Origin of the sequence: Xanthomonas sp. NCPPB 3005 (assembly GCF_041228095.2) — a bacterium.
Lineage (GTDB): Bacteria > Pseudomonadota > Gammaproteobacteria > Xanthomonadales > Xanthomonadaceae > Xanthomonas_A > Xanthomonas_A bonasiae.
Window position 1 is genome coordinate 5,344,789 of record NZ_CP166096.2, and the last position, 57,671, is coordinate 5,402,459.

Sequence of the window (57,671 nt, forward strand, 5' to 3'; positions counted from 1 at the left end):
CGGGTGGACCCGCAGGCGCTGGCGATGCGCGTCCCGCGCTTCTGTCTGCAGCTGCTGGTGGAGAATGCGATCAAGCATGGCCTGGGGCCGAGCAGCAGCGGCGGCGAACTGCAGGTCTGCGTGGCCATGCAGCGCGGCGGCCTGCACCTGGAGGTGCGCAATACCGGCCGGCTGCGCAGCGACGACGGGCAAGGCACCGGCTTGAACAACCTGCGCCAGCGCCTGCTGCTGTCGTTCGGGCCCGGCGCCGGCTTGCGCCTGGTCCAGGAAGAGGAGTGCGTGGTGGCCAGCGTGTGGATAGGAGCGGCGGCGTGATCGAAGCGGTGATCGTGGAGGATTCGGAACTGGCCCGTTTCGAGTTGCAGCATCAACTCAAGGCCTATCCGCAGGTGAGCGTGGTCGGCCACGCGGCCGACGTGGAGGCGGCGGTCGCGCTGATCGAAGCGGTCGCGCCCGATGTGGTGTTCCTGGATATCGACCTGCCCGGTGGCAATGCCTTCGACGTGCTCGAACGCCTGGCGCAGGTGCCGCGCATCGTCTTCACCACCGCCTTCGATGCCTATGCGCTGAAGGCCTTCACGTTCAACACCGTGGACTACCTGCTCAAGCCGATCGAACCGCAGCGGCTCGCGCAGGCGATCCAGAAACTGTCCGAGTCGATGCCGGCGAGCCCGGCGCGGCGTTCGATGGACAGCGCCATCTTCATCAAGGACGGCGAGCACTGCTTCCTGGTCAAGCCGCGCGACGTACGGGTCATCGAGGCGGTCGGGAACTACAGCCGCGTCCACTTCCAGCAGCATGCGCCGCTGCTGTATCGCCCGCTCGGCGCGATCGAGGCGCAGCTGGCGCCGGAGAAGTTCTTCCGCGCCAGCCGCAAGTACATCGTCAATCTCGACTACGTGGAGCAGGTGGCGCCCTGGAGCAACGGCGGCCTGCTGCTCACGCTGCGCGGCGGGCTGGAGGTGGAGGTGTCGCGGCGGCAGAGCGCGCGCTTCAGGGAACTGTTGAGCCTGTAGCCGCATCCGCCTCGCGCACGCCGCTGCTGTCGCCCAGCAGCCGATCGTGCAAGGTCATCGTGGGCCGGCCATCGCGATCCTGGCCGAAGCTCAACGCATCCAGCCCCCCGTCCAGATAGTAGCGGCCGTCCGCATGCGCCTGCAGCGGCAGTGCATCCTCGCCGTCACGCTGCAGCTGCAGGCGGCCATCCACTTGCGCAAGCACGCGAGTGCCGTCGGCGAAGCGGTACTGCCCGGTGCGGCCCGGCGGCGGCGCATGCGCCGGGTCCGCGCCGGGATACGGCCGCCCGGCCGCCATCGCCGCCAGGCGCACGGCCAGCGTGGTGGGATCCAGGAACTCGGCATTGGTGAGCACCGCCACGAACACGTCCAGCTCGCTGATGCGCACCACATAGCTGTTGAAGCCGTTGATGAAGCCGCCGTGCTCCACGTCCGGCAATCCGTTCGCCTGGCCGATGATCCAGCCGAACCCGTAGGGCGACAGGGTGCCGTCGGCGAGCCTGGTCTTGGCCATGGCCTGGGCGAGCACTGCGGCCGGCAGCAGCGTGGCATCGCGCAGCGCGCGGTGCCAGATCGCCAGGTCGTCCACGCTGCTGATCAGGCCGCCGGCGCCCTGCGGCTGCGACATGCCGATGAAGTCCGCGTTCTGCAGCGTCTGCCCGGCACGGCGGTAGCCATGGGCGCGGTGCGGGATCAGCGCCAGGTGATCGTCGTAACGCGTGTGGGTCATGCCCAGCGGCTGGAAGATCGCCTGCTGCATGTAGGCCGCGTAGGGCTGGCCGGCGAGGCGTTCGATCAGGTGGGTCAGCACGATGTAGTTGGAATTGCTGTAGCGGAACCGCGTGCCCGGCGCGAACTCCAGCGGCAGGTCCTGGAAGTACCCGATCAGGCGCATGGCATCGGTGTCCTCGCGGCGCGCGGCGCGCGAGGCGGGGATGCTGCTGACGTTCTTGATGCCCGAGGTATGCGTCAGCAGCTGGCGGACCGTCACGTTCGCCAACGGGCCGTGCAATGCCGGATCCAGCGACAGCAGCGTCGCCTCCAGGTCCAGCTTGCCGGCCTGGACCAGCTGCAGCACCGCCACCGCCGTGAACTGCTTGGTGACCGATGCCAGGCGCAGCGCCGATTCCGGCTGCATCGGCACGCCGTTCTCCATATCGGACATGCCATAGGCCTGGCGCAGCAGCACCCGATCGCCGCGGGTCACCAGCACCACGCCCCCCGGCCCGGCGTCCTTGAAGAAGTCCGTGGCCGCCTGGGCCAGGCCCGCCTCCGCTGGGGCCGCGACCGCCCCCGTCGCGGCATGCGCGGTGCCGGCCATGGCCAGGACCGCTGCCAGCAACCACGTCAAACGATGTGTCATGCGCCTTCCCCTTGGTGATGTAGGGCAAGGCTGGCGCGCGCTGGCGCCGCACTCCAGCGACCTATGACGGACGGGCGGCACGCCGCGTGAGCGGTCGTCGGCACGGATGAGTGGAGCGGCGGGCACGGGATCTGCGCGCCGACCGCGGCCAGTGCAGCGCCGGCTGTCGGCGGAACCTGCGCATGCGCCAGCGGGGAACGCCGCTGCCGCGCAGTGCCTGCGTATCCTCAGGGCCACTCGCCAGGCGCCGCTCCAAGCGGCTCGACGGCGAAGAGCGGAACCAGGGCATGTGGTCGATTCCCGAGCAAGCCGCTCGGGAATGGATGCGGCGGCCTGGGACCTGCTAATGCGATCGGGACCCGGCATCGTGGCCTATCCCGATCGCGTCGATGACCTAGATCACCGTCAGATTCGCGTACGCCATCACCAGCCACTTCGCGCCGACCTCGTCGAACTGCACCTGCACGCGCGCGTGCGCGCCGTTGCCTTCGTAGTCGATGACCACGCCGCCGCCGAACTTGGGGTGCTGCACGTTGGCGCCGAGCTTGATCGCCGGCGCCTCGATGGCGCTGTGGCCGAGGTTGCGCGGCGCGCCCAGCGAGGCGTTGCGCGACACCTGCACCTTCGGCCGCACTTCGTGCAGCAGTTCGCGCGGGATCTCGCGCAGGAAGCGCGAGGGCACGTTGTAGTTGTCCTGGCCGTGGATGCGCCGCGACTCGGCGTAGCTGAGCACCAGCTTGTGGCGCGCGCGGGTGATGCCGACGTAGGCCAGGCGCCGCTCTTCCTCCAGGCGCCCGCTCTCCTCCAGCGAACGCGCGCTGGGGAACAGGCCATCCTCCATGCCGACCAGGAACACCAGCGGGAACTCCAGGCCCTTGGCCGAATGCAGCGTCATCAGCTGCACGCCCTCCTCGCCGGCCTGGGCCTGGCCTTCGCCGGCCTCCAGCGAGGCGTAGGCCAGGAACGCGACCAGCTCGGTCATCGCCTGGCGGCCTTCGTCGGCGTCCTCGTCGTTGTCGGCGCGGACGAAGCGCGAGGCGACCGAGACCAGTTCGTCGAGGTTGTCGGTGCGCGATTCCGAATCCAGCCCGCCGCGGCTTTCCTTGCTCCAGTGCTCGCGCAGCGCCGAGCGCGCCAGCACCTGGTCGATCTGCTCGGGCAGCGGCAGGCCGGCCACCTCGGCGGACAGCTGCTCGATCAGGCCCAGGAACTGCGCCAGCGCATTGCGCGCCCGCGCCGCCAGGTCGCCGCCCTGCTGCGCGGCCTGTTGTGCGGCGGCCCATAGCGACAGCGACTGCGCGCGCGCCAGGCGCCGCACTTCGTCCAGGGTGCGGTCGCCGATGCCGCGCGTGGGGGTGTTCACCGCGCGCTCGAACGCCGCGTCGTCGGCGCGATTGGCGACCATGCGCAGGTAGGCCAGGGTGTCCTTGATTTCGGCGCGCTCGAAGAAGCGCATGCCGCCGTAGACGCGGTACGGCACCTGTTCGGCGATCAGCGATTCTTCGAACGCGCGCGACTGCGCGTTGCTGCGGTAGAGCACCGCCGCCTCGCTGTAGCTGCCGCCGTCGCGCACCCATTGGCGCACGCGCTCGACCACGTAGCGCGCCTCGTCGATCTCGTTGTAGGCCGCGTACAGGTCGATCGGGTCGCCGTCGCCCGAATCGGTCCACAGCTGCTTGCCGATGCGGTCCGGGTTGTGCGCGATCACCGCGTTGGCGGCGTTGAGGATGTTGGCGCTGGAACGGTAGTTCTGCTCCAGGCGGATGGTCTGCGCGTTCGGGAAATCCTTCAGGAAGCGCTGCACGTTCTCGACCTTGGCGCCGCGCCAGCCGTAGATCGCCTGGTCGTCGTCGCCGACCACGAACACGCGCCCGGTGTCGCCGGCGAGCACGCGCACGAACGCGTACTGGATCGCGTTGGTGTCCTGGAACTCGTCGACCAGGATCTCGCTGAAGCGGCTGCGGTAATGCGCCAGCAAGGCCGGGTTGTCGCGCAGCAGTTCGTGCGCGCGCAGCAGCAGCTCGGCGAAATCGACCAGGCCGGCGCGATCGCAACGCTCCTGGTACAGCGCGTAGGCGCTGCGCAAGGTGGTGGTCCACTCGTCGCGCGGCTCGGGCTGGATGTGCTGCGCGCGCCGGCCCTCGTCCTTCTGCTGGTTGATCCACCACACGATCTGCTTGGGCGGGAACTTGCCCTCGTCCAGTTCCAGCTGCTGCACGACGCGCTTGACCAGCCGCAGCTGGTCGTCCGAATCCAGCACCTGGAAGCTTTCCGGCAGCTTGGCGTCGGTCCAGTGCAGGCGCAGCAGGCGGTGCGCCAGGCCGTGGAAGGTGCCGATCCACATGCCGCGGCTGCCGTTGCGCAGCTGCAGGTCGGTGCGGTGGCGCATCTCGCCAGCCGCCTTGTTGGTGAAGGTGACCGCAAAGATGCCGTGCACCGGCACGCCGTGGACTTCGTTGAGCCAGGCGATGCGGTGGGTGAGCACGCGCGTCTTGCCGGACCCGGCGCCGGCCAGGACCAGGTAATGGCCGGACGGGGCGGAGACGGCCTCGCGCTGGGCGGGGTTCAGATCATCGAGCAAATGGGAGACATCCACCCGGGTATTTTACCGGTTGCGGCGGCGCACCGGCTGCGACCGGGCAGCCCGATCGCGAAAAAGGCCGCGACGGCGTGTCACGCCGACCCGGCTACAGCCCGCTACCGCGCGCTTCTGTCCACATACGGCCGCGACTGCAGGATCAGCACCTCGTCGCCGACCACGGCCCATTCGATGTCCTGGTCCGCGCCGCCCAGCGCCTGCTTGGTGGACGCGCCGACCCTGGCCAGCCGCGCGATCAGCGCATCGGTCAGCACCTGGCGCGAACCGGTGATGGGCACTTCGCGGACGCCGCCGCCCGCGTCGGCCACCAGCTGGGTGTCTTCCGCCGACCGGCTCAGCACCTGCACCGCCTTGGACCAGGTCGAATACATCACCTGTTCGGCCTGGCGCTTGCCTTCGACCACGCGGATACCGAGTCCGCGCTTGGCCGAGATGTAAGTGATGTGGCGGCGGGCGGCATCGAACGGATCGCGGGTGATCATCACCCCGGAACTGTCCGAGGGCGCGGCACGCTGCACCAGCACCGCCATGGCCACCGCATCCTGGCGCAGCCCCGCGGCCGTGCGCGCCTCGTAGGCCTCGAAGTTGTAGACCGACGCCCACACCGTCTGCACGGCCTTGGCCAAGGCATCGGCGCGGGTCACATTGGGCACGGTGGTGTACAGGCCGGCACCGCTGAAGCCCGGCAGATCCTCGGAGTTGGACGAACTGCGCACGAATACCGCATCGCCGTGCAGTTGATCCCGCCATCGCTCGTCGAGCGCGCGAACGAAGGCGGGGTCGGGCGCCGCGTCGGCGATCTCGGCACGCAGCGTGGCCAGCGCCTCGCGACGGACGTTCGCGTCGGTAGCGAACCCCGGGCGACGCTGCAGGTCCTGCAGGCGCTGCGGAATCTGCAGCCGCTGCATCGCCGCCTGGTAGTGCGAGAACGGGATGCAGAAGCCGTCCGGCACGCGCGCGGCCGGCGGCAGCGCCGCCTTCAGCGTGCCGAGGTTGGCGGCCTTGACGCCGCAGTGGCCGCTGTCGCGCGCACGCAGGGCCGCCAGGGGCTTGAGCGCGACCACCGTCAGGTCCGGGCGCGGCAGGTTGCGCGCCGCCGGGCGGGCGGCTGCGGCCGATGGCGTCCTTGGCGGGCGCGTCAGTGGCGTCACCCGGTAGTCGTTGTGGGTGACGTCCAGCGCCACCCAGCGGCCGTCGTACTGGCGCAGGGCGTTCTGCGCATCGCGTACATAGACATTGGGAATGCCCCAACCCTTGGCCAGCAGGTTCACGTGGGACAGCAGGGTGGACGGACGCTGCGTCACCAGGCCGGCGACCGGCGCCAAGGCGATGGGCACCTCGTCCAGGACCGGGATGTCGCGCGGCGACAGCGTGCGCAGCTGTTCCTCGGAGCGCACGATGCGCAGCCGCCCCTCGGCGCGGCCCGTGTTCAACGGCAGGAACCGCTGCTCGCGCAGCAACGCCTCCTGGCTGACGTAGGGCAGCCCCATGGAACTGGCCAGTTGCTCGTGCTGGGTGGAGTTGGTCTTGAAGCGGATCGGCTCGCGGAACGAGGCGCGCACCACCTCGTCGGTCTGCCGCAGCAAGGCCGCGGTGAGCGTGTCGCCCTCCCAGAACTCGTAGGTATAGCCCGGCAGGTCCCGCTGCCAGCTGATGGTGCCGAACAGGAAGCGCCGCTGCGGGTCGCGGTACTGCGCGTTGCGCGTCGCCTTGTCCATGGCAGGCACCAGCCGCTGGCGTTGCACGAACTGCTCGTGCAACGCATGACGCGGCGTATTGATGTAGTAGATGCGCGCGGCATTCTGCCGGTCGATCACGAAGATCAGGTGCGGCATCTCCAGCGCGGTCCCGGCGTTGTACACACGGGCGAGCTGCATGAACTGCGCGCGGGTATCGATGCGCGGCAGATAATCCGGCCCCTGCGTCGGCTGCAGCGGGTTCGCATCGCTGCCCTGGCGGTATTCGTAGGGCGACGGTTTGCGCGCGGTCTGCGCCGTCACGGGCGCGGTACACCATGTCAGCAACGTGAGCGCGGCGGCCCAGGCGAACAGGCGCTGGCGCCGGGCAGGGTGCGTGCGGGATCGGTCCATGATGCCGGTGCGGGAATCGAGAGTGCGGATCTTAAGCCAGTCCAGGCGGCTTTGGACGCGGTGAGGGCGCTATCGGACGCGCGGCATCGGTGCCGTGCGCATCGGCTATGCGCCGGCGACCGCCGGCCGCACTTCGCCCAGCAACGCCTGCGCCTGCTGCTGCGCCTGCACGCGCAACTCCGGGATCGCCAGGCTTTCCCACAGGCTGCCGATGCGCAGGCTGCCGAGCACGCGCAGGCGCGGATCGGCATGGCCGTCGGCGTCGAGCAGCGCGCCGTCGGGCGCGGTGGCGACGCCGATGCCGTGTGGGCCGGGCGCGGCGTGGCCGCAGCCCAGCAGTTGGTGCAGCAGCGGATTGCGCATGGTCTGCGCGCGCAGCTCCACGCCGGTGGCGTTGACCAGGTAGTGCGCGTCCAGTTGCAGCGCCAGCCCGTCGGGACCGACCGCGTTGACCTGCACGCAGGCGCCGACCGGGAACACCGTGTCCAACCGCGCGCGGTGCACGCGCAGCTGGCCGATCCGGCGCATCGCCTGCAGCTGCGCGAACACCGGCGCGGCGATGCGGTGCCGGTGCGCGTCCCAGTAGCGCACGGCATGGCGCAGGAAGCGCCGCTGGTCGCTGGCCGACAGCGACTGCCACAGCGCCTGGCCCAGCGGCCGCAGCCGCTCCATCACGCCCTGCCAGGGCAGGCCGCGCGCCTGCGCCGCGACCGCATGCCGGCGCAGCGCGCGCAGGCGCTGGCGCAACGGCAGCGCCAGCAACGGCTGCGGGTCGAAGTCGGCCGCGGCGTGGCCGGCATGCCCGGCATGCGGCAGCGGCAATACCGCATGCCGCGAGATCACGTGCACCGGGCCGCGGTGCGCATTGGCGAGCAGGGTCAGCACGCTGTCGGCCATGCTCAGGCCGGCGCCGACGATGCACACCGTGGACTCGCGCGGGATCGCGCGCAGCTGTTCGTAGTTCCAGGCGTCCACGCGCACATGCGCGGGCAGGCTGGCCGCGCCGCGCGCCGGCAACGGGCGCAGGCTGTTGCCCAGCGCCAGCACCGTCGCCTGCGCGCGCAGCGTCGCCCCATCCTGCAGGTGCAACGCCTGGCCGCGCGCGTCCCGGTCCAATGCCACCACCCGCTGCTGCCGCCACTGCAAGTGCGCCAGGCTTGCGGCCTGCGCCTGCGCCAGCCGCGCGCGCAGGTAGTCGGCGTAATGGCGGCGCTGCACGTAGGCCTGCGCCAGCGCGTCGCGTTGCTGCGCCGGATACAGCCCCTGCTGCTGCAGCCAGTCGAGGAAGTCGTCGGGCAGCTCGGCAAAGGCGCTCATGCGCCCGGCCGGCACGTTCAGCAGGTGCTCCGCGCACGGCGTCGCATAGGCCACGCCCTGCGCCAGCGCCGCCTGCGGTTCGATCAGCTGCAGCCGCAGCGCCTGCGTGGCCTGCCGCAGCAGGTGCAGCGCCACCAGCGTGCCGGCCGCGCCGCCGCCGACGATGGCGATATCGCAGTCGCAGTCGCCATCGGATGCGGTGGGCAAGAGGTCGCTCATGCCGGCGATTGTAAGGGATGCCCCCGCCGGCTCCGCCCACGGCTAAGAACCATCGCTCATGTCGGCGCGAACATCGCGCATGGCGGCGACATCATGCTGTCATGTACGTGCGCACTCACATCAACGCATCGGCCAGGCGGGCGATGCCTTCGCGGCTGCGCCGCCAGGTGGGCCGCTTGCGCCAGTCCTCCAGCGACAGCGCGCGCGCATCCGCCAGATAATCGGCCTCCACCGCGCGCAGCCGCTGCACCACCTCGGCGCAGTAGCACAGCACGCCGATCTCGGCGTTCAGCGCGAACGAGCGGATGTCCAGGTTGATCGAGCCGACCAGGGCGATGCCCTCGTCCACGCTCAGGTGCTTGGCATGCAAGAAGCACGGCCGGTACAGCGCGATCTTGACCCCGCTGCGCAGCAGTTCGTCGTAGTAGGCCTCCTGCGCCCAGGCGGTGAGCCGCTGGTTGCTGCTCTCCGACAGGATCAGCTGCACGTCCACGCCGGACAGCGCGGCGATGCGCAGCGCGCTGAGCGTGGCCTCGTCGGGCACGAAGTACGGCGTGACCATCACGATCCGCCGCCGCGCCAGGTGGATCAGCGCGTTGACCGCATCGCGCGCGTTCTCGAACGGATACGCCGGGCCGCTGGGCAGCAGTTGCGTGGCGGTGTCGGCGCCGTGCACCGCGGTGCCTTCGGCCACGCGCAGGCGCTGCCCGGTCTCGATGAACCAGTCGCTGGCGAACACCGCCTCCAGGTGCCCGACCACCGGCCCCTGCAGGCGCACCACCAGTTCGCGGTTGGGATGGCCGCGCACGAATTCGGCCGCGGCCAGGTTCTGCGAACCGGTGTAGCCGACGCGGTTGTCGATGACCGCGATCTTGCGGTGGTTGCGCAGGTCCATGCGCCCGCTGCGGCGCCAGCGCAGGCCGCCCGGCAGCAGCGCCTGCACCTCGACGCCGGCCGCGCGCAGGCGCTTGCGGTAGCGGCGCAGCCCGCGCTTGCCGCCGCGCGCATCGAGCAGCAGGCGGCAGCGCACGCCGCGCGCGGCGGCGCGCAACAGCGCCGCCACGACCGCGTCGCCGACCGCATCGTCGAACATCAGGTAGTACAGCAGGTGCACGCGCTCCACCGCCGCGTCGATGTCGTCGATCAGCGCCTGCAGCGAGTCCGCATAGCGATCGAGCAATTCCACGGTGTTGCCATGGGTGGGCATGAAGTCGCCCTGGCGCTCGATCAGCGGCACCACTTCGGCGATCGCGGTGTCGGCGGGCGGGGTCCAGCGCAGCGCGGTCAACGGCACCTGCTGCTCGCGGATCACCTGCGAGGCCTGCGCCTGGCGCTGGATGCGCTCGCGCGACAGCCACGGGTGGCCCAGCAGCAGGTACAGCGGCAGGCCAAGCACCGGCACGAACCCGACCAGCAGCAGCCAGCTGCGCGCCGCGCCGGGCGTGGTGCGCGCCGGAATCCACAGCAACGCCACCAGCCGGATCAGCCAGTCCAGCGCCAGCAGCCAGGTGCCTTCCAACCAGAACGGCAGCATCGCGACCCTTTCGCACGCCAAGTCGCCCGATTCTGCGGGCTGCGGCGGCAAACGCAACCATTGCGTGCCGTGCCGCGGCTGGCGGCGCGCGCCGGGCGCCTGCCTCGCGCAGCGGCGACGGCCTGCAGCCGGCACAGAATGTGCGGACCCCAGACGCACGAAACCCGCCTTGCGGCGGGTTCCGTGTCGACCTCGAAAGGCGATCCAGCGATCAGTCGATCACTTGATCTTGCCTTCCTTGTACAGCACGTGCTTACGCACGACCGGGTCGTACTTCATCATTTCCATCTTCCCCGGGGTGTTCTTCTTGTTCTTGTCCGTGGTGTAGAAGTGGCCGGTGGCGGCCGAGGAAATCATACGGATCTTGTCACGCTTGCCTGCCATGATTGTTTACTCCTCAGACCTTTTCGCCGCGCGCGCGCAGCTCTTTCAGAACGGCGTCGATCCCGTTCTTGTCGATGGTGCGCAACGCATGCGCGGAAACACGGAGCTTGATCCAGCGGTTCTCGCTGGCGACCCAGAAGCGGCGCTCGTGCAGGTTGGGCAGGAAGCGACGACGGGTTCTGTTGTTGGCGTGGGAGACGTTGTTACCCGTCTGCACACGCTTGCCGGACACTTGGCATACGCGGGACATTACGCACCTCGATAAATAGTTTGAGTCGCCCATAGCCTGGGAGACGGCGGCCCCGGCAGCCTTGCGGCCACCACGCGACGTGGGAAATCAAGCAGTTACGCTGGGAGAGGCCGGCCGGAAATCGCGTGTCCGGCCGCCGGCCCGACAGCAGTCGGGCACAGCGAGCCGCGCATTATGCATGCCTTTCCCTTGTGTCGCAAGCACTTACCGCCGCCGCGCGGGCCTGGCGCAGTTCCGCCCAGGCGCGCCGCGCCACCTGCCAGGCCGAGCGCAGGAACAGCAGCAGCAGCGCCGCGGCGATCAGCAGGTCCGGCCAGCCGGCGCCGAACGCCCACACCGCGATGCTGGCCAGGATCACCGCGCCGCCCTCGTAGACGTCGTTGAGCGAGCACGCCCAGGCCGAGGCCAGGTTGATGTCGCCACGGCGGTACGGCCACAGCAGGCGCAGACACAGCAGGTTCGCCGCCAGGTTCAGCGCCGCGGCCACGCCCATGCTCTCGAACAGCGGCAGCTGCGGGTGCAGCAGCTTCCAGCCGATGCCGGCGGCCACCGCCAGCGCCGCGGCCAGGATCAGCGCGGCCTTGAGCAGCGCCACCCGCGCCTTCGCCGCCAGGCTGGCGCCGACCACGGCCAGGCTCAGCGCATAGGTCAGCGCATCGCCGAGGTTGTCCAGGCTGCCGGACAGCAGCGAGGCCGAGCCGCTGTGCCAGGCGCTGCCCAGCATCATCGCGAAGGTGCCGGCGTTGATCGCCAGCACCCACCACAGCACCCGCCGCTGGCGCGCCTGCATCGCCGCCACATCCAGGGTCTTGCCGCACCCGCAGCAGCTGTCGGCCATCGCTCACCTCGCCAAGGTCGGAGCATCCGCCGGGGCGGACGCCGCTGCGGCATTGTCGCGCCGGTGCAGCCAGCGGTACAGCACCGGCAGCACCAGCAGGGTCAGCAGCGTGGACGAGACGATGCCGCCGATCACCACCGTGGCCAGCGGCCGCTGCACCTCCGCGCCGGCGCCGACGTTGAACGCCATCGGCACGAAGCCCAGCGCCGCCACCAGCGCGGTCATCAGCACAGGCCGCAACCGCGCCAGCGCGCCGTCGCGCAGCGCCTGCGCCAGCGGCAGGCCGTCCTCGCGCAGCTTGCGCACGAAGGCGATCATCACCAGCCCGTTCAACACCGCCACCCCGGACAGCGCGATGAAGCCGACCCCGGCGGAGATCGACAGCGGGATGCCGCGCAGCGCCAGCGCGACCACGCCGCCGGTCAGCGCCAGCGGTACGCCGCTGAACACGATCGCCGCGTCGCGCAGCGAGCCGAACGACCAGTACAGCAGCGCGAAGATCAGCAGCAGCGTGGCCGGCACCACCCAGGCCAGGCGCTGCCCGGCCGAGATCAGCTGCTCGAAGGTGCCGCCGTAGCCGATCCAGTAGCCGCTGGGCAGTTCCACGTCGGCCTGCACGCGGCGCTGCAGTTCGGCGACGAAACCGCCGAGGTCGCGGTCGCGCACGTTGGCGGTGACCACGATGCGGCGCTTGCCGTCCTCGCGGTTGATCTGGTTCGGCCCCAGCACGGTGTCCACCTTGGCCACCTCGCGCAGCGGCACGGTGATCGGCGTGCCGCTGCGCCAGCCGGGCGCGCGACTAGACTCGTCGGCGTCGCCGCGCTCGCCGTCGCCGCGCAGCGGGATCGGCAGGTCGGCCAGTGCCGCCGGATCCTGGCGCAACGCTTCGGGCAGGCGCACCACGATGGCGAAACGGCGGTCGCCCTCGAACAGCTGCCCGGCGTCCTGCCCGCCCACCGCGGCCGCCACCGTGTCCTGCACCACGCCGGGATTGAGTCCATAGCCGGCCAGCGCGATGCGGTCCGGGACCACGGTCAGCATCGGCAGGCCGGTGGCCTGCTCGAGCTTGACATCGGCCGCGCCGGGCACGGTCCTGGCCACCTCCTCGATGCGCCGGCCGACCTCCACCAGCGTGTCCAGGTCGTCGCCGTAGAGCTTGATCGCCACGTCCGCGCGCACGCCGGAAATCAGCTCGTTCATGCGCATCTGGATCGGCTGGGTGAACTCGTAGTTGTTGCCGGGCAACTGCTGCACCGCCGCCTCGATCTCGGCCAGCAACTGCGCCTTGGGCTTGCGCGGATCGGGCCATTGCGCGCGCGGCTTCATGATCAGGAAGGTGTCGGCCACCGACGGCGGCATCGGGTCGGTGGCGACCTCGGCGGTGCCGAGCTTGCCGAACACGTGCGCCACTTCCGGGAACTGCTTGATCCGCCGCTCCAGCGTGGACTGCATGGCGATCGCCTGTTCCAGGCTGGTGCCGGGAATGCGCAGCGCATGCAGGGCGATATCGCCTTCGTCGAGGTTGGGGATGAACTCGGTGCCCAGCCGCGTGGCCAGCACGCCGCACAGCAGCACCAGCGCCAGCGCGCCGGCGCCGATCCAGCGCGCGTGGCGCAGCGCGCCGTCCAGCAGCGGCGCATACGCCTGCCGCGCCCAGCGCATCGCGCGGTTCTCGTGCTCGGCGACCTTGCCGCCCAGGGTCAGCGCGATCGCCGCCGGCACGAACGTCAGCGACAGCAGCATCGCCCCGGTCAGCGCCAGCACCACGGTGATCGCCATCGGGTGGAACATCTTGCCTTCGATGCCGGTCAGCGCGAACACCGGCAGGTACACCGCGGCGATGATGCCCACGCCGAACAGGCTGGGACGGATCACCTCGGCGGTGGCCTGCGCGGTCAGCTCGAAGCGCTCGGCGGCGCTGAGCACGCGGCCCAGGCGCTGCTGCGCCTGGCCGAAACGGCTCAGGCAGTTCTCCACGATGATCACCGCGCCATCGACGATCAGCCCGAAATCCAGCGCGCCCAGGCTCATCAGATTGCCGGACACGCCGCCGCGGACCATGCCGGTGAGGGTGAACAGCATCGCCAGCGGGATCACCGCCGCGGTGATCAGCGCGGCGCGGAAATTGCCCAGCAGCAGGAACAGCACCGCGATCACCAGCAGCGCGCCCTCGACCAGGTTCTTGGCCACGGTGGCGATGGTGCGGTCGACCAGCGCGGTGCGGTCGTACACCGGCACCGCCTGCACCCCCGGCGGCAGGCTGCGGTTGGCCTGTTCGAGCCTGGCCGCCGAGGCCTGCGCCACCGCGCGACTGTTGGCGCCGACCAGCATGAACACCGTGCCCAGCACCACCTCGCTGCCGTCCTGGGTGGCGGCGCCGGTACGCAGCTCCGGCCCTTCGCCGACCTGGGTCACGTCGCGCACCCGGATCGGCACGCCTTCGCGCCGGTCCAGCACGATCGCGCCGATCTCGGCGATGCCGCTGACCTGCCCCGGTACCCGCACCAGGAACTGCTGGCCATTGCGTTCGATGTAGCCGGCGCCGACGTTGCGGTTGTTGGCCTCGACCGCACGCGCCACATCGTCCAGGGTGAAACCGAGCGCGACCAGCCGCGCCGGATCCGGGGTGATGTGGATCTGCCGCGCATAGCCGCCGATGGTGTTGACCTCGGTCACGCCAGGCACGTTGCGCAGCTGCGGCCGCACCACCCAGTCCTGCAGCGTGCGCAGGTCGGTGGCGGTCCAGGCGCTGCCGTCGGGCTTGCGCGCGTTCGGCTTGGCCTCGACCGTGTACATGAAGATCTCGCCCAGGCCGGTGGCGATCGGCCCCAGTTGCGGCTCCAGTTCCGGCGGCAACTGCGCCTTCACCTGCTGCAGGCGCTCGGCCACCTGCTGCCGCGCGAAGTACAGGTCGGTGCCGTCGGCGAACACCACGGTGACCTGCGACAGCCCGTAGCGCGACAGCGAGCGGGTGGATTCCAGCCCCGGCAGGCCGGCCAGCACCGTCTCCAGCGGGAAGGTGACGCGCTGCTCGGCCTCCAGCGGCGAATAGCCGGGTGCGGCAGTGTTGACCTGCACCTGCACGTTGGTGATGTCGGGCGTGGCGTCGATCGGCAGGCGCGAGAAACTCCATGCGCCGATCGCGATCAGCACCCCGGTCAGCGCCAGCATCAGCCAGCGCTGCGCGATGGCGAAGCGGATCAGGTTAGCGAGCATGGCGGCGGCCTCCGTGTGCGGGGCAGACGCATGGCGCGCCGCTCTTTTGTAGGAGCAGCTTCAGCCGCGACCGCTCTGCCGGCATCGCGTCTACGGTCGGGTATCTGTCGCGGCTGAAGCCGCTCCTACAGGGGGGCCAGGGCGCGGTGCGCAGGTCAATGATCATGCGACGCCCCCGACTTCTCGATGTCCGCCTTGACCAGGTAGCTCTGCTCCACCACCACCTGGTCGCCTGCCTTCAACCCCGACAGCACCTGCACCTGACGCGCATCGCGCGCGCCGAGTTGCAGCGGCCGCACTTCGTAGGTCTCGCCCACGCGCACGAACACCACGTCCCAGTCGCGGAAGGTCTGCAAGGCGGTCACCGGCACCACCAGCTCGGCCGGTTGCTGCGCCACCGTGACCCGCGCCTTCACCGCCGAGCCCGGCCGCCACAAACCGTCCTCGTTGCGCAGCACCGCGCGCGCCACCGTGCTCTGGCTGGCCGTGGCGGTCCCCGGCAGCACGCGTTCCAGCGTGGTCTGCGCGACCGTGCCGTCGCTGATCCGGGTCACCGTCACCGGCGCGCCGGCGGCGATGTGGCCGGCATCGGCACCGAAGATGTGCAGGTCCACCCACAGCGTGGACAGGTCGGCGATCTCGAACAGCGCCTGGCCCTCGGCGGCGCTGCTGCCGACGCTGGCGTTGCGCGCCAGCACGGTGCCGGCGATCGGCGCGCTGATCGTGTAGGTGGTCAGGCTCAGGTTGCTTTCCACCGTGGCCAGCGCCTGCCCGGCGCGCACGCGGTCGCCGACATTGGCGCGCAGGCTGCGCACCGGGCCGGGGAAGCGCGCGGTGGCCTGCGCCTGGGCGCCTTCGGCCGGGGTCAGCAGGCCTTGCACCTCGTGCTCGTCGGCGATGCTGCCGGGGCCGACCGGGGCCACGCGGATGCCCGCATCGGCGGCGATCTTCGCCGCGATCCCGGTACGCCCTTCGTAGCTGGGATAGGTCCAGCGCAGCGCCTTGCCCTGCACCGTGGCGCGCACCTCGACGTCGAACGAATGCGGCTCGCGCACCACGCTGTCGGCCAGCAGGCTGCCGTCGTCGCGCGCGCGCAGGCGGTGGGTCTCGGCGACGCCACCCAGGCGCTTGAGTTGCACCTCGACGCTGCCGGCGGCCGGCGGCAACGGCTTGCCGTCGCGGTACAGCCAGGCCTGATAGGTCGGCGGCGTGCCGTCCTCGGCGATCGCCAGTTCGACCGCGGCGCCGTCCTGTTCGAGCAGGCGGCCGCCATGCGCGCCCTTGCGTGCTTCCTCGGCATGGGCTTCGCCGCCGTCGCCATGCGCGTCGGCTTTGTCGTGGCTGGCGTCGTCGCCCGCGCCGGCGCAACCGCCGAGCAGCAGTCCAAGCAACAGCGGCGCGATCAGCGCAGCGGATTTGAGTTTCATCGTAGGAAGTCCTGAAAGATGCCTGCGGCGGGCGCCAGGCATCGGGAGAAGGGGGGCGGACGCGATGGCATTCGCCGGCGCCGCATGGCGCGGCGCGCGCGACGGCATGGCAGGCGGCGGATCCTTGCGAGCGGCGCTGGCGATCGCCGTGTCCGCAGAGCGGCTGGCATCTGCCGGCGCTATGCACAGCGCCAGCGCTGCATGTCGCGCGCGGTGCTGGCACAGCGTGCGGCGTCGTGCGACCGTCTCGGAGATGGTCGCGCCGGTCAGCAATCGGTGGCACCAGGCACGCGCGACGCTGCGCACGACCTGCCGCACGGACCACGGCAATGGCGCTCCATTCGTCGGGACGGCGCCGGCAGACGCCAGCGCGCGGCGGATGCGCAACGGCAACGAGCGGCTCATCGCGCCACCTGCGCCGCGGGCGCGAGCACGAATGGCTGCCCGGTCAGGCGCTGGATCTCGATCAGCGCGGTCTGCGCCTCGATCGCGGCGGCGAGCTGCTGCCGCCGCGCATCGCCGTGCTGGGCCTGCAGCTGCGCCCATTCCAGATAGCTGATCGCACCGCCGCGATAGGCGCGCTCGGCGGCGGCCTCGGCGCGCGCCAGTTTCGGCAGCACGTCGTCGTGCATGCGCACCACTTCCAGTTGCGCGGCGCGGTAGCGGCCGTGCGCGTCGGCGAGCGTGGAGTACAGCGCCAGCGCCTGGGTTTCGCGCTCCACGCCGAGCAGGTCGCGCTCGGCCTCGGCGGCGCGGATCTCCGGCTGCGCGCGCGCCGCGCTGCCCAACGGCAGCGAGATCCCGGCCACCAGCGCGGTGGCGTCGCCGTCCTGCAGCCGGCGCACGCCGAACTGCCAGTCCAGGTCCGGCCGCGCCTGGCTGCGCGCCAGCCGTAGCCGCGCCTCGCGCACGCGCGCCTCGCCGGCGAAGCGTGCCAGCTCCGGGGTGGCATCGAGCAGCGCGGCCAGCAGGTCGAAATCCGGCACTGCCGGCAACGCCAGGGGATCGCCGATCACCTGCGCGAAGCCGGGATCGCGTTCGCCCCACAGCACCGCCAGGTGGCGGCGCGCGGCGGCATGCTCCTGCTGCGCGCGGTCGCGGTCCAGTTCCGCACGCGCCTGCAGCGCCTGCGCGGTCAGCAGCACCGATTCGGGCGAGGCGCCGGCCTGCAGCCGCTGCCGCGCCGCGGCCACCGTGCGCTGGCGCTGCGCCAGGTCGGCGGCGGCGATGGCCTGGCGCTGCGCGGCAGCGGCGATCGCCAGGTAGCGGCGCGCGACCTCGGCGAGCAGGTCCAGCCGCGCCAGTTCGCGCTGCGGCGCCAGCGCGTCGATGCGCGCCTGCGCCAGCGTGCGACGCGCGTCGAGCTTGCCGCCGCGTTCGAGCACGCCGGCCAGGCTGACGGTCAGTTCGGCCTGGTCCAGGCCGCGTGCGGGGCCGCTGCCGAAGGCATTCTCCAGTTCGGCGCCCAGCCGCAGCGGCGGACGCAGCGCCTCGCGCTCGGCCTCGGCGACGAGCACGCGGCGCTGGCCGTCAGCCAGGCGCAGGTCGGGATGGGTCCGGGCGACGCGGGCAAAGGCGTCGTCCAGGGTGAGCACAGCATCGGGCGGCACGGCCTGCGCCCACGCGCAGGGCGCGACCGCGAAGGCGGCAACAGCCGCCAGTCGCAACCACATGGGACTTCTCCGGATTCGGGGATCGATGGACGGGCCGGCAGACGCCGGCGGTGCATCAAGCCGCGATCGGAGGCCGCAGCGGGGTGTCCAGCAGGTGCGAGCGGTAGTCCTGGTGTCCCGCGACCGGGCGCGGCTGCGCGGCCAACGGCAGGCCCTGCCAGATCAGCGACGACAGCAGTGCCGGGCTCTGCCCGTGGCAATAGCCGCTGTGCATCAGCGCGTGCAGCAGGCCGGCGCCATCGCGTTCTCCGGCGCCATCGCCATCACCGCGGTGCGGCGCTTCTTCGTCCACGTGCGCCTGGTCGTGCGCCAAGGCATGCACATCGCCCAGCGCGCAGGCCACCGGCGCCACCAACACGCCCAGCGCCAGCGTCGCCAGCGCCATCAGGCGCAGCAAGGGGTGGAGCAGGCGGGCACGGCGGATGGACATGGTGCCAGCCTAGCGATGCGGGTGGGGTTACACAATCGCAGGCGGGAGACGAGGGGGAGGAGCGCGCGGCGGCGGTGGCCTCCTTCGGTGCCGACGATCGCGAGCTTGCGTCGGTCGCGCATTGGCCGGCTGGGGCTGGCCGCTGCACTTCCATGCCATGAGGCGATCGTGCCATTCGCCGGCGCCGCCGCTGCGCTTTCATGCCGCGAGGGCGGCGTCCCCTCATCCGAGGTTGGCCGCTGCGCCCTCATGCTGCGCGAGCGGTCGTACCCTCATCCGGCGCTGCGCGCCACCTTCTCCCGGTGGGAGAAGGGAGGGCGTCGCGCGGTTTCGCCACAGCGGCTATTCGGGCTTGGCCGCGGCGGACTTGCGGGTGGCGGCCTGCTGCTTGCTCTCGGCGATGAACGCGCGCACCTGCTGCTGCAAGACCGGCAGCGGCACCGAGCCCTGTTTCAGCACCGCGTCGTGGAAGGCCTTGATGTCGAAGTCCGCGCCCAGCGCCTGCTCGGCCTCGGCGCGCAGCTTGAGGATGGCGATCTCGCCGAGCTTGTAGCTCAGCGCCTGCCCCGGCCAGGAGATGTAGCGGTCGACCTCGGTGGTGACCTCGTGCTCGCTGAGCGCGGTGTGCTCGCGCAGGTAGGCCAGCGCCTGCTCGCGGGTCCAGCCCTTGTGGTGCACGCCGGTGTCGATCACCAGCCGGCAGGCGCGCCACATTTCGTAGCTGAGCCGGCCGAAGTCCTCGTACGGGGTTTCGTAGATGCCCATCTCCTTGCCCAGCTTTTCGGTGTACAGCGCCCAGCCTTCGCCGTAGGCGGAGATGTAGTTCTCGCGGCGGAACGCCGGCTGCGCGCCCTGCTCTTCGGCCAGCGCGCCCTGCAGCGAGTGGCCCGGCGAGGATTCGTGCAGGGTCAGCGCCGGCAGGTTGTACAGCGGGCGCGACGGCAGGTTGTAGGTGTTGAGCCAATAGGTGCCGACGCCGCCACGGCCGGCGGTCCAGAACGGCGCGATCTCCGGCGGCACCGGCACGATGGTGAAACGCCCGCGCGGCAGCGTGCCGATGAACTTGCCGACTTCGCCATCCACGCGCTTGGCGATCCACGCCGCGCGATCGAGCAGTTCCTGCGGCGTCTTGACGTAGAACTGCGGATCGGTGCGCAGGAACTGCAGGAACGCCGGGAAGGTCTGCTGCCCGGCCGGCGCCTTGAAGCCGACCTGTTGGATGATCGCGTCCATCTCCTTCTGGATCCGCGCCACTTCCTGCAGGCCCAGCTGGTGGATCTGCTCCGGGCGCATCTCCAGCGTGGTGTATTCGCGGATCTGCTGCTGGTAGTAGGCCTTGCCATCGGGCAGCGCTTCGGCGGCCAGCGTGGTGCGCGCCTGCGGCACGTACTCTTCGCGATAGAAGCGCAGCAGCTGGGCGTACGCCGGGATCACCTTGTCGCGGATCGCCGCCTGCGCCTGCGCGCGCAGCGCCTGCTGCTCGGCGGCCGGGATCTGCGCCGGCAGCTGCTTGAACGGCGCGTACAGCGCGGCCGCGGTCGGATCCTTGAGCTCGGCGACGTTGGCGATCGACCCGTCGCGCCCTTCCAGCACCGCGCGCGGCACGCTGAAGCCGCGCTTGAGGCCGGCGCGCATGTTGTCGGTCTGCTGTCCGAAATAGCGCGGCACGTCGTCGAGCCGCGCGATGTAGGCGCGGTAATCGGCCGGGGTGCGCAGCGTGCGGCGCGCCATGAAGCCCAGGTCGGACCAGAAGGAGCTGTCGGAATTGAACGGCATCTCGTAGGCGCGCAGGCGCACCGCGGCGGCGAGGTTCTCGATCTGCGGGCGGTACACCGCCAGGTTGACCTGGTTGTCGGCCGACAGCTGCGCCGGATCGATCGCCTCCAGCTGGAGCAGCACGTCGTCCCACACCTTCAGCCGCGCCGCCTGCGCCGCCGCGCCGACGTCGGGCAGCTGCTGGTTGTCGCCGCTGCTGTCGCTGTCCTCGTCGGCCTGCCCGACCTGCGCCTGCCGCCACTTCCACTCCTTCTCGTAGATGGCCTGGAAGCGGGCATCGGCAGCGGAGGCGGTGGCCGCCGCCGGCGGGACGGCCGGCACTGCGGCCAGCGCCGGCGTGGCGAATGCGAGCGCGAGCAACAGGGAAGCGGCCAGCGGGGTCTTGGCGATCGGCATGGGCGGCGGCAGGCAGTGGGAACGAGATCCCGATGATCGCATCCTGCGTGCGGCGGTGGGTGGGCCGGAAGTCCTGCTTCCACGCAACGCGCGATCCCGGGCATCCATCCGCGCGACGCAGGGCATTTCCCGACACGGCGCATGGACTGCGGCCGATAGGCGTCGCTCACGCATGCAGGCACGCTGCACGCCATGCCTCCGCTCACCCATTTTCCAGGACATGCCGCATTGCGCCGCGGCCGCCACGACGAGGGCGGGCGCACCTATCTGTTGACGGTGGTGACCTTCCAACGCGCAACACTGTTCTCGGACTGGCGTTGCGCGCATGCAGCGGCTGCGTGCCTTTCCGCGCCCGCCAGCTGGCCGCGGGTGCAACTGCTGTGCTGGGTATTGATGCCCGACCATTGGCACGGCCTGATCGAATTGGGTCCGCGCGCGTCGCTGTCCGAAGCGATGCACCACGCCAAGGGCGCGATGCGCACATGCGGTGAATCGCGCACGCGGTCGCGGCGGCAGGGTCTGGTCGCCGGGTTTCCACGACCGTGCACTGCGGCGCGAGGACGACATGCTGACCGCAGCCCGCTACATCGTCGCCAATCCATTGCGCGCTGGCTTGGTTCGGCGTCTGGGCGACTATCCGTATTGGGATGCGGTCTGGCTGCCTGCGCATCGGTGAGCGCGCGCGGCCACAGAATCTGTCGCGGCTGAAGCCGCTCCTACAGGGATGCCCCGCTCTTCTGTAGGAGCGGCTTCAGCCGCGACAGACCGCGAGATTGCACGCAGACACGGAGAGAGGCAGTGCATACCGCGCCAGCCTCAATGCGACGCGCGATCCCGGTGCAGCCGCGGTGCTTGATGTCCAGATAAAGGCTGTAGAACGTGGTGAAGGCGGAGAACAGGTTCTGCAGCACATCGACCGAGTCCTGCTTGGCCGAGAACAGGAAGGCGTCTGGGCGACTACCCGTATTGGGATGCGGTCTGGCTGCCTGCGCATCAGTGAGAACGCGCGCCCACAGAAACTGTCGCGGCTGAAGCCGCTCCTACAGGGATGCCGCGCTCTTCTGTAGGAGCGGCTTCAGCCGCGACAGACCGCAAGGGTCGCACGGAGACACGGAAAGAGACGGCGCATAACGCGCCACCCTCAATGCGACGCGCGATCCCGGTGCCAGCCGCGGTGCTTGATGTCCAGGTACAGGCTGTAGAACGCGGTGAAGGCGGGGAACAGGTTCTGCAGCACGCCGACCGAGTCCTGCTTGGCCGAGAACAGGAAGTAGCTCAGCGTCATCAGGCTGCCGACCACGCTCATGTACCAGAACAGGCGCGGGATCACCGGCTTGCCGGCACGCTTGGAGGCGACGAACTGCACCAGCCAGCGGCCGCCGAACATCAGCGCGCCGACGTAGCCGATCAGTTTCCAGCCGGTGACGTGCAGCCCGGTCCAGTACAGCGCCTGGATCGGTTCGTTGAGGAAATGCGCTTCCATCTCAGCGCTCCTGCACCACGGTGCGGCGGCTGCGCGCGATCAGCCAGGCCACGCCGCGCAGGTCGCGGATGCCGACCAGCGCGCGGTTGAGGTTGTTGTACTTGGACACGCCCGAGGTGCGGTGGCGGTGGTTCACCGGCACGCTCAAGGTCTGCCAGCCGGCGCGCTGCATCAGCGCCGGCAGGTAGCGGTGCATGTGGTCGAAGTACGGCAGGTCCAGGAACGCCTCGCGCTCGAACAGCTTGATGCCGCAGCCGGTATCGGGGGTGTCGTCGCGCAGCATGCGCGCGCGGATCGCGTTGGCCCACTTGGAGGCCCAGCGCTTGCTGCCCGAGTCCTGCCGCGACACGCGCCAGCCGGCGAACAGCTTGACCTGCGCGGCGGCGGCCGCGCGCGCGGCGAGCAGCTTGGGGATGTCGGCCGGGTCGTTCTGGCCATCGCCGTCGAGGGTGGCGATCCACGCGCCGCGCGCGGCCTTGACCCCGTTGCGCACCGCGGTGCTCTGCCCGCTCTGGGTGACGTGGTGCAGCACCCGCAGCTCCGGCACGCTCGCCTTCAGCCCGTCCAGCACGGCCAGGGTGTCGTCGCGCGAATGGTCGTCGACATAGACGATCTCGAAGTCGGTCACGCCGCGCAGCGCGGCGACGATCTCGGCCACCAGTGGCGGCACGTTGTCGCGCTCGTTGAACACCGGGACGACGACGGAAAGGGAAGGCTGGCTCATGGCTCGATTGGGCTCGGCAACGCAATGGGGGAACGCGGGGAACGGCGGCAACGCCGCAAAAAGACCGCGCATTGTGCCCCGAGCCGGTGACCCGGGGCTGAAGCGTCAGGCCGCGGCACCGAAATACTCGCGGCACCACTGCACCACCTGCGGCAGCCCGACCTCGATCGGGGTGCTCGGATCGAAGCCGAACGCGGCGTGGGCGCGCGCAGTATCGGCCATCGTCTCGACCATGTCGCCGGGCTGCATCGGCTTGTACACCTTCTCGGCGGCGCGGCCGGCGGCGGCCTCGATCACGCCGATGAAGCGCTCCAGTTCGACCGGGGTGTGGTTGCCCAGGTTGAACACGCGGTGCGGCACCGCGTCCGTGGACGGGTGGTCGAGCGCGCCGAGCACGCCGGCGACGATGTCGGCGACGAAGGTGAAGTCGCGGCGCATGCGCCCGTGGTTGAACACCTCGATCGGGCGCCCGGCCAGCACTGCGCGGCTGAACAGCAGCGGCGCCATGTCCGGCCGGCCCCACGGCCCGTACACGGTGAAGAAGCGCAGGCCGGTGGCGCGCAGGCCGTACAGTTGCGCATAGGTGTAGGCCATCAGCTCGTTGGCGGCCTTGGTCGCGGCGTACAGCGAGCGCGGCTGGTCGATGCGCTGGTCTTCGGAAAACGGCGGCGTCGCCGAATCGCCGTACACCGAACTGCTCGACGCGTAGGCCAGGTGCTGCACGCCGCGGTGCCGGCACAGTTCCAGCACGTTGACGAAGCCGACCAGGTTGCTGTCGACGTAGGCGTACGGGTTCTGCAGCGAATAGCGCACCCCCGCCTGCGCGGCCAGGTGCACCACGCGCGCGGGACGGATTTCGTCGAACAGCGCGGTCAGGCCGTCGCGGTCGGTGAGGTCGAGCCGGCGGATATCGGCCTGCGGACACAGCGCGGCGACGCGGTCGCGCTTGAGCTGCGGGTCGTAGTAGTCGTTGTAGTTGTCCAGCCCCACCACCGTCTCGCCGCGCGCGGCCAGCGCACGGCAGGTGTAGGCGCCGACGAAGCCGGCCGCGCCGGTGACCAGGACCGTCATCGCTGCCACCAGCGCCGCTTGCGCACCACGTTGCGACGCTGCGGATCGATGATGTCGCTGATCTCGTGCGCGGCGAACCTGTCCAGCAGCGCATCGCTGCCCTCGCGCAGCTTCAGCGCCATCTCCTCGGGATACAGCGGCACCACCGCCAGGAAGTGGATGGTCTTGTCGGCGTCCACGGCCAGTTCCTCGAAGCCGTCAGGCACAGTGACGGACGGCAGCACGATCGCGCCGTCGAGCGCGGTGTTCGCCGCATACGGCTGGGCCGGATCGCCATTGGGCACGGTATGCCCCCAGCCCAGCCAGGTGGCGTGCTTGTGCGGCAGCCGCGCAAGGCCCTTGAGCAGGCGGATCGGCCAGTACCAGCGTTCGTCGTCAAACGCGTCCTGCTGCAGCCGCCAGTCGCCCGGCAGGGTCATCACCAGTTCCAGGTACCGCGGCGCCGCCACGCCCTCGGGCAGGGTCATCGGCAGATCGCTCATGCCCGAGGTGACCAGGCGCGCGAACGGGAAGTCCGCGCTCGGGGCGACCAGGTGCACGTCGATGTGCACGGTATCGGACACGATCTCGTGGAAGACCGTCGCCACCGGACCCAGGTGCGCCTCGATGTGCTCGCTGATCTGTTCCAGGCACATCTCGCCCTGCGCCGGCTGCCAGGCGCTGGCCTCGCCGTGGCGCAGGATCGGGTTGCCGCTGAGGCTGACGATGTCGGCGGAGGACTCGGAACTCATGCGTCGCTCACTCGGGCGCCAGGCTGAGCGCAGCGGCGCTCAGCCGACCTTGCCGCGCAGCCGCTCCAGCACGCCGTCGAGCGTGTCCAGGTCGGTGTAGTGGATCACCAGCTTGCCCTTGCCGCCGCGGCCGTGGGCGATGGCGACCTTGGTGCCCAGCGATTCGGACAGCTCGGTCTCCAGCGAGGCGATGTCGGCCTGCGGGGCGACGCGGCCGGGCTTGGCCTTGCGGTTGTTGGGCACCTTGCCGGCCGCGAACTGCTGCGCGCGGTGCTCGACCTCGCGCACCGACCAGCCCTGGTCGGCGGCATCGGAGGCCAGGCGGCTGGCCAGGTCCGGCGACAGCGTCAGCAGCGCGCGCGCATGGCCCATTTCCAGGCGCCCGGCCTCGAGCAGCGCGCGGATCGCCGGCGGCAGCTCCAGCAGGCGCAGCAGGTTGGACACCGAGGCACGCGAGCGGCCCACCGCTTCGGCGGCCTCGGCGTGGGTCAGCGCGAACTCGTCGATCAGCCGCTGCAGCGCCTGCGCTTCCTCCAGCGGGTTGAGGTCCTCGCGCTGGATGTTCTCGATCAGCGCCATGGCGATGACGGTGCGGTCGTCGAGCTCGCGCACCACCACCGGCACTTCGCTCAGCCCGGCCAGCTGCGAGGCGCGCCAGCGGCGTTCGCCGGCGACGATCTCGAACTTGCCCGGCGCCAGTTCGCGCGCGACGATCGGCTGGATCACGCCCTGCGCCTTGATCGACTCGGCCAGCTCCTGCAGCTTGCCCTCGTCCATTTCCTGGCGCGGCTGGTACTTGCCCGGCTGCAGCTGCCCGACCGGCAACTGGCGCAGGCTCTCGCCGGGCTGCGCTGCGTCGTTGGGCGCCGGCGCGGCCGCGCCGCCCTTCGGTCCCAGCAGCGCTTCCAGGCCACGGCCCAGGCCGCGCTTCTTCGCTCCGAGGGCGGGGGGCTTGGCGGTCATCAGTAGGTCTCCATGGCCGGGGCGGGCCTGTTGCGTTCGTTGCGACGGCGCACGATCTCGCCGGCCAGGCCCAGGTAGGCCACGCCGCCGCGCGAAGCGCGGTCGTAGCCGACGATGCTCTGGCCATGGCTGGGCGCCTCGGCCAGGCGCACGTTGCGCGGCACGATGGTGCGGAACACCTTGTCGCCGAAATGGTTGGTCAGCTCCGCCGACACCGCGTTGGCCAGGTTGTTGCGCACGTCGAACATGGTGCGCAGCACGCCTTCGATCTCCAGCGTCGGATTGAGGTTGGCGCGCAGCGCTTCGATGGTCTCCAGCAGCGCGGTCAGCCCTTCCAGCGCGTAGTACTCGCACTGCATCGGCACGATGATCGAGTCGGCGGCGGTCAGCGCGTTCAGGGTCAGCAGCGACAGCGCCGGCGGGCAGTCGATCAGGATGAAGTCGTATTCCTCGCGCAGCGGCGCCAGTGCAGTCTTCAGCCGCTGCTCGCGCGCCGGCTGGTCCATCAGCTGGATCTCGGCGGCGGTCAGGTCGATGTTGCCGGGCAGCAGGTCGAAGCCTTCCGGCGCGGTCACCCGGATCTGCGCGGCGCTGCTTTCGCCCAGCAGCACGTCGCAGGTGGACGCGGCCAGCTCGCGCTTGTCGATGCCGCTGCCCATCGTCGCGTTGCCCTGCGAATCCAGGTCCACCAGCAGCACGCGCTGCGGCTGGCGCGCGAGCGCCGCCGCCAGGTTGACCGCCGTGGTGGTCTTGCCGACGCCGCCTTTCTGGTTGGCGATGGCGATGATGCGGGCCATGCGGGAGCCTCGTCGGCGATGGGTGGGACCGGGCATTATGCGGGCACACCCCCCCGGGGCGGAAATCGGCGTCGGCGCGCCGGCCCCGCCCGGCGGCTCAGCCGCGCTCGACCACCACCAGGTGGCGGTCCGCGCCCAGCCCCGGCACCTGCAGCGGGTGCACCGCCTGCGCCACCCAGCCCGGCGGCAGCGCAGCGATCTCCTCGTCCGGGCGCACGCCCTTCATCGCCAGCAGCCGCCCGCCCGGGCGCAGCAGGTGGCCGCCGACGGCGACGATGCCGGCCAGCGTGTCCAGCGCGCGCGCGGTCAGGAAGTCGTAAGCGCCGGGTTCGTCCACGGCCTCGGCGCGCGACTCGGCCACGCGCGCGTTGTCCAGGCGCAGCTGGCGCACCGCCTCGCGCAGGAACCGCGCCTTCTTGCCGTTGCTCTCGACCAGGGTCACCTGCAGTTGCGGCCGCGCGATCGCCAGCGGGATGCCGGGCAGCCCCGGGCCGGTGCCCAGGTCGGCCAGCGTGCCTGCTTCCACGAACGGCTGCATCGCCAGCGAATCGAGCAGGTGGCGGGTCACCATCTCGTGCGGATCGCGGACCGCGGTGAGGTTGTAGGTGCGGTTCCAGCGCGCCAGCAGCGCCAGGTAGGCCAGCAGCGGCGGCGCCAGCGCGGCGGCGTCCAGGCCTTGCGCGCGCAGGCCCTGGTCGAGCGCGGCGCGGACGGAGTCGGGAAGGGAAGCGTCGTTCATCGCCCGATTATCGCAGGTGCCGCCACCGTCACCGCCATGTAGCCGACATCGTCGCGGCCTATGCTGCGCAGCGGTTCATTGCAGTCGTGGTGCAGCGGCATGTCGGATCTCCAGAAAACCCCATCGGCCAACACCGGTGCGCCACCCGATCATGGCCGGCGCCGGGTCCTGGCCGGGCTGGGCCTGCTCGTCGCCACGCCGCTGCTGAGCCCGTTCGCGCGGGCGCGCGGGTTCGACGATCCGTTCACCCTGGGCGTGGCCGCCGGCGATCCGCTGGCCGACGGCATGGTGTTGTGGACCCGGCTCGCGCCGCAGCCGCTGGCGGCCGACGGCCTGGGCGGCCTGCGCGAGGCGGTGCCCGTGCGCTGGAGCGTGGCCACCGACCCGGGCATGGCGCAGGTGGTGCAGCGCGGCGTGGCGACGGCGCATCCGCGCTGGGGCCACTCGGTGCACGTGGAAGTGAGCGGACTGCAGCCGGGCCGGCCGTACTGGTACCGGTTCGAAGCGCTGGGCGCGCAGAGTCCGCTGGGCTGCGCACGCACCGCCCCGGCGCCGGGCAGCCTGGCCGAGGCGCGCTTCGGCTTCGTCTCCTGCTCGCACTGGGAACAGGGCTATTTCAGCGCCTACCGGCACCTGGCCGCCGAGCAGCCGGACGTGGTGTTCTTCCTCGGCGATTACATCTACGAGTACAGCATCAAGGGCGAGGCCGCCGCGCAGGTCGTGCGCCCGCACGGCAGTGGCGACTGCCTGGACCTGGCCGGCTACCGCAACCGCTATGCGCTGTACCGCACCGACCCGGACCTGCAGGCGCTGCACGCCACGGCCGCCTGCGTGGCGACCTGGGACGACCACGAGGTGCAGAACGACTACGCCAACCGCTGGTCGCAGGATCCGAAGATCCCCACCGCGCAGTTCCTGCGCCGCCGCGCCGCCGCCTACCAGGCGATGTACGAGCACTTCCCGCTGCGCGCGCAACACCGCCCGCGCGGCGCGAACATGCGCCTGTATCGCGCGCTGGACTATGGCGCGCTGGCGCGCTTCTTCGTGCTCGACGGCCGCCAGTACCGCAACGAGCAGCCGTGCATCCTGCCCAACGGCTGGCGCGGCGGGCATGTCTCAGCGGCCGACTGCACCGACATCGACGACCCGTCGCGCAGCATGCTCGGCGCGGCGCAGGAACGCTGGCTGCACGCCGGCTTCGCCCGCTCGAGCGCGCGCTGGAACGTGATCGCGCAGGATCTGCTGGTCGCGCCACTCGTGCAGCGCGACCCCAAGGACGGCCACCTCGGCCACTGGACCGACGGCTGGGACGGCTATCCGGCCACACGCGAGCGCATGCTGCGCGCGATCGCCGACAGCAAGCTGCGCAACCCGGTGTTCTGGGGCGGCGACATCCATTCCTACTGGGTCACCGACCTGAAGGCCGATGCCGCCGATCCGCAATCGCAGACCCTGGCCACCGAATTCGTCGGCACCTCGGTGACCTCCAACGGCCCGCCGTCGGAGGCGATCGTGCAGATGCTGCCGAACAACCCGCACGTGCGCTATTTCGAGGGCCGCCAGCGCGGCTACGTGTCGGTGTCGCTGAGCCAGGCGCGGATGGAGACCCGGCTGCAGGCCATTTCCGAGCGCAGCGACCGCCTGGCCACGGTGTCCACGCTGAAGCGCTTCGTGGTCGAGGACGGCCGCGCCGGCGCGGTGGAGGCGTAAAACCGCGGCGGCGGATACACCCGCCTCGCTGCCGCTTCCTTGTAGGAGCGGCGCCTACGCGGACGCGAGCGGATACCAGGCCAGCGCGGCGCGATAGCCCGGCACCGGCACCCACTCGTGCACCCGCCAGCGCGCGGCCTCACCCAGCGCCGGGTCGCACCAGGCCAGTTGCAGCACGCCTGCGCCGTCTTCGGCGAAGCGCAGTCGGTGCAGCCCGAACGACAGCCCGTGCCCGTGCGCCTTCAGCAACGCTTCCTTGGCGCACCACAGGCGGAAGAACCATGCCTCGCGCGCCGGCTCGGCCAGCGCCTGCAACGCCGCGACCTCGTCGGGATGGAAGAAACGCTGCGCCAACTCCAGCAACCGCGGCCGCGCGCGCTGGTGTTCGATGTCCACGCCCAGCCGCGTATGCGCGCCGATCGCCACCAGCAGATAGTCGCCACTGTGGCTCCAGCCGGTGCCGACATGCGCCAACGGCGCATGCAGCCATGGCCGGCCGCGTTCGTCGCGGCGCAGCGGCAGTTGCGCCTCCGGCGTGGCCAGCTCGACGGACAGCAGCCGCCGCGCCTGCGCCTCGCCGGGCGTGCGCGGCGGATGCGTACGCAGCCACAGCGCCACCGGGCCGAACCGCCAATCGGGGGGATCCGGGCGCAACGGCGCTTCGGCAGGCCCGCTCACGCGGCGCCCACAAAGCACAATGGCCGCTGCGCCAGCCATGCCTGGGTACACGGGCGCTTCACGGCAGCGCTCCTTAAATGGCGCACGCCACACCGCTCCCGGTGCGGGCAGAACCGAGGAGTCTTACCCATGGGCATCATCATCTGGTTGATCGTCGGCGGCATCGTGGGCTGGCTGGCCAGCATCATCATGCGCCGTGACGCACAGCAGGGCATCATCCTGAATATCGTCGTCGGCATCGTCGGCGCGTTGATCGCCGGCTGGTTGTTCGGCGGCGGCATCAACCAGGCGATCACGCTGTGGACGTTCCTGTACTCGTTGATCGGCGCGGTGATCCTGCTGGCCATCGTCAACCTGTTCACCCGCGGCCGCGCGCGCTAAGCGCAAACGCCCCCGCAGGTGTGTGCAAACTCCCGGTCCGCCGGGCGTTTGCTTTTGCGGCGCCGCTCACCTGGCGACGCGGTCGGCGGGATGATGCACGCCGTCGCTGACCGGCACCGCGATGGCCAGCGCATACGGATCCACGCCGTCCAGGCAGCCGACGTTGTAGCCGTATTCGCTGGGATCGGAGCGGCGCTGGTGATGCGTGTAGATCCCGCACACGCCGCAGAAATAATGTTGCGCGGTATGGGTGTTGAAGCGGTACAGGCGCAACGCGTCGGCCCCCTCGCGCACGTGCAGTGCGGCCAGCGGCACCGAGGCGACGATCGCGCCGCGGCGGCGGCACAGCGAACAGTTGCAGCGGCGCGGATCGACGATGCCGTGCGGCAGTTCCAGGTCGATCTGCACCGCGCCGCAGTGGCAGCTGAGCCGGTGCAGCGGCGCGATCGCGGTGTCGCCGACCTTGTCGATCCAGCGGCGCGGATGACGTTCGTTCACGCGCCGCCCTCCCCCAGTTCGATCCAGGCCGGCGCGTGGTCGCTGGGGCGGTCCCAGGTCCGCGGTTCGCGGTCGATGCCGGCCGCGCGCGTCTGCGCCTTCAGCGCGTCGGAGACCAGGGTCAGGTCGATGCGCAGGCCGAGGTCGCGGCGGAAGCCGGCCTGGCGGTAATCCCACCAGCTGAAGATGCCGCCGTCGTCGTGGTGCAGGCGGAAGCCGTCGTGCAGGCCCAGCGCCTGCAGCTTGTGCAGCGCGCCGCGTTCGGCGGTGGAGGTGAGGATGTGGTTGTCGCTCCACACCAGCGGATCGTGCACGTCGCGCGCGTCCGGGGCGATGTTGAAATCGCCCAGCACCACCATGCGCGGGTGGCGCTGCAGTTCGGCGGCGAGCCAGTCGTGCACCGCCTCGAGCCAGCGCAGCTTGTAGGCGTACTTGTCGGTGCCCACGTCCTGGCCGTTGACCACGTACAGGTTGACGATGCGCAGGTCGCCGACGGTGGCGGCGATGACCCGCTTCTGCTCGTCGTCCAGGCCGGGCACGCCGATCTGCACGTCGCTGGCCGGCGCGCGCGACAGGATCGCCACGCCGTTGTAGGTCTTCTGCCCGGCGAACACGCTGCGGTAGCCGGCCGCGGCCAGCGCCGCGTCCGGGAACTTGTGGTCTTCCAGCTTGGTTTCCTGGATGCCGACCACGTCCGGCGCGAACGCCTCCAGCCACTGTTGCAGGTGCGGCAGGCGCACGTTGAGCGAGTTGACGTTCCAGGAGGCGATCTTCAAGGGGAGAATCCATGTCGGGGCAGCCGGCCGGTATTCTGACCGCTGCCCGCCGCGACGGCCAATCCGGCGCGGCGGTGGCGGCGCCCGCTCAGCGGCGTGCGCAGCACTGCGCGTACAGGTCCGGGGCCAGGGCCAGCGCCTGCTGCCGCTGCGCCGGGTCCAGCGCGTCGAGCAGTTCCTCGCCGCCCAGCAGCCGTTCCGACGGCGGGAACGGCTGTCCCGGCGCCTGCCGCGCCGCCAGCCGCCAAGCCGCCGCATAGGCCGGATCGGCGATGGCCGGGATCGGCGACTCCAACACCTGCGCCAGTTCCTCGATCGAGGGCCGGTCGCAGCGCAGCGCCAGCGTTTCCAGCTCGGCGACGACGGCCTCGGCCTCGCGCACGTCGGCCGCCGACAGCGCAATCCGTTCGCCGGGCCGCTGGCCGGCGCCGGCGCGGTCGAGCAGGCTGCGGATGCGCCGCGCCAGCAAGCTGCGCTGCGCATCCGCGTCGCCCTGCGCGGCGGCGCTGCGCAGGATCGTGTCGATCTGCGCGTACTGCGCACGGCCGATGCCGGCGCAGGCGTCGCGGCGCTGACGTTCGGCGTCGCGTTGCGCCGCGGCCGCCGCGCGGTCCATCTCGTCGATCCCGGGCGGCAACACGGCGCTGGGCGGCGGCGCCTGCGCGCGCTGCCGGCACGCGTCGTACTGCATGGCGATGGCGTACATGCGCTGCGCGTCCACGCCCGCGGTCCAGGCCGAAGGCGGCGGCGTGGCCGTTGCCGCGAAGGCCGCGGGCGGCGTCTCCGGCAGCCCTCGCGTCACCGCGGCTTGCGTGCGCGGCCGCGTGGCGCCGGCGACCGTGGCTGGCGCCGACGGCCGCAGCAGCACGATGGCCAGCGCCGCGCATGCCAACGCCGCGGCGGCCACGCCCAGGCGACCACCCAACGTCGCGGTCGGCGCACGCGCGCGTACGCTCTCGTGCATGCCCGGCTCAGTGCGCCGCGGCGGCATACGCCGCACGGTCGAAGCTCAGCGGATGGGTCTGGCGCAATTGCTGCAGCGCCCGCGCCGCCGCCTGTTCGCGCAGCTGCACCTCGATCTGCCCGCGCACCGCATCGAAGCGTGCCTCGGTCTTGGCGTCCAGCCGGATCAGGTGGTAGCCGTCGGGGCCACGCACCGGCGCCGATACCTGGTTCACCGCCAGCCGCTGCACCGGGGCGACGAACGGGTCGGCCAGGTAGCGGCCGAACGTCGATGAAAGCCGGCCGCCGTCCATCGCGGTACTGCCGTCGTCGGACTCGCGCGCCGCCAGCGCGGCGAAGTCGGTGCCGGCGTCGAGTTGCCGCCTGAGCGCGTCGGCCCGCTGCAGCGCCTGCGCCTCGGACAGGTCGTGACCGCGGCGCGCGTCGGATTGCGGATGCAAGGCCACGAAGATGTGGCTCAGCTGGTATTCGTCGTAGTCGCCGGGATGGGCCTCGAACTGTTGCTGCAGCTGCACCGCGTCGATGCGTGCGCTGCTGGCCAGCGCGGCCATCGCCGATTCGGCCAGGATCGCGTCGGCGGCCTGGCGCAGGCGCGCGGCTACCACCGGATCGCGTTCGAGATGGTGCTGCCTGGCCTGCTCGAGCAGGATCACGCGGTCGGCGAACCGGCGCACGGCCTGCGGATCGTCGATGCCGGCAGTGGTCGGCGCGCCGTTGCCGGCCAGCGCCCGGTATTCGCTGGCGGTGAAGCGCGAGGCACCGACACGCAGCACCACCGGATCGGCGCCGGGGCGACCGGCAGCGGCGGCAGCGGCGGCGGACGCGGCAGCAAGATGACAGGCCGCAAGCAGGCAGGCGACGGCGGCGCCGCGCTTGGCGAGGGAAAGGGACATGGTCGGTTCCTGGAATGGCGTAGCGGACGGCGCGGGCGCGCCGTCGTCGGAAACGGCCGGCCCGTCCGGGCCGGCCGGTCGAACACAACGGCTCAGTCGTGCTTGCCGCGTGCGCGCAGGTAGGCCATCGCGGTCTTCGGATCGTCGGTGGTGATCAGGTCGAAGGCTTGCTGGTTGACGATGTAGTTGAGGTCGCCACGGTTGTCCGCGGTATCGCGGCCGCCGGAGTAGGAGAAATACAGGTCCGACAGGCGATAGCAGCAGGCGCCGGTATTGTTGTAGAACTGCCCGCCGCCGGGACCGTCGGGGATCGCCTGGAACACGCCGACCCGGACCCCGGACTCGCGCACGGCGTCTGCATCCTTCTGCAGCAGGCCGCCGAGCTGCTTGACGTTGACCTCCATCGACTTGCGCTCGGTGATCCAGGCTAGGATCGAATTGGCGACGTCGATCTTGGTCAGCATGTTGGTGGTGAACACCGGGATGCCGATCATGCCGTTGCCGTCAGCGCGGTACGCGGCGCGGGTCGGATACAGCGTCGCGTTGACCTTGGCGGCGACGTAGTTGCCTTCGGCGACCGAGAATGCGGCGTCGGCGGCGCGGTTCACCGCGCGCACCGAGGCGGCGTCCTTGATGTCGAACACCATCGGCGTCTTCAGGTTGTGCTGCTTGTAGTAGGCGAACAGCTCGTCCACGCGCGGCACGTGGTAGCCGGTGGTGGTGCGGCGGTCGGGCGTGAGCAGGAACAGCTTGCTCACCGTGGACCACGGCACCGTGCTCACCGCCGGGTTGGTGCCGGTGTTGTTGGCCGGGTTGTACTCGGTGCCGCCGCGGAACGCGGTCCACACGTTCGTGGTGCGGCCCAGGTTGTAGTCGTGCAGGACCACCGGCACGCCGTCGCTGGTCATCTTGATGTCCAGTTCGACGCCGTCCATGCATTGGTCGTTGGCGGTCTGCAGCGCGCCGCGCGAATTCTCCGGCATGTCGCCGATACCCGAATACTTGCCCCACAGGCCGCGGTGCGCCAGCACGACGCTGTTGCCGCCGCCGTCCTTGAACATGATGTGGCTCATCTTGGTTTCGACGCTGTCGCTGCAGGACGCCAGCGCCAGTTGCGGCGCGGCGGCCAGGGTGGCCAGCGCCGCCAGTACGCGGCAGGCGCGCGCCAGCGGATGTTGCACGAGGTTGGTGTTCATCAGTCTCTGTCCCAGTTGGAAAGAAGTGGCGCCAAGGGTGGACGAGCGCCTGCAGGTCGACGCTGCGGCGGGCTCGCTTGCTGCGCGCTCCGAACGCGGCGACGGGCCGCGCAGAGGCCGAAGCCGACCGTGATCGGCGGTGGCGTCGGGGGCAGAATCTAATTACTAACTATGAATTAATTATTGCCGGCGCACGACGACGCCACGGCAGCCCGCTGCGCTTGGCGCTTGCCGCCGCCGTTGTCTACGGCGGGCGGCTTCGCGCACGCGCCTGCGCCACGGCGCGCGCGTCGCGGTGTGCGTCCAGGGTTCGAAGCGGCCGTGGCCGCCGCAGGCGCGTCCCGGCCTGCGCGATCAGCGCAGCAGCAGATCGACCAGCCGCGCGATTCGGGCGTACGGCGGCTTCAGCCAGTCGCTGGCGGCCCGGCGCGACTGCCACAGGATCGGCAGCGCCTTGCTGAAGGCGTCGAAGCCGGCGCGGCCGTGGTAGGCGCCCATGCCGCTGGGGCCGATGCCGCCGAACGGCAACGCATTGGCGGCGAAGTGCAGCAGGCTGTCGTTGACGGTGACGCCGCCGGCGACGGTGGCGTGCAGGATCGCCTCCACCTGCGCGCGGTCGTGGCTGAAGGGATACAGCGCCAGCGGCCGGTCGCGGCCGTTGACCAGCGCGATCGCCTCGTCCAGCGTGCGGTAGCTGCGCAGCGGCAGGATCGGGCCGAAGATCTCCTCCTGCATCAGCAGCGCATCGTCGCCGGGCTGCAGCACCACGGTCGGCACGATCAGGCGCTCGCGTTCGGCGCGCTCGCGTTCGACGCTGGCCAGTTCGACGACCTCCAGGCCGCGCGCGCGCGCGTCGTCCAGGTAGCCGCGCAGGCGTCGGTACTGGCCCTCGTTGACGATGCGGGTGTAGTCGTCGGCCGCGGCGAAGTCGCCGTAGCGCGCCAGCACCTGCGCGCGCAGCGCCTGCACCAGCGCCGCGCTGCGGCCGGCATCGATCAGCACGTAGTCCGGGGCGATGCAGGTCTGTCCGGCGTTGAACCACTTGCCGGTGGCCAGGCGCGCGGCGGCCTGCGCGAGCGGGTAGTCGGCGCAGACGATGGCCGGCGACTTGCCGCCCAGTTCCAGGGTCAGCGGGGTCAGGTTCGGCGCGGCGGCCGCCATCACCTTGCGCCCGACCGCGGTGGAGCCGGTGAACACCAGATGGTCCAGCGGCAGCGCGGCGAAGGCGCCGGCCACCTCGGCCGCGCCCAGCGCCACCGCCACACGTTGCGGCGGGAACACCTCGGCCAGCAGCGACTGCAGGAACTGTGCGGTGCGCGGGGTGTGCTCGGACGGCTTCAGGTAGACATGGTTGCCGGCGGCGATCGCGGTGGCCAGCGGGATCAGCGCCAGGTTGACCGGGTAGTTCCATGGCGCGATCACCCCGACCACGCCGACCGGCACCGGCCGCACTTCGGCGCGCGCCGGCCACAGCCGCCAACCGGCGCCGACGCGCTGCGGCCGCATCCAGCGCTTGAGGTGGCGCAGCAGGTGATCGATTTCGCCGAGCACGGTCATGCCGTCGGCGAGCAGCGATTCGTGGCGCGAGCGATGGCCGAAATCGGCGGCGATGGCATCGGCCATCTCCGGCAGGCGCCGCTTCAGTGCCGCGCGCAGCCGCTGCAGGTCGTCGCGGCGTTGCGCCCGGTCGGGCTTGGCCGCCTGCCAGGCCGCGCGCAGCCGCTGCAGGGTGACCGGCAGGTCGGCAAGCGGCGTGTCGGTGGCGCTCGAAGTGGGGTCGGAAATGGACATGCGCGCACTATACGATGCGGCACCTGGCCCCGATGCGGGCGATGCAGGACAGGCGGTGGCGTGGCGTCGGCCGGCCATGGTCGCGGCCATGCCGGAGCGCGCTTGGCGGGTGACCGAGGGTTTGCCGCGTCGCGACTGAAGTCGCTCCCACAACGGGCCGACCGGTGCGCCGCCGCCGTGCAGACGGGGCCTCGCCCCGACGGCGTCGGATGCCTGCCATCAACCATCCTGCAAGCGTTTCGGTTCCTCCCTCAGCACGCATGGCCTGCGCCGACCGGTGTGTCGCGGCTGAAGCCGCTCCTACAGGGTGCGCGGCGGCGAAGGGGCGCGGCGGCGTGCAGAGTGCGCGTCAGCGCGCGGCGGCGCGACGGGCGGTCATGTCGCTTCGAGCAACAAGGCCTGCAACTGCGCCAGCGTCGCCACTTCGTAATGCGGCACGATGCCATCGGGCGCCGGCAGGCCGTGCGCGTTGATCCAGCAGGTGTGCAATCCCGCGGCCAGGCCGCCGGCGATGTCGGCGTGCGGGTTGTCGCCGACCATCAGCACCTGCGCGCGCGGCGGATCGCCCAACTGCGCCAGCGCGTGCGCGAAGATGCCCGGGTGCGGCTTGGCCACGCCGATCTGCTCGGAAATGGCGACGACCTCGAACCGGTCGTGCAGGCCGGTGCGCAGCAGCCGCGCCTGCTGCAGCGCGGTGAAGCCGTTGGTGACCAGCCCCAGCCGCGCGCGCCCGCGCAGCGCGTCGAGCAGCGCCACCGCGCCGTCCAGCGGCGCGCACAGTTCGGCCATCGCCGCCAGGAACGCGTCGTTCAAGGTCTCCGGCGCGGTCTGCAGGCGCTGCGCCCAGCCCGCGAAGCGGCGCTGCTGCAGCTGCAGCGCGGTGATCGCGCCGTTCTGGTACTCCACCCACAACGGCCGGTTGAGCGCGGTGTAGTCGGCGTAGTCCTGCTCGGCGAAGGCCACCCCGTAGCCGGCGAACATGCGCTGCAGGCCGGCATAGGCATCGAAGCGGAACAGGGTGTCGTCGGCGTCGAACAGGATCCAGCGGTAGCGCATGCGGCGGTCTGCCTGTGTGTCCAGCGCGCATGGTAATCGCCTGCCGCCGCCGTCGGTTCCAGCGCCGCTGACATGCCGCGCAAACGACGACGCCGGCACAGGGCCGGCGTCGCAGTGCCGGACGCATCCGGCGCAAGGGCGAGTCCGCTTACTTGGTGATGTCCACGTTGCGGGTTTCGCGCAGGAACAGCGTACCCAGCACCAGCGTCATCAACGCGATGCCGATGGGATACCACAGGCCGTAGTAGATGTTGCCGGTACCGGCCACCAGGGCGAAGGAGATCGCCGGCAGGAAGCCGCCGAACCAGCCGTTGCCGATGTGGTACGGCAGCGACATCGAGGTGTAGCGGATGCGGGTCGGGAACAGCTCGACCAGGAAGGCGGCGATCGGGCCGTAGACCATGGTCACGTACAGCACCAGCACCCACAGCAGCAGGATCGTCATCGGGATGTTGATGCGCGCGGTATCGGCCTTCTCCGGATAGCCGGCCGCGGTCAGCGCGCCCTTGAGCTCCTTGCCGAAGGCATCGGCCTTGGGCTTGGCGTCGGCCTTGCTCAGGCCGGCCGCCTCGTAGGACGCGACCTGGCTACCGCCGATGCGCACCTGCGCCAGCGAACCCGGCGCGGCCGGCTGCACTTCGTACGGCACGCCGGCCTTGGTCAACGCGGCGGTGGCCACGTCGCAGGAGCTGGTGAACTTGCGCACGCCCACCGGATCGAACTGGAAGCTGCAGGTGGCCGGATCGGCCAGCACCTGCGCCGGCGACTTGCTGCGCGCCTCCTCCACCGCCGGGTTGGCGAAGTGGGTGATGCCCTTGAACAGCGGCATGTAGGTCACCGCCGCCAGCAGGCAGCCGAGCATGATGATCTTCTTGCGCCCGATCTTGTCCGACAGCCAGCCGAAGAACAGGAAGAACGGGGTGGCCAGCGCCAGTGCCGCGGCGATCAGCAGGTAGGACACGGTCGGATCGACCTTGAGCGTGCTCTGCAGGAAGAACAGCGCGTAGAACTGGCCGCCGTACCAGACCACGGCCTGGCCGGCGGTGGCGCCGAGCAGCACGATCAGCATCAGCTTGAAGTTGCCGTCCTTGAGGCTGTCGCGGAACGGTTGCTTGGAACCCTTGCCCTCGGCCTTCATCTGCTGGAACAGCGGCGATTCGCTCAGCTGCAGGCGGATCCACACCGACACGCCGAGCAGGATGATCGAACCCAGGAACGGGATGCGCCAGCCCCAGGCCTCGAACGCCTCGGTGCCCAGGGTCAGGCGGCACACCAGGATCACCAGCAGCGACAGGAACAGGCCCAGCGTGGCGGTGGTCTGGATGAAGCTGGTGTACAGGCCGCGCTTGCCCGGCGGCGCGTGCTCGGCGACGTAGGTCGCCGCGCCGCCGTATTCGCCGCCCATCGCCAGGCCCTGGGCCAGGCGCAGCACGATCAGGATCACCGGCGCGGCCACGCCGATGCTGGCGTAGTTGGGCAGCACGCCGACCAGGAAGGTGGAGATGCCCATGATCAGGATGGTGACCAGGAACGTGTACTTGCGGCCGATGCGGTCGCCCAGGCTGCCGAAGAACGCGGCGCCGAACGGGCGCACGAAGAAGCCGGCGGCGAAGGCCAGCAGCGCGAAGATCATGCCGGTGGTCTCGTTGACCCCGCTGAAGAACTGCTTGGCGATGATCGCGGCGAGCGAGCCGTACAGATAGAAGTCGTACCACTCGAAGACGGTGCCAAGGCTGGAGGCGAAGATGACCTTCTTGTGGCCCTTGGTCAGGGGCTGACCCGACGGGTTGATGGCGGTGCTGGACATAGGAAGCTTCCCCTCCGAAGCGGGTGGTGTGGCGGTGGCGGTCAGGATGGTCGGGTGGCGCGGTCCGTCGCGGGTGCATGGCGAGTCCGCGGCAGCGCGGCGCGCCCTCCCGGGCGCCGCGCCGCCGCAGCCTCAGAAGCTGTACTTGGTGGTGAACTGCAGGCGGGTGATGTCGCCCTTGGCGCCGCTTTCGATCTCGCGCTTGCCGTACATCAGCTCGGCGCCGACATCGACCTTGGGCATCGGCGTGTAGAAGATGTTGCCGCGGATGCTCTGCACGCTCTTGGTCACGCCCAGCCCGGTCAGCGCGGTGTCGTTGTCGTAGTCGCTGCGCGCGTAGATCAGGTTGGTGCGCAACTTCGGCGAGAACGCGTGGCGCCAGCCGATGTAGCCGGCGACCACGCCGACCGTGTCCAGGTCGCGGTCGGCCGCGTCGTAGACCGCGTTCTGGGCGATGCCCAGGCCGACGTAGCGGCCGATGCCTTCGCCGCCGCTGAGCTGGTAGAACAGGCTGTCGCTGTCTCCGGCCACCCACTTGCCGCCCAGGGTCAGGCCGCCGGAGACCTTGCTGGCGTCGGCGCCGGTGGCGCGGTTGTCCACCTTCTGCTGGCCGAGCAGGCCGCCGATGCCGAAGCTGCCCCAGTCGCCCTTCCAGCCGTAGCGCACGGTCAGGTCCGGCAGCGCGCCGCGGTCGGAACTGGCGCTGGTGATCACGCCGGTCGCGCTGCGGTTGTAGATGGTGGTTTCCGGGTTCTCCAAGGCGACGCTGAAGCCACCGTTGGTGTAGCGCACCTGCGCCTGGCGCACGAAGATCACGCCGTCGGTGGGACCGATGAAGTCGGCCGCTTCCGGCAGCGCCGCCGGGTCCATGAAGTTCGACCAAGTCTGGCCGGCCAGCCAGTGGTTCCAGTACATGTAGGCGTGGCGCAGGGTGGCGCCGTAGGTGTTGGTGGCGGTCTGGGTACCCAGCGAATTGCCGAAGAAATCCAGCTCCACCAGCGCGCCGGCCTTGTTGCCGGCGTCGGTGACGCTGTCCACGCCGAAGTTGATCCGCGAGAACTTCGCGTGCGCGTTGTAGTCGGTACCGGACTTGCCGCCGCCGACCGGCGTCTGCCCGGGCAGGTACAGCGCGCGGCCGGTGGCATCGTCGGCGAGCTGGCCGTCGCCGGTGCGGGTGGCCAGGAAATCGGCCTTGATGAAGCCGCCGACCTTGAACGTGGTGCCGGGTGCGGCGCCGGGGGTGATCGTGGTCACCTGGATCGGCGCCTTGCCGGCCGGCACCGCCGGTGGCGCGACCTGGCTCGACTTCACGGCGGCGACCTCGCTCTGCGCCTGCGCGATCTGGCCCTGCTGCTGTTGCTGCGAGGACAGCAGCAGCTGGACCTGGCGCTCCAGTTCGGCCACGCGGGCTTCCAGCGCCTGTTCGCGCGCCGACGGGGTCTTGCCGCTCTGGGCGAAGGCCGCGCCCGGGGCGATCAGCGCGACGAACAGCGCGGCGGCCAACGGGCGCCGTGCCAAGGATGCGATGCGGTTGCTCATTACTCCCTCCCGAATAATGGATGTCCGCCGCGCGCAGGCACGGCTGGGTGCACAGTGCGCGCCGCGGCCGGTCGCGCCTATTGGCCATTAGTCGAACGGCGGCTGGGTTTACGACCATCGTCTAAAGCCCGGCGCGTGCGCGCTTAACGGTGAATGCGGCAAACTGCGCCATGACGCGCCGCCGCATGCGGCGCCCCGTTCATTGCAGAGGGCACCATGGCTGATATCTACCCCGTCGATCCGCAGTTCGCCTCCCGGGCACGGGTCGACAAGACCCAGTACCAGACCCTGTACCGGCAATCGGTGGAACAGCCGGAGGCGTTCTGGGGCCAGGCCGCCGAGCGCCTGGACTGGTTCAAGAAGCCGACCCGGATCAAGGACGTGAACTTCGCCCTGGACGATTTCCATATCCGCTGGTTCGACGACGGCGAGCTCAACGCCAGCGTCAACTGCCTGGACCGGCAGCTGGCCACGCGCGGCGACAAGACCGCGCTGCTGTTCGAGCCGGACAGCGCGGACGCGCCGTCCTACACCGTCAGCTACCGCGAGCTGTACGAACGCGTCTGCCGCCTGGGCAATGCGCTGCGCGCGCTCGGGGTCAAGAAGGGCGACCGCGTCACCATCTACCTGCCGATGATTCCCGATGCGGCGGTGGCGATGCTGGCCTGCGCGCGCATCGGCGCGATCCACTCGGTGGTGTTCGGCGGTTTCGCGCCCAACTCGATCGCCGACCGGGTGATCGACTGCGGCAGCAAGCTGATCATCACCGCCGACGAGGGCCTGCGCGGCGGCAAGAAGATCCCGCTCAAGGCCAACGTCGATGCGGCGCTGAAGCTGCCCGGCACCACCACCGTGGAAACCGTGCTGGTGGTGCGCCACACCGGCGGCGCGGTGGACATGCAGGCCCCGCGCGACCGCTGGTTCCACGACGTGGTCGACAGCCAGCCGGCCGAGTGCGAACCCGAGCGCATGAACGCCGAGGATCCGCTGTTCATCCTCTACACCTCCGGCTCCACCGGCAAGCCCAAGGGCGTGCTGCACACCACCGCCGGCTACCTGCTGTACGCGGCCTACACCCACGAGACCGTGTTCGACCTGCGCGAGGACGACATCTACTGGTGCACCGCCGACGTCGGCTGGGTCACCGGCCACAGCTACATCGTCTACGGGCCGCTGGCCAACGGCGCCACCGCGCTGATGTTCGAAGGCGTGCCCAACTACCCGAACGTGTCGCGCTTCTGGGACGTCATCGACAAGCACAAGGTCACGATCTTCTACACCGCGCCGACCGCGATCCGCGCGCTGATGCGCGAGGGCGAGGCGCCGGTCAAGCGCACCTCGCGCGCGTCCTTGCGCCTGCTCGGCAGCGTCGGCGAGCCGATCAATCCCGAAGCCTGGCGCTGGTACTACGATGTGGTCGGCGACGGCCGCTGCCCGATCGTGGACACCTGGTGGCAGACCGAGACCGGCGGCATCCTGATCACCCCGCTGGCCGGCGCGATCGACCTCAAGCCCGGCTCGGCGACGCTGCCGTTCTTCGGCGTGCAGCCGGCCCTGGTCAATGCCGACGGCGAACTCCTGGAAGGCGCCACCGAAGGCAACCTGGTGCTGCGCGACTCGTGGCCGGGGCAGATGCGCACCGTCTACGGCGACCACCAGCGCTTCATCGACACCTATTTCCGCACCTACCCGGGCAGCTACTTCACCGGCGACGGTTGCCGCCGCGACGAAGACGGCTACTACTGGATCACCGGCCGCGTGGACGACGTCATCAACGTCTCCGGCCACCGCATCGGCACCGCCGAGGTGGAGAGCGCGCTGGTCTCGCATCCGAAGGTGGCCGAGGCCGCGGTGGTCGGCTTCCCGCACGACATCAAGGGCCAGGGCATCTACGCCTACGTGACCCTGGTGGCCGACGAGCAGCCGAGCGACGCCCTGCACAAGGAACTGGTGGCCTGGGTCCGCAAGGAGATCGGCCCGATCGCCGCGCCCGACCATCTGCAATGGGCGCCGGGCCTGCCCAAGACCCGCTCGGGCAAGATCATGCGCCGCATCCTGCGCAAGATCGCCGAGAACGCGCCCGACCAGCTCGGCGATACCTCGACCCTGGCCGATCCGTCGGTGGTCGATTCGCTTGTTAACGAACGACTGACGCGCTGACGCGCTGGTCGTTCGTTCGGGAATGGGAAATCGAGAATGGGGAATGGGAAAAGCCGTTCCCCGATCGCTTCATCACCTAAGGCGCCCGACATCCTGCTTTTGCCGTTGCCATTCCCCATTCCCGATTCTCCATTCCCGGCCCCCCAAATGCCTACCCTGCTGATCGCCGACGACCACCCCCTGTTCCGCGAGGCGCTGCGCGGGGCGGTGCAGCGGGTGATGCCGGGGGTGCAGCTGTACGAGGCCGACAGCGTCGAGGCGCTGTACGCGCTGGCCGACCATCACGCCGATGCCGACCTGTTGCTGATGGATCTCAACATGCCCGGCGCGCAGGGGTTCAGCGCGCTGGTGCACATGCGCGCGCTGCATCCGCAGTTGCCGGTGGTGGTGGTGTCCGCGCGCGAGGAACCGACGGTGATGCGCCGCGCGCTGGACCACGGCGCGTTCGGCTTCATTCCCAAGTCGGCCGATTCGGACACCATCGGCCTGGCCCTGAGCACGGTGCTGGACGGCGAGCGCTGGGCACCGCCGGAAGCGCACAACCTGCCGCCCACCGACCGCGCCGAGCGCGAGGTCGGCCAGCGCCTGCGCGAACTGACCCCGCAGCAGTTCCGCGTGTTGCAGATGCTCGGCGCCGGCCGCCTCAACAAGCAGATCGCCTACGACCTGGGCGTGTCCGAAGCCACCATCAAGGCCCACGTCACCGCGATCCTGCGCAAGCTCGGCGTCACCAACCGCACCCAGGCGGTGCTGATGGCCGGCAAGCTGGCCATCGACAGCGACGCGATCGTGCTGCCGCTGGAAGAGGACTGAGCGCGCTGGGTTCTGGCGGATGCGTGCGCCAAGGTTCACCGCGGCGTGGCGTGGCGTGGTCGCTGCGCGCCAGGCCGGTGCGACTGCACTTGCAGGCGGGGTTTCCATATCGCGGCACTCGCAGCGCACTCCACGGGCTGTAGCGGCCCTGGAGGTTTTCGGTCGCGGCTGAAGCCGCTCCTACAGGGGATGGCATCGGACCTCGACGTAGCCCTGTAGGAGCGGCTTCAGCCGCGACCGCTGTTCGCGCATCGCAGGCCATCGCTTGCACACCCAGCGATGGCTGCCGCGCACCGAATAGGCTTCCCGAATCGGCTTCGGCGCACCGACGCCGGCGTGCCGTCGGCATCCGCGCATATAGCTGTTGCTAAGAAAAAAAGCTGCAGGTTCGCGTGCGTTCGAAGCGTATTCGTCGGCATTCGCCGCTGTTAGACTGCGCGTCCCTTGGGGAGTAGCCTGCTGTCCCGCGTATCCGGACAGCGCCCGCATCAACACACTCGGCCGTTGCGCCGTGGTGCGGGCAACCATCTCGGTTGGCGAGACCAGCGGCGAGCTTGCGTGGCGAAAGCCGGGCGCGCGCGCTCGTCGTTCGTCTTCTGCCCCGGCGTGGTCCCCCACATGTCGTTTCTTTCGATTCTGTTGCTCGGCATCGCCATGTCCACCGACGCCTTCGCCGCGGCGGTCGGCAAGGGCGCGGCCATGCGCAAACCATTGTGGCGCGACGCACTGCGCGCCGGCCTGATCTTCGGCTGCATCGAGGCGCTGACCCCCGTGCTGGGCTGGACGCTCGGCCAGGCCGCTTCCAAGTACGTGGTGTCGTTCGACCACTGGATCGCGTTCGGCCTGCTCGGCGCGCTCGGCGTGCACATGATCGTCGCCGGACTCAAGCCCGAGGCGCCCGAGGTTGCCGCAGAAGCGCCCAAGCGCCACGGCTTCTGGAACCTGGCCGCGACCGGCCTGGCCACCAGCATCGACGCGATGGCGGTGGGCGTCGGCCTGGCCTTCCTCGACGTCAACATCGCCGAGGTCGCGGTGGTCATCGGCCTGTGCACGCTGACCATGGTGACCCTGGGCATCATGCTCGGCCGCGTGCTCGGCACCCTGGCCGGCAAGCGCGCGGAGATCGTCGGCGGCGCGCTGCTGATCGCGATCGGCAGCACCATCCTGTTCGAACACCTGCACGGCGCGGGCTGATCCGCGCACGCCCGCCGCTGCCGGCTCAGCCCTGTGGCGGCGCCGGCTTGGCGGTGAATTCCAGGTAGGTGGAGAGAATGTACTTGTCGCCGCTGCGCGGCGGCAGGGCGGCGTGCATGTACATCCAGTACGGCGGGAACATCAGCAGGCGCCCGGCGCGCGGCGCGACCTCCAGGTCCAGGTCGACGAAGCGGGTCTGCCCGCCCTCGGCGACATCGTTGAGATACCACAGCAGCACCAGGTAGCGGCCGGTCTCCTCGTCGCAGGCGTCGAAATGCGGCTGGAAGCGCTCGCCGGCGCTGGCGCGATAGCGCTTGATCCGCAGGTCGGCCAGGCGCGGGCGCCACGGCACCGCTGCGGACAGGCCCAGATCGGCGTTGTAGCGCGCCAGCGCCGCGCGCACCTGTTCGATGAAGAACCCCTGGAAGGCCGGATCGGCCGCGCGGGTCACGTTGAGTTCGGTCCAGGCGCTGTCGTCCAGGCCGGCACGCGCACCGGCACCGTTGTGGCGGTGCTGCGCCGACGCGTGTTCGAACTGCGCGACCAGCTGGCTGCAGAAGCCCGCATCCAGCGCTGCGTCGTAGACGCGGACATAGTGGCGAAGATCGGCGTGCTTCATGCGTGTCGTTTCCTTTGTCTCGCGTTGCGCTGTCGGTTGCGGTTCACTGCGCCACCTGCGCGTTGAAATCGCCGATGCCTTCGACCAGGCGTGTCACCGCCTCGCGTTCGACCGGCTGCAGGTGCGGGTTCCAGGTGTCCATCAGCAGGATCACGCGTGGGCGGTCGCTGCGGTTCCAGGCCTCGTGTTCGAAGGTATCGTCGAACACCATCGCCCGCCCTTCCTGCCACACATGCAGGTGACCGCCGGCGCGCAGCGCGCAATCGCCGTGCACCAGCAGCGGCAGATGCACGGTCAGGCGGGTGTTGGTGACGCCGCGATGCGGCAGGATGTGGGTGCCCGGCGCCAATACCGAGAAACAGATCTCCGGCGCGTGCGCGCGGATGCGCACCAACGGCGTGCGCTCCAGCGCGGCCGTGGTCTGCGCGCACTGCTGCGCATGCGCGTCGTCGCGCTGCCCGTGGCGGTAGAAGAAATACGCATCCCACGCGGGACTGCCGCGCTCGCCGGCGAGTAGTCCTGGCGGTAGCTGGTCGGTCGGCGTACCGAGAAACGGCGCATACGCGTCGGCCTGCTCGCGCGTGGCCAGCATCTCGGCGCGGATCGCCGCGGTGCTGTGTTCCAACTCCTGCAACCACGGGAACAAGTGCAGCGGCGGATACGCGGCGGCCGGTACGTCGGGCACGTGGAAGAAGGTCGGCCGTTGCAAGGGATCGGCGTACTGCGCCGGCAGCAGGCCCAGATAGGCCAGCAAGCCGCGCTCGACCCGATCCAGCGCGTCGGCGCCGTAATTGCGGCGCAACGGTTGCAGCAAGCCGAGGAACAGATCGCGACGGCCGGCATCCACTGCCGCCATCGCGCTGCGCACGCGGTCGCGCAACGCCGGCGCGGTGCTGTCGTCGCTCAGCCAGCGGCCTTGGCGCTGGGCATGCACGACGGCCGCGTAGTAGCTGCCGACGGCCGCGTATGCGTCACCGCGTGCCGCGCGCAGTTCGCCCAGCCGCAGATGGGCGATGTAATGGTCCGGCTGGTGGCGCAGCAAGTCTTGCAGAACGCCTTCGGCGCCCGCCGCATCGCCTTGCGCCGACAGCATCGCGGCCCACCCCATCCGCGCCGGCGCTTCGAGCGCACCTCCTCGTCGCACCACGCCCCGGTACAGATCGGTGGCATGGGTCCACAGTCCCGCCTCCTGCGCCAGCGCGGCCAACAGCAGGTCCAGCGCCGGCGGTGCGTCGCCCTGCGCCTGCCAGGCTATGGCCGCCGCCTGCACCTGCGCGAGTCGCCCCTGTTCGAAGCCACGCCACAGCGCCTGCAGCCGCGCCGATGGATCGTCCCGTCTCGCTGTCATCGATACCCCCTCAACGAAAAACGGCGCGCCCGGTTGGGCGCGCCGCGTGTCACGAGCCGGCCTGCCTGCAAGCGCAGGCGACGCTGGCCGACATCCCTCAGAACCGATAGGTGGCGCGCATCCAGTAGTAGCGGCCGACCGTGTCGTAGGTGCTCACGTCGGTGTTCGCGTTCAACACGTTGTTCTGGTACAGCACCGGGGGCTGCTTGTTGAACAGGTTGTCCACGCCCAGGTCGAAGCGGATGTTGGCGTCGCTCATGTCGTAGCCCAGCTGCAGCGCGTGGTACATGTAGCTGCCGTAGTTCAGCACCACGCCCTTGTCTGCCGCATCGGCGGACATGTTTTCCGACAGGTCGGTGCTGCCGACCTGGATCTTGCCGATCCAGCGCGTGGTCCAGGTGGCGTCCCAGTTGCCCAGCTTCCAGCCGATCTGGCCACGTGCGCGCCAGCGTGCGTAGTTGCCGTAGGACGAGTTGTACTTGCCGGCCATGTGCACCACCGAGTCGCCGGTGTCGATGTCGTAGCGCTGCAGGTAGGTGCTGTCCAGGGCCAGGGTGAACTTGCCGAACGCGGTTTCCGGCAGGGCGTAGTTGGCACCGAAGTCGATGCCCTGCGTGTCCAGCTTGCCGATGTTGACCACCGGGGTCTCGATGTAATCGATGTTGCCGGCGCTGACCGTGCCTGCCGCATAGCGGTGGATATAGCTGCAGTACGGGCTGCTGTTGTCGTTGTAGCAGATGTTGGCGACGGTCTGCGCGGAGATCGACTGGATCAGGTCGTCGAGCTTCACCTTCCACCAGTCGGCATTGAACGACAGGCCCGGCACGGACTCGGGGCTGTAGACGATGCCGTAATCGTAGGAGGTGCCCTTCTCCGGCTTCAGATTGTAGTTGGCGTAGGTCGAGCCGGACACGATCGCATTGGTCTGCGACAGGCCGGAACCGGTCCAGCCGGCCTCCACGCCTTCGCAGGCGTTCTCGTGGCCGCTGCCGCTGTAGCCGATGCACGGATCGGTGAAGGTCGGCGAATTCGCGGTCGGACCCTGGTACAGATCGTAGATGGTCGGCGCACGGAACACCTGCGCCACGGTGCCGCGCACCATCAGGTCGTGGATCGGGCGCCATTCCAGCTGGAACGAGGCACTGTTGTTGGTCGAGCTGACGCTGCTGTAGTCGGAGAAGCGGTCGCTCAGGGTGACATTCAGCGCGCCAATCGGCGAGGACTGCGCCAAAACCGGGATGAACAGCTGCGCATAGGCTTCCTTCACGCTGAAGGAGCCGCTCAGCGGCGAGGAGCAGGCCTCGGACGAGATGTCGCAGGTGTTGTCGCTGTTGATCAGCGCGTTGCTGGAGACGGTGTAGCCCAGGCTTTCCTTGCGGTACAGCGCACCGACCGCCAGCTGCGCGCTGCCTGCCGGCAATTCCCACACGCTGCCGTTGGCGCTGGCTTCCCACTGGCGGGTGATGCTCGTGGTCTGGTAGCGCGGGATCGACTCGTGACTGTTCATCCAGGCCACGGTGTTGGGATCGGTCTGGTCGAAGATGTTGATCTCGCCAGCTGTGATCGCATCCTGCAACGCCGCGTAGTCGACGTAGCCATGGCTCCAGTTGCGCTGCTGGTAGTGGCCGTAGTTGAAGTTGGCGTCCCACACCCAGCTGGTGTCGCCGATGCTGCCCTTCAGCCCGAGCACGTCCTGGTCGGTGGTGGTGTCGTAGAAGCCTTCGCGCTGGCCCAGCGAGGTGAAGCGCGAGCGGTACTCGTAGCCGTTGGGACCGAACTCGACGCCGAACGGGTTGTAGGGGTTATCGGCGGCGATGGTGATGCCGTCGCTCTGCGCGTCGAACGGCAGCGGCGCGATCGCATAGTGCGACATCGTGTGGTTGTGGTAGGCGTTGACGTAGGCCTGCAGCTTGTCGGTGATGTTGAAGCTGCCGAGCACGAAGCTGTTGACGCGCTGCTGCGGGGTCATCAGCAGATTCTGCGACTGGTAGTTGTAGGCGTCGGAGGAGGAGGAATAGCACTTGTAGCCGCCGCTGCCGTTGCTGGTCATCGCGCCGCCGGCGCTGCAGCCGTTGGCGGTCAGCGTGCTCGCCGGCAGCTTGTAGTAGCCGCTCGGGGTACGGCTGGAACCGCCCTTGTAGACGCTGCCGCTGGACAGGTACATCGCGTCCTTGGAGAACGCGCGATTGGCCGAGGAGATCTCTTTCTGCTTGTTGTAGTCGATGCCGACCACGATGTTGCCGCGATCCCAGGTCTTGCCGAAGGTGAAGGTGCCGCCCTGGCGCGCGCCGTCGCCGCGGCTGGCCTGGCCGTAGTTGGCGACGAATTCGCCGCCTTCGAAGTTCTTGCGCAGGATGAAGTTGACCACGCCGCCGATGGCGTCGGAACCGTACAGCGCCGAGGCGCCGACCTTCAGCACTTCGACATGGTCGATCATGCTGGTCGGGATCGAGTTGATGTCGTTGTTGAGGATGCGGTGGCCGTCGATCAGGATCAGCGTGCGCTGGTCGCCGAGGCCGCGCAGCGACACGGTCGAGGCGCCGTCGCCGCCGCCGTTGTTGACCTGCGGGTTGGTCGCATCGCCGGCGATGCCGGGCAGCGACTGCATCAGGTCGCCGAGGGTCTGCTTGCCGCTCTGCTGGATCTGCTGGCGATCGACCACGGTGACCGGGCTGGCCGTTTCCACGTCCACGCGCCGCACCAGCGAGCCGGTCACGGTGACGCGGTCCAGGTCGACCGCGCCGCTGGCGGACGTCGCCGCGGTGTCGGCGCTCTGTGCGTAGAGCGAAGCGGCGGGAAGCGTCGCCAATCCCAGGCAGATGGCCTGGGCGAGTCTGTTCTTTGGTGCGGACATTGGGGAAAACCTCATGTGATGGGCAACAGAACGCCAGCGGTGCACGCGGACGTGAACCGGTTCGAATCGCGCTGGGCGCGACGTCTTCGTTGGATGCTTCGGACTTGCGGGCCGATCGGGACCGTCAAGCACTTGTTAGTTTTTTATAAGAAAAGTGTTGTTTTGATGTGCCGCATTGCGCCAGCGGTTGGCATAATCGCTACACCGTTCGAAAACATGTGCGTCCACAGGCGCGGACGGGGACGGCGCCATGGGCGCCGGTGCGGGCCGAAGCGGCTGCCCGAATCAGTCGACGCGATAGTCCCAGCGCTGCAGGTAGGGCTGCAGCAGCGGCAGCACCGGCTCGAAGAATTTGCGATACGGGCGCCAGCGGTCCAGACCCTTGCGATTGATGCCTTCGACCACCTGCGCGTAGCTGGGCGTGCTGATGAAACCCTTGGCGCGCGCATGGCGCTGGAACTCCAGCAACCGCTCCGGTTGTTCGAGTTCCAGGAAGCTGCCCAAGCGCGCGACCTGCGCCTGCGGATCGGCGACCAGGTCTTCGTAGCGCAGCTCCAGCGCGCGCGGTTGCAGCAGCTCGACGTGGTAGAGCCAGAACGCCATCGCATCGGCGTAGCCCTGCGCCAGGCGTTGCGCGCTGGAACACAGCACCGCGAAGGCCGGGGAGCGGAACGCCTGCATGTAGCAGCTCAACAGCACGTCGCAGGGATGGCGCAGCGCCAGGATCACGTGCGCGTTGGGGAACAGCCGCTGGATCAGCGGCAGGCGCAGCAGGTTCAGCGGATTCTTGTCGACCAGGCGTTGTCCGGGCTGCAGCTGCACCACGCCGCGTACGGAACGCCAGTAGTTGGCGCGCAGGGCCGCGCAGGCGGCCTCGTCGAGCTCACCGAGGCCATCGGGCCAGGCCAGGCCGCGGCGCTCGCTGCGCTCGGCCAGCCCTTGCAGGAACGGCCGTTCGTCCATCGCGCACAGCTTCGGATGCGCATCGAGCATCTGTTCCAGCAAGGTGGTGCCGGAGCGCGGGAACCCGACCACGAAGATCGGCGAGGCATCGCGCGGCGGCGCCGCCACCGGCAGCGCGGCGGCGTAGCGCACCGGATCCCAGCGGCGTCGCGCGACCGGCAGCGGCGCCGCGCCCGCCGCAAGCAGCTCGGGCACCAGCGAGGCGACGCCCTCGACCTGCCCGGCATGCCCCTGCGCGCACGCCGCCAGCATTTCGTCGTGGCGCCCCAGGCGGTCGCAGACGCGGGCCATCGCGAACAACAGGTTGCTCTGCTTGCGCGTGTCGGCGGCCGCGTCGGCGGACAGCAGGCCGCGCAGCAGCCGGTACGCGGCGTCCCACTGCCCGTCGCGCATCGCCAGCACCGCCAGCGCATTGATCGCATCGTGGCGCGCGTCCACGTCCTCGATCCGCTCCGGCGGCGGCAGGTGTGCGGCCGCCCGCCGCGCCTCGTCTAGTTGGTTGACCCGCTCGAGCACCAGCACCAGGCGCGACCAGGCGCGCTCCGGTTGCGGCATCGGTCCGGCGGCGCAGGCGCGCAGCATTTCGCAGGCCGCGTCGGTGTGGCCGGACTGCGACAGCAGCCAGGCCAGTTCCAGCGTGGTCTCCGGGTCCAGCGCAGGCCATTGCGCACAGTCCGCGAGCAGCGCCTCCACGCGCTGGAAGTCGCCGCACTCGTGGCAGGCCATCGCCGCGTGGACACGCAGTTGCGCCGAGTCCGGCGCCAACCCATGCGCATCCAGCAGATGCTCGCGGGCGACGCCATAGTCGCCTTCGTCCATCGCCAGCAGGCCCAGATTGTGGTGCAGCATCGCATCGCCCGGCGTCAGCGTAAGTGCCTGCGCATACGCCTGCCACGCCTCGGCGAAGCGGCGCGCCTCGCGCAAGGCGGTGCCCAGGTTGTTCCAGTGCGCCACATCCTGCGGCTGCCGTTCGGTCAGTTCGCGATACAGCACTGCCGCCTGCGCCGCATCGCCCTGCATCTGCAGGCTCATCGCCAGCAGGCTGCTGGCCAAGGCGTCGCCGGGCACGTGCTGCAGGTAGCGGCGCGCGCCCTGCTCCAGCGCCTGCGCCTGTCCCGCCTCCAGTGCCGCCAGCAATTGGGGCAGCGACGGGATCGCGGTGTCTTGCGGTGGGCTCATGCGCTGACGGTCCAGACGGGCGGGCGGAAAGGGCTGCCACCATAGCCGGGCCGGATCGCGGGTCGCAACGCAGGCCGTGCCGGGCGCAGGCAAACGACGCACACACTGCGGATACGCAACTTCGCCGCACGACATGCTCGACGCCGGACCGCGCAATGCGCGCTGTCGCGATCGCGCCGACCGGCGCCAATCGCTCTAGATCGGATCGTGATACGCGGTGAGGAAGGCGCGCAGCGAGGCCGGCTTGACCGGCTTGGTCAGCAGCCGGTAGCCGCGTTCGCGGGCCTGCAGTTTCAGTTCGTCGCGACCGTCGGCGGTGAGCAGCGCGCCGGCGACCGGGCCGACCATCGCCTCGCGCAGTGCGTCCAGCGTGTCCAGCCCGTCCAGGCGGTCGTGCAGGTGGTAGTCCACCAGCATTACGTTGGGCGCGCGCGCCGCCAGTAGCAGCGCCTCGTCCACGGTGCTGGCGCAGATCACCTCCACCTGCCAGCGGCCGAGCAGCGCGCGCATGCCGTCGAGGATTTCCTGATCGTTGTCCACGCACAGCACGCGCAGCCCGACCAGCGAGTCGCTGCTGGCGACACTGCGCTGCTGCCGCTGCTGCTTCTGCGGCACCGGTGCCACCCGCGGCACGGCGATCGAGAACATGCTGCCGTGGCCGACCGCACTGCGCGCATCCAGGTCGTGGCCGAGCAGGCGCGAGATGCGCTGGCAGATCGACAGGCCCAGGCCCAGCCCCTGCTCGCCCCAGTCGAACGGCTGCTGGTAGCGTTGGAACTCCTCGAAGATCTGCTGCATGTGGTGCTTGGGAATGCCCGGACCGGTGTCCCACACCTGCAGCTCCAGCGCCGCGCCGCGGCCGCGCATGCCCAGCACAATGCGGCCCTGGCGGGTATAGCGCAGCGCATTGGCGAGGAAGTTCTGCAGCACGCGGCGCAGCAGGCGGCGGTCGCTGCGCACCCAGATCGGCCGCGCGTAGACATGCATGCGCAGGCCGCGGCTGGCGGCGACCGGGGTGTACTGCGCGGCCAGTTCGCGCAGCAGCACGCTGGCGTCGAAGTCCTCGATCGTCGGGCGCATGCCGCCGGCGTCCAGCCGCGACACGTCGAGCAGGCCGTCGAGCAGTTCCTCGGCCGCACGCAGCGAGGCGTCCACGCGCTCGGCCAGATGCCGCTGCTCCTCGTTCTGGTGCGCTTCGCGCAAGGCGGAGGCGAACAGCCGCGCCGCGTTGAGCGGTTGCAGCACGTCGTGGCTGATCGCGGCCAGGAAGCGGGTCTTGGACTGCTGTGCCAGTTCGGCCTCGCGCGAGCGGTCGGCCACGCGCTGCTCCAGCGTCTCGTTGGCTTCCAGCAGCGCCTGCTCGGCACGTTTGTAGTCGGTGATGTCGTTGTAGCTGGTCACGTAGCCGCCGCCGGGCAGCGGCTGGCCGCGCATCTCGATCACTTTGCCGTCGCTGCGGGTGCGCTCGAACACGTGCGAGGTGCCGGCGCGCAGATGCGCGATGCGGCGGCTGATCTGGTCCTCGATGCGGCCTTCGCCCAGTTCGCCGCGCTCGGCGTTGTAGCGGATCAGGTCGGCGACCGGGCGGCCGACGTAGAGCATGCCGTCGGGGTAGCCGAACATCTGCTGGTAGCGCCGGTTCCACGCGGTCAGGCGCATCGCCGGATCGACCACGCTGACCCCGGCGCTGATGTTCTCCAGCGTGGTGGACAGGATCTCGCGGTTGAAGCGCAGCTCCTGCCCGGCCTCGTCGAGCACCGCCACCACTTCGCCCAGGTCCATGCCCGAGCCGCGCAGCAGGCTGGTCAACACCAGCCGCGCCGAGGCCGCGCCGATCGAGGCGGCGAGCAGGCGTTCGGTGAACTGCACCCAGACGCGGTCGGCCACCGCATTGGGCTGCGGCTCGCGGCCGAGCAGTTGCGCCTGTTCGGCGAAGGCGCGGCGGGCGTGGCGTTCGCCGACCATGCGTTCGGCCAGCGCCTGCAGATCGACCACCTGCACCTGCCCGAGCCAGTCGCCGGCCACTGCCGGCCGCTGCGAATACGGCTCGAGGAACGGCGCCGCGCGCAGCCGCTCGTCCAGGCCCGGGCGCCAGCGCGCCGACACCAGCATCATCGTGCCGACGTTGAGCAGCAGCGACCAGAACGTGCCGTGCGCCAGCGGATCCCAGCCGCTCATGCCGAACAGCTGCTGCGGGCGCAGCCAGGAGATGCCGAACGGCCCGTCGTGCAGCCATCCCGGCGCCAGCCAGCCGGCCTGGGTCAGCGCCGGCAGCAGCAAGGTGTAGATCCAGGTGCCGAAGCCCAGCACCATGCCGGTCTCCACGCCCTTGCGGCTGGCGCCGCGCCAGTACAGCCCGCCGATCACACCCGGCGCGAACTGCGCCACCGCGGCGAAGGCCATCAGCCCGTACGAGGCCAGCGAACTGTCGTTGCTGCTGCTGCGGTAGTAGCCGTAGGCGATCAGCGCCAGCAGCAGGATCGCCAGGCGGCGGATCCACAACACCCGCGAGGCGACGTCGGCGCCGGCCGCCTGGTGCCCGCGCCGGCGCAACAGCACCGGCATCACCAGGTCGTTGCTGATCATCGTCGCCAGCGCGATGCTGGAGACGATGACCATGCCGGTGGCGGCGGAGAACCCGCCCACGTAGGCGACCAGCGCCAGCGCGGTGCGGCCCTCGGCCAACGGCAGCGCCAGCACGATGCTGTCGCGCGCCACCTCGCCGGAATGGCCGAACAGGGCGATGCCGGCCGACGCGATCGGCACCACCATCGCCGAGATCACCACCAGGTACAGCCCGAACAGCCAGCGCGCCTTGCGGATGTCGCCGATGTCGCTGCATTCCACCACCGCCACGTGAAACTGCCGCGGCAGGCACACGATGGCCAGGAAGCTGAGCAGGGTCTGCGAGATGAAGCCGACCGGCGGCGTGTTCTGGAACAGCGTGCGTGCCGACTGCAGTACCTGCCCGTCGCGGCCGCTCAACCATACGTAGGCGAACACGCCCACCGCGACCATCGCCAGCAGCTTGACCACCGATTCCAGCGCGATCGCCAGCATCATGCCGTGGTGGTGTTCGGTGGCGTCCACCTGGCGGGTGCCGAACAAGGTCGCGAACAGCGCCATCAGCAGCGCCACGTACAACGCCGGATCGGCGTAGAACGGCGCCCCGGCGCTGGACTGCCCGCTGAGCACCTGCAGGCTCATCGCCACCGCCTTGTACTGCAACGCCAGGTACGGCACCACGCCGATCAGCGCGATCACCGCCACCAGCGCCGCCAGGCGCCGCGAACGGCCGTAGCGCGAGGAGATGAAGTCGGCGATGGACACCGTGTTCTCGCTGCGCGCGATCAGCGCCAGCCGTTCGACGATGCGCCAGCCGAACAGCAGCATCAGCAGCGGACCCAGGTAGATCGGCAGGTAGCCGGCGCCGTTGCGCACCGCGCTGCCGACCGCGCCGTAGAACGTCCACGACGAGCAGTACACCGCCAGCGCCAGGCTGTACACCGCCGGGCGCAGCCACGGCCGCTCCGGGTACAGCGGCCGCCGATCGCCCCACCACGCCACTGCGAACAGCAGCGCCGCGTAGCCGACCGACACCAGCAGCAGGATCCAGCTAGAAACCAAGGGCGACGTCCCCGGTGCGTTCGCCGCAGTCTAGCTCGCCGCCGCTCACGAGACCGCCGTCGCGCCGGCGTGCAGCGGCAACCGCAGGCGGAACACGCTGCCCTGCCCGGGCGCGCTCTCCACCAGCAATGCGCCGCCGGCCGCGGCGATCAGGTTGGCGCTGACCGCCAGCCCCAGGCCGGTGCCCTGCCCGCTGGGCTTGGTGGTGAAGAACGGCTCCAGGCAGCGCGCGCGCACGTCCTCGCTCATGCCGTGGCCGCTGTCGCGCACCGCGATCTCCAGGGTGGCATCGGGCCGCGGCGCCAGGGTCAGCTCGAACTGCCCGCCCTCGGGCATCGCCTGCTGCGCGTTGGCGGCGAGATTGAGCAGGATCAGTTCCAGCTGCGCGCGGTCGAAGCGCACCGGGCACGGCGCCTCGTGCAGGTGCAGGCGCACCTGCACGCCCAGGCCGAACAATTGGTCGAACATCGGGCGCATGCCGGCGATCGTCTCGGCCGGTTCGAACACCTCCAGCCGCGTCGCTTCCTGGCGGCTGAAATCCAGCAGCTTGCGGGTCACCGCCGCCGCGCGCCGCGCCGCCGCATCGGCCCCCTGCAGCGCGGCCTTGAGCTGCTGCGGATCGTCGCTGCGCCGCGCGCGCGCGGCATAGCCCATGATCAGGCTGAGCAGATGATTGAAATCGTGCGCGACGCCGCTGGCCAGGCGGCCGACGCTCTCCATCTTCTGCGCGTGCACCAGCTGGTCGCGCGAACGCTCCTTTTCCTGCATCTCCAGTTGCAGCCGGTCGCGCGAGCGGGCCAGGTCGTTGCCGCGCTTGCGCGCCAGCGCCAGGCTGTCGCGCAGGGCCGCCACCGACTGGTCCAGCACCAGTGCGACCACCACGAAGCCGACCAGGCTGCCCACCGCCACTTCCAGGACCCGCGGCCACAGCGACGGCAGGAAGAACATGCGTGCCGCATCGCGCCATGCGCCCAGCGCGACCACCAATGCCAGCCACGCCACCGCGCCCCAGAGCGCGCGCCGGCTCAGCAACAGCCCGCCGATCAGTACCGGCAGCAGCTGCCCGAGCTGGCCGCGCAGTTGCGCTTCCAGCCCCCAACGCGCATAGCCCACGGTCAGCAGCGCCAGGCTCACCACCACGAACAGCCGCGCCGCCCACAGGAACGCGCCACGCCGCAACAGCGCGAAGCACACCCACATCGCCAGCGCATTGAATCCCGCCAACCACAACGCGACCGAGTCGATGGCTGCGCCGGCCCGCCACCATGCCATCAGCATCGCGATCAGCTGATACAGGCCCACGAACACCAGTACCAGCTGCAGCATCGCCGCGTTGCGCCGGTCGACGCGGTCGGCCAGCGGGATCGCACGCCACCAACGCAACGCGCACGCCAGCGGGCCAGCGGCGGGCGGGTCGGCGGAACGCTGGGGCGTAGGCAGGTCGGGCATGCGCGGGCCAATGGCGGGAGCGCCGCCGGCAGGCGGACGCGGACTGCGGCTATATTAGCCACCTCCGTCTTCCCGCTGGATGCGACGCGGCCCTGGACCTGCAGGTTGCCGCGCATGCTGCACGGGCCGATTCCGCCGCTCGACGCGCCTGGATTACAAATCGATGACGTTTCCCTTGTTCACCGGCCTGGGCCGGGCTGTGTTCGTGGCCGCAGGCCTGCTGGCAAGTCCGGTGCTGGCACAGACCGTTCCCGGCGCCGATCCGTACGAACCGCAGCTGCGGCGCTGCCAAACCAGCATTGCGCAGCAGCCGAGCGCCTCGCGGGATATCGCCAACGACCTGCTGACCATGCCCGGCCTGCCGGTACCGGTGCAGGTGCGGGCGACCGGCTGCCTGGCCACCGCGCAGCAGATGCTGGGCGACAGCACGCAGGCGGCGGCGACCACCGAGCGCTTGCTGGCATTGCTGCAGACACCGGGGTTGCCGCCGCTCGTCCGTAACGGCGGCCGCCTGCAGGCGGCGGCGCTGCTGCAGCAGGGCGGCCAGTTGACGCGTGCGCTGAAACTGCTGGAGCAGATTCAGGCCGATGCGCAGCGCAGCGGCGACACCGTCGCGCAGATCGGCGCGCTGGCCGGCATCGCGCTGATGCGCGGCGACGCGCTGGACGACTCGGAAGGCGCGCTGCACTACTTCCGCCAGGCCATCGCCCTGGCCGAACAGCTGCAACGGCCGCCGGCGCAGGCCGACATGATGCTGTACTACAACTACGGCTACGCGCTGCTGATGCTCAAGCGTTACGACGAGGCCGACGCCGCCTTCGATCGCGCTACCGCGGTGGCCGTCAAGCTGACCAACCAGGACCTGTTCCTGCACCGTATCGCCAGCCACCGCGGCGAGATCCAACGCGCCGGCGGCCACGCCGAGCGTGCCGAGCCGATGTTGCAGAAAGCGCTGTACTGGCAGCAGGCCGACGGCGATCCGCAAGGCGCCGCAGTGACGCTGCAACGCCTGGCGCGGCTGCGCCTGGACCAGGGTCGGGCCAAGGACGCGCTGGTCTACGCCGAACAAGCGCAGACGCTGTCCGAGCGCAGCCGCTTCGTCGCGGAGATCCGCAACGGACTGGACCTGATCAGCGAAATC

44 protein-coding genes and 1 pseudogene (2 of these 45 only partly in view) are annotated in these 57,671 nt (G+C 70.2%); 9 read left to right on the forward strand and 36 right to left on the reverse strand.

Features of this window, described 5'->3' with window-relative positions; translation table 11 throughout:
• Positions 1–315 carry the end of a sensor histidine kinase gene (locus tag AB8810_RS23155; protein ID WP_369915030.1) on the forward strand. The gene continues 726 nt to the left of window position 1, outside the view, so the window shows 315 of its 1,041 coding nt (coding positions 727–1,041); the start codon falls outside the window, past its left edge; the stop codon is at positions 313–315.
• Positions 312–1,016: a LytR/AlgR family response regulator transcription factor gene (locus AB8810_RS23160; protein WP_369915031.1), complete on the forward strand. Its 705-nt coding sequence runs from the start codon at positions 312–314 to the stop codon at positions 1,014–1,016. Before AB8810_RS23155 ends, AB8810_RS23160 begins: the two co-directional genes overlap by 4 nt.
• Here the strand turns inward: AB8810_RS23160 and AB8810_RS23165 are convergent.
• The 13 genes from AB8810_RS23165 to AB8810_RS23225 all read right to left on the reverse strand — a co-directional run bounded on the left by AB8810_RS23165 (position 994) and on the right by AB8810_RS23225 (position 20,528).
• Complete coding sequence (locus tag AB8810_RS23165) at positions 994–2,379, reverse strand: serine hydrolase domain-containing protein (protein WP_369915032.1); 1,386 nt, start codon at positions 2,377–2,379, stop codon at positions 994–996. The two genes, AB8810_RS23160 and AB8810_RS23165, sit on opposite strands and share 23 nt — an antisense overlap.
• A gap of 394 nt (positions 2,380–2,773) precedes the next feature.
• Positions 2,774–4,975 carry a DNA helicase II gene (gene uvrD, locus AB8810_RS23170; RefSeq protein ID WP_191826049.1) on the reverse strand — a complete coding sequence of 734 codons (2,202 nt, stop codon included), beginning with the start codon at positions 4,973–4,975 and terminating at the stop codon, positions 2,774–2,776.
• A gap of 101 nt (positions 4,976–5,076) precedes the next feature.
• Positions 5,077–7,068, reverse strand: a complete 1,992-nt coding sequence (locus AB8810_RS23175) for a PEP/pyruvate-binding domain-containing protein (protein ID WP_369915034.1) — start codon at positions 7,066–7,068, stop codon at positions 5,077–5,079.
• Positions 7,069–7,173: 105 nt separating this feature from the next.
• Entirely contained in the window at positions 7,174–8,604 is a 1,431-nt protein-coding gene (locus tag AB8810_RS23180) for an FAD/NAD(P)-binding protein (RefSeq protein ID WP_369915035.1), read from the reverse strand.
• A gap of 115 nt (positions 8,605–8,719) precedes the next feature.
• Entirely contained in the window at positions 8,720–10,138 is a 1,419-nt protein-coding gene (gene cls / locus AB8810_RS23185) for a cardiolipin synthase (RefSeq protein WP_179569969.1), read from the reverse strand.
• 219 nt (positions 10,139–10,357) lie between these two features.
• Positions 10,358–10,525 (reverse strand): 50S ribosomal protein L33, encoded by a 168-nt coding sequence (gene rpmG / locus AB8810_RS23190; RefSeq protein ID WP_170867542.1) that lies wholly within the window; start codon positions 10,523–10,525, stop codon positions 10,358–10,360.
• Positions 10,526–10,535: 10 nt separating this feature from the next.
• The gene (rpmB, locus tag AB8810_RS23195) at positions 10,536–10,772 is read right to left on the reverse strand and encodes a 50S ribosomal protein L28 (protein ID WP_003467012.1); all 237 of its coding nucleotides are present in this window, start codon (positions 10,770–10,772) and stop codon (positions 10,536–10,538) included.
• Positions 10,773–10,944: 172 nt separating this feature from the next.
• Positions 10,945–11,610 carry a cation transporter gene (locus AB8810_RS23200; RefSeq protein WP_206229566.1) on the reverse strand — a complete coding sequence of 222 codons (666 nt, stop codon included), beginning with the start codon at positions 11,608–11,610 and terminating at the stop codon, positions 10,945–10,947.
• A 3-nt stretch (positions 11,611–11,613) separates the two neighbouring features.
• A complete protein-coding gene (locus AB8810_RS23205) occupies positions 11,614–14,826 on the reverse strand; it encodes an efflux RND transporter permease subunit (protein WP_369915036.1) in 3,213 nt (1,070 codons plus the stop codon).
• Positions 14,827–14,981: 155 nt separating this feature from the next.
• Positions 14,982–16,253, reverse strand: a complete 1,272-nt coding sequence (locus AB8810_RS23210) for an efflux RND transporter periplasmic adaptor subunit (protein WP_369915037.1) — start codon at positions 16,251–16,253, stop codon at positions 14,982–14,984.
• Between the two features lie 401 nt (positions 16,254–16,654).
• Positions 16,655–17,926 carry a TolC family protein gene (locus tag AB8810_RS23215; protein ID WP_369915038.1) on the reverse strand — a complete coding sequence of 424 codons (1,272 nt, stop codon included), beginning with the start codon at positions 17,924–17,926 and terminating at the stop codon, positions 16,655–16,657.
• Positions 17,927–17,981: 55 nt separating this feature from the next.
• Complete coding sequence (locus tag AB8810_RS23220; RefSeq protein WP_191826062.1) at positions 17,982–18,356, reverse strand: hypothetical protein; 375 nt, start codon at positions 18,354–18,356, stop codon at positions 17,982–17,984.
• Between the two features lie 342 nt (positions 18,357–18,698).
• The gene (locus tag AB8810_RS23225) at positions 18,699–20,528 is read right to left on the reverse strand and encodes a DUF885 family protein (RefSeq protein ID WP_369915039.1); all 1,830 of its coding nucleotides are present in this window, start codon (positions 20,526–20,528) and stop codon (positions 18,699–18,701) included.
• 228 nt (positions 20,529–20,756) lie between these two features.
• On the opposite strand from AB8810_RS23225, the pseudogene AB8810_RS23230 reads away from it, so the two are divergent.
• A pseudogene (locus tag AB8810_RS23230) lies at positions 20,757–21,204 on the forward strand (transposase).
• Between the two features lie 465 nt (positions 21,205–21,669).
• Here AB8810_RS23230 and AB8810_RS23235 read toward each other — a convergent pair.
• The 7 genes from AB8810_RS23235 to rsmG all read right to left on the reverse strand — a co-directional run bounded on the left by AB8810_RS23235 (position 21,670) and on the right by rsmG (position 27,036).
• Positions 21,670–22,011: a lipid-A-disaccharide synthase N-terminal domain-containing protein gene (locus tag AB8810_RS23235; RefSeq protein WP_064542378.1), complete on the reverse strand. Its 342-nt coding sequence runs from the start codon at positions 22,009–22,011 to the stop codon at positions 21,670–21,672.
• A 1-nt stretch (position 22,012) separates the two neighbouring features.
• Positions 22,013–22,735, reverse strand: a complete 723-nt coding sequence (locus AB8810_RS23240; RefSeq protein ID WP_206259765.1) for a glycosyltransferase family 2 protein — start codon at positions 22,733–22,735, stop codon at positions 22,013–22,015.
• A 105-nt stretch (positions 22,736–22,840) separates the two neighbouring features.
• Positions 22,841–23,806 (reverse strand): NAD-dependent epimerase/dehydratase family protein, encoded by a 966-nt coding sequence (locus tag AB8810_RS23245; RefSeq protein WP_179569997.1) that lies wholly within the window; start codon positions 23,804–23,806, stop codon positions 22,841–22,843.
• On the reverse strand, positions 23,803–24,537 hold the full coding sequence (locus AB8810_RS23250) for a suppressor of fused domain protein (protein WP_369915040.1): 735 nt from the start codon (positions 24,535–24,537) through the stop codon (positions 23,803–23,805). The genes AB8810_RS23245 and AB8810_RS23250 overlap by 4 nt, the downstream gene beginning before the upstream one ends.
• A gap of 39 nt (positions 24,538–24,576) precedes the next feature.
• Positions 24,577–25,500 (reverse strand): ParB/RepB/Spo0J family partition protein, encoded by a 924-nt coding sequence (locus AB8810_RS23255; protein ID WP_369915041.1) that lies wholly within the window; start codon positions 25,498–25,500, stop codon positions 24,577–24,579.
• Positions 25,500–26,297 carry a ParA family protein gene (locus AB8810_RS23260; RefSeq protein WP_369915042.1) on the reverse strand — a complete coding sequence of 266 codons (798 nt, stop codon included), beginning with the start codon at positions 26,295–26,297 and terminating at the stop codon, positions 25,500–25,502. Before AB8810_RS23260 ends, AB8810_RS23255 begins: the two co-directional genes overlap by 1 nt.
• Before the next feature lie 97 nt (positions 26,298–26,394).
• Entirely contained in the window at positions 26,395–27,036 is a 642-nt protein-coding gene (gene rsmG, locus AB8810_RS23265) for a 16S rRNA (guanine(527)-N(7))-methyltransferase RsmG (RefSeq protein WP_206229574.1), read from the reverse strand.
• A 99-nt stretch (positions 27,037–27,135) separates the two neighbouring features.
• Between rsmG and AB8810_RS23270 the strand changes: the two genes are divergently transcribed.
• Complete coding sequence (locus AB8810_RS23270; RefSeq protein WP_206229575.1) at positions 27,136–28,746, forward strand: alkaline phosphatase; 1,611 nt, start codon at positions 27,136–27,138, stop codon at positions 28,744–28,746.
• A gap of 54 nt (positions 28,747–28,800) precedes the next feature.
• Here the strand turns inward: AB8810_RS23270 and AB8810_RS23275 are convergent, their stop codons facing one another.
• Positions 28,801–29,424 (reverse strand): 4'-phosphopantetheinyl transferase superfamily protein, encoded by a 624-nt coding sequence (locus AB8810_RS23275; protein ID WP_179570009.1) that lies wholly within the window; start codon positions 29,422–29,424, stop codon positions 28,801–28,803.
• Between the two features lie 129 nt (positions 29,425–29,553).
• On the opposite strand from AB8810_RS23275, the gene AB8810_RS23280 reads away from it, so the two are divergent.
• Positions 29,554–29,805: a GlsB/YeaQ/YmgE family stress response membrane protein gene (locus AB8810_RS23280; RefSeq protein ID WP_003466992.1), complete on the forward strand. Its 252-nt coding sequence runs from the start codon at positions 29,554–29,556 to the stop codon at positions 29,803–29,805.
• A gap of 66 nt (positions 29,806–29,871) precedes the next feature.
• On the opposite strand, the gene AB8810_RS23285 is transcribed toward AB8810_RS23280, so the two are convergent.
• From AB8810_RS23285 to AB8810_RS23325, 9 genes are all read right to left on the reverse strand, one after another.
• Complete coding sequence (locus AB8810_RS23285) at positions 29,872–30,303, reverse strand: GFA family protein (protein ID WP_191826067.1); 432 nt, start codon at positions 30,301–30,303, stop codon at positions 29,872–29,874.
• Positions 30,300–31,079 carry an exodeoxyribonuclease III gene (xth, locus tag AB8810_RS23290; RefSeq protein ID WP_179570013.1) on the reverse strand — a complete coding sequence of 260 codons (780 nt, stop codon included), beginning with the start codon at positions 31,077–31,079 and terminating at the stop codon, positions 30,300–30,302. The genes AB8810_RS23285 and xth overlap by 4 nt, the downstream gene beginning before the upstream one ends.
• 88 nt (positions 31,080–31,167) lie before the next feature.
• Positions 31,168–32,043: a hypothetical protein gene (locus AB8810_RS23295; protein ID WP_369915043.1), complete on the reverse strand. Its 876-nt coding sequence runs from the start codon at positions 32,041–32,043 to the stop codon at positions 31,168–31,170.
• A gap of 7 nt (positions 32,044–32,050) precedes the next feature.
• On the reverse strand, positions 32,051–32,935 hold the full coding sequence (locus AB8810_RS23300) for a peptidylprolyl isomerase (protein WP_369915044.1): 885 nt from the start codon (positions 32,933–32,935) through the stop codon (positions 32,051–32,053).
• A gap of 92 nt (positions 32,936–33,027) precedes the next feature.
• Positions 33,028–34,041: a glycerophosphodiester phosphodiesterase family protein gene (locus AB8810_RS23305; RefSeq protein WP_206229593.1), complete on the reverse strand. Its 1,014-nt coding sequence runs from the start codon at positions 34,039–34,041 to the stop codon at positions 33,028–33,030.
• 444 nt (positions 34,042–34,485) lie between these two features.
• Positions 34,486–35,922 (reverse strand): coniferyl aldehyde dehydrogenase, encoded by a 1,437-nt coding sequence (locus tag AB8810_RS23310; protein WP_369915045.1) that lies wholly within the window; start codon positions 35,920–35,922, stop codon positions 34,486–34,488.
• 375 nt (positions 35,923–36,297) lie between these two features.
• The gene (yjjG, locus tag AB8810_RS23315; RefSeq protein ID WP_369915046.1) at positions 36,298–36,978 is read right to left on the reverse strand and encodes a pyrimidine 5'-nucleotidase; all 681 of its coding nucleotides are present in this window, start codon (positions 36,976–36,978) and stop codon (positions 36,298–36,300) included.
• Positions 36,979–37,126: 148 nt separating this feature from the next.
• A complete protein-coding gene (locus AB8810_RS23320; RefSeq protein ID WP_179570023.1) occupies positions 37,127–38,785 on the reverse strand; it encodes an MFS transporter in 1,659 nt (552 codons plus the stop codon).
• A gap of 132 nt (positions 38,786–38,917) precedes the next feature.
• On the reverse strand, positions 38,918–40,324 hold the full coding sequence (locus AB8810_RS23325; RefSeq protein WP_179570025.1) for a DcaP family trimeric outer membrane transporter: 1,407 nt from the start codon (positions 40,322–40,324) through the stop codon (positions 38,918–38,920).
• A gap of 216 nt (positions 40,325–40,540) precedes the next feature.
• On the opposite strand from AB8810_RS23325, the gene acs reads away from it, so the two are divergent.
• The 3 genes from acs (at position 40,541) to AB8810_RS23340 (ending at position 44,491) form a co-directional block, all read left to right on the forward strand.
• Complete coding sequence (acs, locus tag AB8810_RS23330) at positions 40,541–42,484, forward strand: acetate--CoA ligase (protein ID WP_369915047.1); 1,944 nt, start codon at positions 40,541–40,543, stop codon at positions 42,482–42,484.
• A gap of 147 nt (positions 42,485–42,631) precedes the next feature.
• Entirely contained in the window at positions 42,632–43,297 is a 666-nt protein-coding gene (locus tag AB8810_RS23335) for a response regulator transcription factor (RefSeq protein WP_179570029.1), read from the forward strand.
• A 618-nt stretch (positions 43,298–43,915) separates the two neighbouring features.
• On the forward strand, positions 43,916–44,491 hold the full coding sequence (locus tag AB8810_RS23340; protein ID WP_179570031.1) for a manganese efflux pump MntP family protein: 576 nt from the start codon (positions 43,916–43,918) through the stop codon (positions 44,489–44,491).
• A gap of 25 nt (positions 44,492–44,516) precedes the next feature.
• Here AB8810_RS23340 and AB8810_RS23345 read toward each other — a convergent pair whose 3' ends face one another.
• The 6 genes from AB8810_RS23345 to AB8810_RS23370 form a co-directional block, all read right to left on the reverse strand.
• Positions 44,517–45,110 (reverse strand): 2OG-Fe(II) oxygenase, encoded by a 594-nt coding sequence (locus tag AB8810_RS23345; protein WP_206229584.1) that lies wholly within the window; start codon positions 45,108–45,110, stop codon positions 44,517–44,519.
• A 43-nt stretch (positions 45,111–45,153) separates the two neighbouring features.
• Positions 45,154–46,458: an aspartyl/asparaginyl beta-hydroxylase domain-containing protein gene (locus AB8810_RS23350; RefSeq protein WP_369915048.1), complete on the reverse strand. Its 1,305-nt coding sequence runs from the start codon at positions 46,456–46,458 to the stop codon at positions 45,154–45,156.
• 97 nt (positions 46,459–46,555) lie between these two features.
• The gene (locus AB8810_RS23355; protein WP_369915049.1) at positions 46,556–49,312 is read right to left on the reverse strand and encodes a TonB-dependent receptor; all 2,757 of its coding nucleotides are present in this window, start codon (positions 49,310–49,312) and stop codon (positions 46,556–46,558) included.
• A gap of 285 nt (positions 49,313–49,597) precedes the next feature.
• On the reverse strand, positions 49,598–51,454 hold the full coding sequence (locus AB8810_RS23360; RefSeq protein ID WP_369915050.1) for a sulfotransferase: 1,857 nt from the start codon (positions 51,452–51,454) through the stop codon (positions 49,598–49,600).
• A gap of 195 nt (positions 51,455–51,649) precedes the next feature.
• Positions 51,650–55,081, reverse strand: a complete 3,432-nt coding sequence (locus tag AB8810_RS23365; protein ID WP_206230353.1) for a PAS domain-containing hybrid sensor histidine kinase/response regulator — start codon at positions 55,079–55,081, stop codon at positions 51,650–51,652.
• Positions 55,082–55,126: 45 nt separating this feature from the next.
• Complete coding sequence (locus AB8810_RS23370) at positions 55,127–56,464, reverse strand: ATP-binding protein (RefSeq protein ID WP_369915051.1); 1,338 nt, start codon at positions 56,462–56,464, stop codon at positions 55,127–55,129.
• Positions 56,465–56,693: 229 nt separating this feature from the next.
• Between AB8810_RS23370 and AB8810_RS23375 the strand changes: the two genes are divergently transcribed.
• On the forward strand, positions 56,694–57,671 hold the 5' portion of the coding sequence (locus AB8810_RS23375; RefSeq protein WP_369915052.1) for a diguanylate cyclase. 927 nt of this gene lie beyond the right edge of the window; 978 of the gene's 1,905 nt are visible here — the first part of the coding sequence; the start codon lies at positions 56,694–56,696; the stop codon falls past the right edge of the window.

Bases quoted from the DNA above. Each gene is read 5' to 3' on its own strand.
- AB8810_RS23165 (WP_369915032.1), bottom strand. From the start codon at position 2,379: ATGACACATCGTTTGACGTGGTTGCTGGCAGCGGTCCTGGCCATGGCC.
- AB8810_RS23175 (WP_369915034.1), bottom strand. From the start codon at position 7,068: ATGGACCGATCCCGCACGCACCCTGCCCGGCGCCAGCGCCTGTTCGCC.
- AB8810_RS23180 (WP_369915035.1), bottom strand. From the start codon at position 8,604: ATGAGCGACCTCTTGCCCACCGCATCCGATGGCGACTGCGACTGCGAT.
- cls (WP_179569969.1), bottom strand. From the start codon at position 10,138: ATGCTGCCGTTCTGGTTGGAAGGCACCTGGCTGCTGGCGCTGGACTGG.
- rpmB (WP_003467012.1), bottom strand. From the start codon at position 10,772: ATGTCCCGCGTATGCCAAGTGTCCGGCAAGCGTGTGCAGACGGGTAAC.
- AB8810_RS23200 (WP_206229566.1), bottom strand. From the start codon at position 11,610: ATGGCCGACAGCTGCTGCGGGTGCGGCAAGACCCTGGATGTGGCGGCG.
- AB8810_RS23205 (WP_369915036.1), bottom strand. From the start codon at position 14,826: ATGCTCGCTAACCTGATCCGCTTCGCCATCGCGCAGCGCTGGCTGATG.
- AB8810_RS23210 (WP_369915037.1), bottom strand. From the start codon at position 16,253: ATGAAACTCAAATCCGCTGCGCTGATCGCGCCGCTGTTGCTTGGACTG.
- AB8810_RS23215 (WP_369915038.1), bottom strand. From the start codon at position 17,926: ATGTGGTTGCGACTGGCGGCTGTTGCCGCCTTCGCGGTCGCGCCCTGC.
- AB8810_RS23220 (WP_191826062.1), bottom strand. From the start codon at position 18,356: ATGTCCATCCGCCGTGCCCGCCTGCTCCACCCCTTGCTGCGCCTGATG.
- AB8810_RS23225 (WP_369915039.1), bottom strand. From the start codon at position 20,528: ATGCCGATCGCCAAGACCCCGCTGGCCGCTTCCCTGTTGCTCGCGCTC.
- AB8810_RS23235 (WP_064542378.1), bottom strand. From the start codon at position 22,011: ATGGAAGCGCATTTCCTCAACGAACCGATCCAGGCGCTGTACTGGACC.
- AB8810_RS23240 (WP_206259765.1), bottom strand. From the start codon at position 22,735: ATGAGCCAGCCTTCCCTTTCCGTCGTCGTCCCGGTGTTCAACGAGCGC.
- AB8810_RS23245 (WP_179569997.1), bottom strand. From the start codon at position 23,806: ATGACGGTCCTGGTCACCGGCGCGGCCGGCTTCGTCGGCGCCTACACC.
- AB8810_RS23250 (WP_369915040.1), bottom strand. From the start codon at position 24,537: ATGAGTTCCGAGTCCTCCGCCGACATCGTCAGCCTCAGCGGCAACCCG.
- AB8810_RS23255 (WP_369915041.1), bottom strand. From the start codon at position 25,500: ATGACCGCCAAGCCCCCCGCCCTCGGAGCGAAGAAGCGCGGCCTGGGC.
- AB8810_RS23260 (WP_369915042.1), bottom strand. From the start codon at position 26,297: ATGGCCCGCATCATCGCCATCGCCAACCAGAAAGGCGGCGTCGGCAAG.
- rsmG (WP_206229574.1), bottom strand. From the start codon at position 27,036: ATGAACGACGCTTCCCTTCCCGACTCCGTCCGCGCCGCGCTCGACCAG.
- AB8810_RS23270 (WP_206229575.1), top strand. From the start codon at position 27,136: ATGTCGGATCTCCAGAAAACCCCATCGGCCAACACCGGTGCGCCACCC.
- AB8810_RS23280 (WP_003466992.1), top strand. From the start codon at position 29,554: ATGGGCATCATCATCTGGTTGATCGTCGGCGGCATCGTGGGCTGGCTG.
- AB8810_RS23295 (WP_369915043.1), bottom strand. From the start codon at position 32,043: ATGCACGAGAGCGTACGCGCGCGTGCGCCGACCGCGACGTTGGGTGGT.
- AB8810_RS23300 (WP_369915044.1), bottom strand. From the start codon at position 32,935: ATGTCCCTTTCCCTCGCCAAGCGCGGCGCCGCCGTCGCCTGCCTGCTT.
- AB8810_RS23310 (WP_369915045.1), bottom strand. From the start codon at position 35,922: ATGTCCATTTCCGACCCCACTTCGAGCGCCACCGACACGCCGCTTGCC.
- yjjG (WP_369915046.1), bottom strand. From the start codon at position 36,978: ATGCGCTACCGCTGGATCCTGTTCGACGCCGACGACACCCTGTTCCGC.
- AB8810_RS23320 (WP_179570023.1), bottom strand. From the start codon at position 38,785: ATGTCCAGCACCGCCATCAACCCGTCGGGTCAGCCCCTGACCAAGGGC.
- AB8810_RS23325 (WP_179570025.1), bottom strand. From the start codon at position 40,324: ATGAGCAACCGCATCGCATCCTTGGCACGGCGCCCGTTGGCCGCCGCG.
- acs (WP_369915047.1), top strand. From the start codon at position 40,541: ATGGCTGATATCTACCCCGTCGATCCGCAGTTCGCCTCCCGGGCACGG.
- AB8810_RS23335 (WP_179570029.1), top strand. From the start codon at position 42,632: ATGCCTACCCTGCTGATCGCCGACGACCACCCCCTGTTCCGCGAGGCG.
- AB8810_RS23340 (WP_179570031.1), top strand. From the start codon at position 43,916: ATGTCGTTTCTTTCGATTCTGTTGCTCGGCATCGCCATGTCCACCGAC.
- AB8810_RS23345 (WP_206229584.1), bottom strand. From the start codon at position 45,110: ATGAAGCACGCCGATCTTCGCCACTATGTCCGCGTCTACGACGCAGCG.
- AB8810_RS23350 (WP_369915048.1), bottom strand. From the start codon at position 46,458: ATGACAGCGAGACGGGACGATCCATCGGCGCGGCTGCAGGCGCTGTGG.
- AB8810_RS23355 (WP_369915049.1), bottom strand. From the start codon at position 49,312: ATGTCCGCACCAAAGAACAGACTCGCCCAGGCCATCTGCCTGGGATTG.
- AB8810_RS23360 (WP_369915050.1), bottom strand. From the start codon at position 51,454: ATGAGCCCACCGCAAGACACCGCGATCCCGTCGCTGCCCCAATTGCTG.